We start from the raw sequence: 40,423 nt of genomic DNA on the forward strand, positions 1-40,423 counted from the left end.
GTGGTGGAAGGTGGTGAGGAGGAGGTGGGGGACGTCGCGGCGGGCGACGTCCCCGCGGCGCAGGCTTTCGCGTACGGCCACGAGCAGGCCGTACACGGTGTTGCTCACCCACCGGGCGGGCAGGTCGGCGCGCAGCAGGCCCGCGCGCTGGGCGGCGGCGTAGAAGGCGACCTCGCGCTCCTCCAACTCGTCCGCGCGGCGCCGCAGCTCGGGATGGACCGCCATGGCGTAGTCGGTGAGGCCGAAGCCGTACGCGTCGGCCACCTCGACGAGGCCGGCCAGCAGTGCGGCGAGCGCCTTCGAGAGCGCCTCGGAGTCTCCGCAGGCGGTGGCCTCGATCACTCCCGCGCTCTTCTGGACCTGCTCCCACTGCTCGTGGGCGCGGTGGCCGAGGGCGACCATCAACTCCTCGCGGCTGCTGAAGTGCCGGTGCAGCGTCGCCCGGCTGATCCCGGCCGCCTCGGCGAGCTGGGCCATGGAGGCGGCCGGATTGTCGTTGAAGTGCTGGATCGCCGCGGTCATGATCTGCGCACGGCTCATCGCCATCACACATCTCCGCTCCATTTGAGACAATTTCGTCTCGAATGCTACATCAACGGTTCGGTGGAGGGCAGGGATGGTCAGGGCGTCGCGGCCGCGCTAGGGTGCGAGCTGTGGTGATCCGTGACGCGCGCACGCGCATCCTGGACGCGGCGGAAGAGCTGTTCGCGGGCTCCGGCTATGCGGCCACACAGACGACGATGATCGCCAGGCTCGCGATGGTCCCCAGGGGCCTGATCCACCGCCATTTCCCCCACAAGATCGACGTGCTGGTCGCGCTGGTCGACGAGCGCACGTACGTCGAGGAGGGCCGCGAGGTCGACGCGGTGCCCGGCGACCCGGCGGGCACGCTGTCCAGGCTCGCCCGCGGCCTGCCGTTGCGCGCCTCACCGGCGATGCGGCGCATCCTGTTCCGCGAGGCGGAGACGCACGGCTCGGTCAAAGAGCGCCTGGGGCGGCTCAACGGCGAGCTGGTCAGGCGGGCCAGGTTCGCGCTGGGGCTGGCGCTGCCAGGGGCGCGCGGGGACGCGGCCAGGCTGGAGGTGGCGGCGACCATGTTCGCCGCCGTCCTGCTCTACCAGGAGAACCTCTGTCAGCTAACCGGCCATCAGATCGACCCCGACGCCGTCGCGGAACTCATCGCTCACTCGCTCGTCTAGCAGCTCGTCGAGCGCCGTGCGCAGATGGCCGAGCAGCCCCCACACGTCGTCCACGCGCTCGGGGCAGGCCACGATGCCGAAGTCGAGCATGCCGTCGTAGGAGAAGCAGGTGATGTTCAGGCCACCGCTCATGTCGGTCAGCACGGACATCGGGTAGTACGACAGCACCCGGGCGCCGCACAGGTAGAGCGGGAACTGCGGGCCTGGCACGTTGCTGATGATCAAGTTTATCGGCGGGAAGGCCACCGACGCGAGCCGGAAGATCGCCGGCGTGGCCAGGGTGGTGACGGGGGCGGGCAGCACGGAGCACAACTCGTTCAGCCAGGTCGCGGGCGCCAGCGCGAAGCGCCGCTTGGCCCGGCTCATCGTCGCGCCGACCGCCTGCAGCCGCTCCACGGGGTCGGGGATGTTCGTGGGCATCGGGGCGACCATGGCGGAGATCTGGTTGCCCACCCGGTTCCTTGCTCCGGCCGTGCGCACGGCCACGGGAACGGCGACGATCAGCGGCTCGGCGGGGAGCGCGCCGCGCTCGCTCAACCACGAGCGCAGGGCCGAGGTGCACAGGGTCATGACGACGTCGTTGACGCTCATGGCGTTGGCCTTGGCGACGCGCTTGACGTCCTTGAGCGACACCGAGCCGAACGACAGGTGGCGGCGCGCGCTGATCGGGCCGTTGAGCGGGGTGCGGGGAACGGTGAGGCTGGGCGACTCGGGGCGCCGGTGCCGGTCACGGGTCACCAGGCGGGCGGCCTTGGCGATCAGTTTGGCGCCGGGGAGGCCGGCGGCCAGCGGGATGACGTCGATGTCGCCGGCCGCCTTGACGACCGACTGCGCGGCGCGTACGGGGTGGGCGGCGGTGTTGACGACCGCCCCGGTCAACATCCCGAGCAGGCCGGGGGCCGCCTGGGGGCGCTCAGCTTCCGGCCGGTCGGCGGAGGCGTGACCGCACTGCGGGGGCCTGGAGAGGTGGCCGTCCGGGGTGAGGTCGAGCAGCGCCGCGAGGGTCTCCGCGCCGGAGACGCCGTCGATGGCGGCGTGGTGCACCTTGGTGTAGATCGCCACCCCGCCGTCGGCCAGCCCGTTGATCAGGTGCATCTCCCACAGCGGGTGCGCCCGGTCGAGCCTGCGGGCGTGGATCTCGGCCACGACCCTGGCCAGTTGCCAGTCGTCGCCGGGAGCGGGCAGACTCAGCTCGAACAGGTGGTTGCGGAGGTCGAAGCGGGGGTCGGCGGCCCAGTACGGCCGGTCCAGCCCGAGCGGGACCTCGGCCAGGCGCAGGCTGAGCGCGGGCGACAGGTGCAGCCGGTCCAGCAGCAGCGCCTCGATCGCGTCCCGGTTGACCGAGCCCCGCATCGAGTCGAGAATCGCCAGTCCGGCCACGTGCGCGGTGGTGGTCTCCGTCTCGACATTCAGAAACTGCGCGTCGAGTGCGGTCAACTGGCGCATCGGCTCTCCTTATTCCCGTGATGTGCGCATCATCACATAGGGGGATTTCCGGAAGGTTTCCAGGGGAGTCTTTCAGATGAATTCAGTGACGACTGTTTGCAATGCCACCGGACTAATTACCAAGCATTGACGATCTCGACCGGATGACGTATGACGGCGTCGAAGTGGTAGCCGTACGGGTGGCGGGGTGTGGTGAGGGGCTGGGTGGCGCCCGTCTCGTCGGTCGCCCTGGCCATGAGCTCGTACGCTCCCGTACGCTGCGGGGCCCAGCTGATGTGCCACGGCAACCAGGCGCTGACCAGGCGCCGGCCGTGGTGTTCCGCCTCGTGCCAGCTCTGTCCGCCGTCGAAGCCGACCTCGACCCGGACGATCCGGCCCTGGCCCGACCAGGAGCGGCCACGCAGGATGTGGGGGCCGGCGAGGGGCAGGCGGGCATTCCAGCCGAGCTCGAATGCGCTCTTCACCGGTTGCGTGGTGACGTCCGGGTAAAAGACCGTGTTCCACGGGGTGTGCAGCTCCGTGGTTGAAACTTCTATGTCGCCGAGCCATTTGATGGACGCTATTCCCACCCATCCCGGGACCACCAGCCGCACCGGATATCCGTGGTCCGGCGGCAACGGCTCGCCGTTCATTTCGTAGGCCACGAGCACGTCGTCCATGGCCTTGCCGACGGGCAGCGGCCGGCGTACGTGGCCGTACTCCTCGAATGGCGCGTCGAGCCCCGTCGCCAGTACGTCCACCGCCTCGGGACGCAGGCCGGCCTCCTTGAGCAGGCGTCTCAGCGGCACTCCGCGCCAGCGCGCCACGCCGATCCCGCCCAGCCCCCACTGGGTGCCGGGGGCGGCGTCATGCTGCTGGGTGTCGTAGAAGCGCCGCCCGTTGCCCGCGCACTCGATCGCCGCGTCGTACGTGCGCGACGGCATGGCCCGCAGCTCCTCGTAGCCGTACTCGAGCGGACTTCGCACCCCCGCGCCGTGCACGCGCAGCCGCCAGGTGGTGGCGTCGACGCGCGGGGTCCAGGTGTGGTTGCGCACGAAGAACCGGTCGGCGGGCGTGTGGTAACCCTGCCCCGACATGGCCTCCCAGCGCATCTCGGCGTTCTCTCCGTGCACCCTGAACAGGTTGCCGGGCAGCGGCTTCATGATCGCCGCCGTGGCCTGTCTCATGAGGACCACCTCCAAAGCTAGGTATTTCCTACCAGTAAACCCTTTAATCATCGGGGGAACGTTCCATTTCTGCTCAGCCTTTACCCGGGTGCCCGCCCCCGCGAACGGCTCAGCGGGCCCGGTTCACCAGGGCGGCGCAAAGAGCGCGCAGGTCGGTAGCATGGGGAAGGTGCTCGTCCATGGTGGCGAGTGCCGCGGCGACGTAGCTGTCGGCCGCGGCGCGGGCGGCGGCGCGGCCACCGGCTCGCTCCACGAGCGCGGCCGCCTCTTGCACCGACTCCTCGTCCGTCGCGCCAGACTCCAGGAGGGCGGCCAGGGCGCGGGCGGGACGGTCACCGCTGTTGAGCGCGGCGAGCACGGGGAACGTCTTCTTGTCCCGGCGCAGGTCGCTGTGCACGGGTTTGCCGGTGAGACCGGGGTCGCCCCAGATGCCGAGCATGTCGTCGACGATCTGGAACGCCACGCCGAGGTCCCGGCCCATCGTCCACATGCGGTCCGAGAGCTCCGGGGCGCCGCCCAGGGCGACACCGGCCGCCGCGGCGGCGCCCAGGAGGCCGCCGGTCTTGCCGGCCGCCATCTCCGTGTACTCGGCGATGGTGACCTGGTTGGGGCCGCTCCACGGGCGGTTCTCGAACGCCATGTCCGCCGTCTGGCCCTGGACGAGCTCGATGAGGGCCGCCGAGAGGTGGCGCATCGCCTCCGGCCGCGAGGCGAGCTGGCCGACGGCCAGCGCCAGCAGCGCGTCGCCGGCCAGCAATGCGGGACCCACGCCGTACGCCTTCCAGAGCGCGTCCCGGTGCCTGCGCCGCTCGTCGTTGTCGATGATGTCGTCGTGCACCAGTGAGAACGCGTGCACCAGCTCCACCGCCACCGCGGCGGGCAGCGCCGACTCGGCGGCGCCGCCGACCGCCTCGGCGCTCAGCATGGCGAACGCGGGCCGCAGGCTCTTGCCGCCGTCACCGTCGGCGGGGCGCCCGTCCACGTCCGACCACCCGAGCGTGAACGCGGCCATCCTGGCGCCCCAGGGGTGCAGCACGGAGACCGCCTGGCGGAGCGCGGGATCGAGAAGGCGCCGGCAGCGGTCGATCGCCTCGCCGCCGGGCCGATCGAAGGCCGGGTGGCCAGGGTTCATGGGCGCTCCCACATTAGTACGATCTTGAATCTACACCGAAGATCATGTGATACTCCACCCTAAGGTTAACTATTGTCAGAAATAGTCCGTCATATGAGACGGATGCGATGGAGGTCCGCGGTGTCCGTGGCCGGCGTGCCTACCCGTCAAGCAAGAACACTCCCCTTCGTCAGGTCCCTGGCCAGGCACGCGCGTACACCCGTTCATGCCTTCGAGGAGGCGAGCGCCCAGGCGAGCGGCGAGCTCGTCAGGCTGAACATGGGCCCCTTCCGCCCTTACCTGATCACTCATCCCGATCACGTCCAGCACGTGCTGAAAACGAACCAGCCCAACTACATCCGGGCCGGGATGTTCTGGGACCCGCTGGCGCCGCTGCTCGGCCAGGGCATCCTGTCGGACGGCGAGGGCTGGGCGGCCAGCAGGAAGATCCTGCAGCCGGTGTTCACCGCGAGGTACGTCAACTCACTCACGGAGAGCATGGCCGGGATCGTCACCGAGCTGATCGACGCCGTCGTGGCGCCCGGCCGGCCGCTGGACATCGCCGAGGTCATGTCGGCCGTGATCCATCCCACGATCGTCCGGTTGTTCCTGGGCGCGACCATCTCGGACGCCGACATCGACCGGCTGGCCCCCGCCTACGACACCGGCGTGACGGCCCGGTCGATCCGGCTGCTGCTGCCGTTCGTGCCGCAGCGGTTCCCGTTGCCCGGCGACGGCGCGTTCAAGAATGCGATCAGGACCATCGACGACGTCGTCTACCCCCGCATCCACTACGCCAGGGCGCGCGGCGGCGACGCCGACCTGGTCTCCAGGCTCTGCCGGGCCAGGGAGGGCGAGCCCGGCGCGGACCGGCTGATCAGGGACGACATGGTGGCCATCCACGGCGCCGCCACCGAGACCTCCGTCACGGCGCTGACCTGGGTCTGGCCGGTGCTGGACGCGCATCCGGCGATCGCCGCCAAGGTGTACGAGGAGATCGACCGGGTGGTCGGGCGCGGCCCGGTCACGATGGCGCACCTGGCGGAGCTGACGTACCTGCGGATGTTCGTGGACGAGCTGGTACGCCTCTACCCGCCGGGCTGGATCCTGCCCCGCACGGTGGTGCGGACGGACGAGATCGACGGCGTCGAGGTCGCGGCCGGATCCACGGTGGTGCTGAGCCCGTTCCTGACGCATCGGCTGCCGGAGTTCTGGGATCGGCCGCTGGAGTTCGACCCCGAGCGGTTCGCGGCGGGCGGTGCCAACAGGCACCGGTACGCGTACTTCCCGTTCGCGGCGGGGCCGCACGTCTGCCTGGGACCCCATCTTTTCTTGATGGAGGCGCTCCTGGTGATCGCGGGCATCCTGGCGAAGTACCGGCCGGTGCTGCACGGGTCGGGTCCGGTCACCCCCCGGCTGGCCTCCACGCTGCGGCCGGCGACCGGGCTGACCATGACGCTGGTCCCGGCGAGCCGGGCATGACCGGCCTCAGCGCCGCCGGTGACGACGCCGGTCCCGGCGAGCCGGGCATGACGGGCCTCAGCGCCGCCGCCGGCCTGGGCCGGACCAGCGCGCTGGCCGTCGCGTGCGCGCGCGACCTGGCCAGGCACGCGGCCGAGCATCCAGGGCTCTTCCCCGCCAGGCCGTTCGACGCCGGTTTCTTCCACTCGCTGGGGCTGGTCGGCGCGTTCGGCTCGCCGTGGGCGACGGCGGGCGAGTTGCGGGCGGTGAACCGGGCCGCGTTGTGGGTGTTCGCGGTGGACCTGCAGGTCGACCACGTCGCCAAGTCGCGCGAGGAGGTGGCCGCGCTGGTCGGCGACTGCCTGGCGGTGGCCGCAGGCGACGCGCCGCGCGGGCCGCTCACCCAGTGCCTGGCGAGCCTCCGCGACGACCTCGGCGCCGACCCCCGCTGGCGCGATCAGCTCGAACGTATGCTGGCCGCCATGCTGAAGGAGTGGGACTGGCGCGAGTCAGGGGCCACGCCCGGCCTGGAGGAATACCTGCGGAACGCCGACAGCTGCGGCTCCGCCTTCGTCAACCTGTCGCACTGGCTGGCCACCGGCGACCAGTGGACGCTGGCCAACCTCGACCTGGTGCGCGCGGCGGACGACGAGGTGCAGCGCTACCTGCGCCTGCTGAACGACCTGACCACGTACGACAGGGAAGCCCGCTGGGGCGACGCGAACGCGCTGACGCTGGGCGCCGGGCGGGCCGAGGTGACCGAGCGGATGGCGCGGCACGCGCGCACGGCCGCCGAGCTGATCGATCCGCTGCGCGAGACCAGCCCCAGGACGGCGCTCTACCTGGAGCGGCAGGTGGGCTTCAACACCGGCTTCTACGGCGTTTCCGACTATTGGGGAGAGCTGTGAACATCGCCCGCGAGGCCGACGCGCTCGTTGCCACACTGATGGCCACGCCGTGGGGGCAGGTGTCCGCGTCGATCTACGAGACCGGCCGGCTCGTCACGCTCGCGCCGTGGCTGACCGGGCACCGCGAGCGCGTCGAGTACCTGCTGAAGACGCAGCGGCCGGACGGGTCGTGGGGCGCGCCGGACGGGTACGGCCTGGTGCCGACGCTGAGCGCCACGGAGGCTCTGCTCGCCGCGGGGTCCACGGAGGCCGCCCACAGGGGGCTGGCCGCGTTACGCGAGCGGCTGCCACACGCGGGCGAACTGCCCGACATGCCGGCCGTCGACCTGATCGTCCCGTCGCTCGTCGCGCTCATCAACGCCCACGGCGCGGGCGAGCCGCTCCCCCTGCCCCCGGGCCTGGACTACTCCCGCGTGGAACGCGTCCGCCGGGTCGTCGCCTCCGGCGCGGAGCTGCCGGAGAAGCTGCTGCACGCCCTGGAGGTGGCGGGCCTGACGGCGGGCGGCGCGCAGTCGGTGCGCCCCACGCTGATCGGCACGATCGGCGCCTCCCCCGCCGCGACCGCCGCCTGGCTCGGCAGCGGCCCGCCGTCCGACGCCGACTCGGCCAGGAGCCACCTGGAGGCGGTCGTCACCAGGTACGGCGGCCCTGTCCCCGTCGGGCTGCCGATCACCGTGTTCGAACGCGGCTGGGTGCTGAGCTGGCTGGCCAGGGCGGGCATCCCGGCCGAGGTGCCGCCGGAGATGGTGGCCGACCTCAGGGCGGCGATCGGCCCGGCCGGCACCCCGGCGGGTCCCGGGCTGCCCGCGGACGCCGACACGACGTCGGTGGCGCTGCACGCGCTGGCGCTGCACGGCATGGCCCGCGACCCGGAGAGCCTGCTGGCGTTCGACGCGGGCACCCACTTCTGCACGTGGCAGGGCGAGGACGGCTTCTCCATCAGCGTGAACGCTCACGTCCTCGACGCCTTCGGCGCGTACGCGGCCACCCGGGCCGACCGGGCGGGCGCGTACGCGGAGGTGCGGGAGCGGCTGGCCGGCCTGCTGGCCGAGCGGCAGCGGCAGGACGGGAGCTGGGACGACCGCTGGCACGCCTCGCCGTACTATGCGACGCTGAGCTGCGTGCTCGCCCTGGGTGAGTACGGCGGCCCGGGACGTGCTCCCGCCGTGGCCAGGGCGCGCGAGTGGGTGGTGGGCACGCAGCGGCCCGACGGGTCGTGGGGCCGCTGGGAGGGCACGCCGGAGGAGACCGCGTACGCGGTGCAGGCCCTGTTGCTGCCTGAGGCGGCGGCAGGTCGTAGAGTCGGGGAGCGGTTCGAGCGGGCCGCCGTTCGTGGCCACGAGTTCTTGCAGCGTACTGGCGGAATGGCGGATTACCCGCCCCTGTGGCATGACAAGGACCTTTACACCCCGATTGCGGTGGTACGAGCGGCCATCCTCGCGGCCCGGCACCTGGCGACCAACCTAATTCAAACAGGTCAGATCCGGACTTAATACACGTAGCGGTATTTTCCCGCCTTGAGTGGGGTTTGAGGCGTTGCTAAGGTGTCCCGCGTGCCGAATCAAGAGAATACTCACGTATCCCTTGACAACCGGCTTAACGCAACCCCCTGACCTGGACGGCCAATTATGCGTTTGCGCAACTTCGGAGTGCGGACAAAGGTGACAGCACTGCTGGTGTCACTGGTCGCACTGTGGGGCTTCGCCGCCTGGGTCACCCTCCGCGAAGGCGTGAACCTGGTCGGCGCCACCACCGTCGACAGCGGCGCGGTGCAGCCCAGCGAGCGGCTGCTCGCCGAGTTGCAACGCGAGCGCCGCCTCACCCTGGTGGCACTGGGCACCTCAGGCCGGCTGCCCGACAAGATGCTCCGCGACCAGCGGGCCAGGACGGACGCCACGGCCGTGGAGCTGGTGGAGTCCGCGACGAGCGCCAGCGTCCAGTTCGCGGCCGACGCGCCGCTGCAGCGCCGCATCGACGAGGCACTGAAGAGCGCCGAGGGGATCCGCACGGCAAGGAAGACCATCGACGACGGCCGCTTCGACCGCGGCGAGGCGGCAGATTCCTACAACGAGGTCATCGACTCCCTCTACCGCATGTTCGAGTCCGTGGCCTCGCTGGACGACAAGGAGATCGCCAGGGACGCCCGCACCATACTCGCGGTCAGCCGGTCGAGCGAATACCTCGCCCGGGCGGACGCGCTGGTGGCGGGCGCGCTTGCCAAGGGCGGGTTCACCCCGGCCGAGCACACCGAGTTCGTGCAGTTGTCCGGCTTCTACCGCATCTCGCTGGAGCAGAACGCGGCCCAGCTCCCCGCCGCGGACGCGGCGGCGTACACCGCGTGGGCGAAGAGCCGCGCGGTGAACCAGCTCCGCGTGCTGGAGCAGCGGCTGGCTCAGCAGTCCGACACCGGCGTCGCGCCGGTCGTGACCAGCGCGGAGTGGCGCTCGGCCACCGAGCCGGCCCGCGCCGGGCTGGAGAAGCTCATCTCCGACGGCGGTGACCGCCTCGTCGACAGCTCCGTGCCCGGCGCCGTGGGCGTCGTCGTCCGCCTGGTGCTGGCCGGCGGTCTGGGCCTGATCGCGGTCGTGGCCTCGATCATCCTGTCGATCACCACGACCAGGTCGCTGCTCGCGCAGCTGCGGAAGCTGCGCGACGCCGCCCACGACCTGTCGGACGACCGCCTGCCCAGCGTGGTCGAGCGCATCGGCCGCGGCGAGGACGTCGACCTGGCCAAGGAGGCGCCGTCGCTGGACTTCGGCGACGACGAGATCGGGCAGGTGGGCCAGGCGTTCAACACGGTGCAGCGCACCGCGATCGGTGTCGCCGCCGAGCAGGCCGAGCTGCGCCGCAGCATCCGCGACATCCTGCTCAGCCTGGCCCGCAGGACGCAGGGCCTGGTGCACCGGCAGCTCACCGTGCTCGACGTGATGGAGCGCAGGGAGACCGATCCCGAGGAGCTCAAGGAGCTCTTCAGGCTCGACCACCTGGCCATCCGCATGCGGCGCAACGCGGAGAACCTCATCGTGCTCTCCGGCTCCGCCCCCGCCCGTACGTGGCGGCGCTCCGTCCCCATGGTGGACGTGGTGCGCGGCGCGCTCGCCGAGGTCGAGGACTACACCCGGGTCACGCTCATGCCGATGGGCGACGTCGTCCTCATCGGCCGGGCCGTGGGTGACGTCATCCACCTGCTGGCCGAGCTGATCGAGAACGCGGTGTCGTTCTCACCGCCGTACACGAGCGTGCAGGTCAGCGGGCAGCTCGTGGCCAACGGGTACGTGATCGAGATCGAGGACCGGGGCCTGGGCATGAAGCCCGAGGACCTGGCCTCGGCCAACGACCGCATCGCGGAGCCCCCGGAGTTCCGCATCACGGGCACCGCCCGGCTCGGGCTCTACGTGGTCAGCCAGCTGGCCAGGCGGCACGACATCCAGGTGGTGCTGAAGGCGTCGCCGTACGGCGGGACCACCGTCGTGGTGCTGCTGCCGCAGGAGCTCGTACAGCTCGATCCCACGCCCGAGTCCCAGGACGGCGACAACCCCGAGCGGCTGCCGCGCCGGCAGACGGCCGTGGCCACGGCGACGCGGCCGGCCGCTGCGGAGAACGTGCGCACGCTCAAGTCCGCCCGCCCGCAGCGCGCGACCGCCCCTTCTCCCACGGGTCCCGCGCCAGCACCCGAGCCAGTACCGGAAACCCCATCGGAATCGGAGCAGGAGCCTGTGGCCGAATTCACGCCGTCAGGACTGCCGCTCCGCGTGCCCCAGGCCAACCTGGTGCCAGCGCTGCGTGACGACACGCCCACGCAGCCCGACTTCGAGGAGGACGATGACGAGCGCTCACCGGAGGAGATCCGCGCGATGATGGGATCTCTGCAGTCAGGCACCCGTCTCGGCCGCTCGCAAGCGGCCAAGATGCTGGACGAGCAGCCGGGAGGCGAGGCATGACCCCCACATCCGGCACCGACCTCAACTGGCTGCTCGACGACCTCATCGGCCGTGTGAAGGAGGCCGACCACGCCATCGTGCTGTCCTCCGACGGCCTGCTGATGGCCTCGTCCGCCGGGTTGCAGCGCACCGACGGCGAGCATCTGTCAGCCGTGGCGTCCGGGGTGCAGAGCCTCGCCAAGGGCGTCTCGGAACGCGTCGCCGGCGGCGCGGTGCGGCAGACCGTCGTGGAGTGGAGGTCCCAGTTCCTCATCGTGACCACGGCGGGCGAGCGCGCCTGCCTGGCCGTCCTGTGCGCGCACAACGCCGACATCGGGCTGATCGCGTACGAGATGGCGATGCTGGTCGCGCGCGTCGGCCAGTACCTCACCTCGGGCGCCCGCAACGCCGAGGCCGCCACCAGGAGCGACCGGTGAGAGGGCCGGAGGAACCCCCCGGGGACGAGCACTGGGTCGACCCGGAGATCGTCCGGCCCTACGTGGTGACCAGGGGCCGTACGCACTCCGCGCACGGCAAGTTCGACCTGATCTCCATGGCTCTCGCCGTGGGCCCGCTGCCGGGACCGGACGCCGGTCTCGACCCCGAGCACCTGCGCATCCTGCAGATCTGCCGCGAGCCCAAGTCCGTCGCCGAGATCGCCGCATACCTCGACCTGCCGGCCGGCACGATCCGAGTGCTGCTCGGCGACCTGTTCGACCGCGAACTCGTCTCTGCCCAGGAACCAAAGTCCGAGGTGGACATGCATGACGTAAAGCTGTACAAGGCGGTGCTCGATGGTCTCCGTGCGCTCTGACCGCCCGCGCCTGCCGACCGCGCTCAAGATCCTGGTCGCCGGCGGGTTCGGCGCGGGTAAGACGACGATGGTGGGCGCGGTGTCCGAGACCCGGCCGCTGCGGACCGAGGAGATCCTCACCGACCGCGGGATCGGCGTCGACGACATCAGCTCGGTGGAGGCCAAACGCACCACCACCGTGGCGATGGACTTCGGCCGGATCACCCTGGGCAACGACTACGTCCTGTACCTGTTCGGCACGCCCGGTCAGGAGCGGTTCTGGTTCGTGTGGGACGAATTGGCGGAGGGCTCGCTCGGGGCCGTCATCCTGGCCGACACCCGGCGCCTGGCGGACTGCTTCCCCTCGGTGGACTACTTCGAGCGCCGGGGCACGCCGTTCGTGGTGGCGGTCAACTGTTTCGAGGGCTCGCCGACGTTCGAACTGGACGAGGTACGGCTGGCTCTCCAGCTCAACCCGCAGGTCCCGATCATCCTGTGCGACGCGCGCAAGCGCGACTCCAGCAGGGAAGTCCTGATCGCCCTGGTCAAGCACTCGGCCAGGCTCCGGGCCGAGCCGGTCAGCAGCTGACCGGCCGGCGTTCGCGCCTCATCCCCTCTGATGGGGCGCGAGCCCTCGGTTCAGCGAATGTAGTAATGCGTATGCTGTAGCATCCTGGGCGACATGGCCGAGGAGCCGGGGCGCCGGGAACGCAAGAAGCAGCGCACGCGCGAGGCGCTCGTCGCCGCCGCGGTGGAGCTGTTCGAGAAGCGGGGTTACGAGCGGACCACGATCGCCGAGATCGCGGCGGCGGCCGACGTGTCGACCCGTACGTTCTTCCTGCACTTCCCCACCAAGGAAGACGTGCTGCTGGCCAACGCGCGGGTGCGGGTGGACCTGGGGCTGCGGGTCATCGGCGGGCGGCGGCCCGGTGAAGAGCCCGGCGACGTGCTGGCGCGGGCGGCCGAGGAGATGATCGCCGACACCTGGGACACCGATCTGCCCAGCGGGCTGGCGGCGCTGCGGGCCGGCCTGATCACCTCGTCGCCGGTGGCGCAGGCCCGGCTGTTGCAGCGGCTTCTGTCCGCGCAGGTGGAGTTGGCCGAGGGGTTGCGGGAGGCGTACCCGGACGAGCTGGACGCGGTGTCGGCCGCCGCGCTGGTCGGCTCGGTGGCCGGGGCGGTCGGGGCGGCCGCGCTCACCAGCCTGCGGCAGGGTGACAGCCCCGATCAGGTCCGCGACGCCATGCGCCGCGGCGCCGGCATCGCCGTCCACCACCACTGAGCCTCACATCGCCGGCCTCCCCGCCGGCCTCACGCCGGCCTCGCGGGGTCCGTCCGGGCGGCGGCGTGCTGCGGGCTTTCTGGGGTGTCGCGCCCGCGCAGGTACGCGTCGAGTTCGGCGGCGCCTCTCAGCATCGCCCGGCCGCGGGTGGCGAGCCGGTCACGCCAGTCGCTCAGGGCGGCCTCCAGGGGCTCCACTCCCCCGGCGGCACGCACCTGCTCCAGCAGCGGAGCGATCTGCTCCAGCAGGTAACCGCCGCGCCGGAGCTGGTGCGCCAGCCGGGCATCCCGTACGTCCGCGGCGGTGTAGACGCGGTAACCGGTCCGGGGATCCCGGTGCGGCCGGACCAGCCCGGCCCGTTCCCATTTGCGCAGGGTCGCCGGACGGATCCCGAGCCTGCGAGCCAACGGCCCGATGAAGGTCACCCCCGGCTCGTGCGGGCCGTGCGGTTCCGCCGGGGACGGCTGGTGCGGCGCCCTCGGCGGCCCCGCAGGGGACAGGTCATGCGGCATCCTGGGTGGCCGCTCCGGGGACAGGTCATGCGGCGCCCTGGGTGGCCGTTCCGAGGACAGGTCGTGCGGCGCCCTGGGTGGCCGCTCCGGGGACAGGTCGCGTAGCGCCCGTTCCACGGCGAGCAGGGTGCGGCGGTCGTCGAGGAGTTGGGTGTGGCTTTCGTCGATCAGGATCATGGCGTCCTCGACGGCGCCCAGGTTCACCGCCCGCATGATCGAGGTCGCCCGCTGGTGCCCGTGGCCGGGCAGGAGAGCGGCGAACGCGCGGAGGGCGCCGGCGTGCAGGCGGGTGTAGACGCGGTAGCCGTGAGGGGTGCGACCGGCCGGCGGGAGGATGCCGGCCTGCTCGTAGTTGCGGATCGCCTGCGTGGACAGGCCGTGCTCACGCGCCAGGTCGACCGGCCGGAGTCGCTCACGGGGCATCGGGCTGCCTCAAGGGTTGAAGGTCTGGCGGCGGATATGGGCTGAATCGCGACCAAAGTCTACACAAATGGTTCAACGATACGGTGGAAGGCATGCCACCAGTGTCGTCGAAGGGAACAGGTCATGGCCGCTGATCCGTCCATCAGGAACACCGCCGGTGTGCTCGGCGACGAGGGCGCCGCCGCCGTCACGGCACTCCTCCGGTCGCTCCCGTCCCGCCCCCGCCTGCTCGGCCTCGGAGAGGCGATGCACGGCGAGGAATCGCTGCCCGAGGCGCGCAACGAGATCTTCCGGCAGCTCGTCGAGCACGAGGGCTACCGGTCGATCGCCCTGGAGAGCGACTGCCTGTCCGGCCTGGTCACCGACGCGTTCGTGACGACGGGCGAGGGCACGTTCGAGGACGCCATGCGGCGCGGGTTCAGCCACGGGTTCGGGGAGTCCGAGGCGAACCGCGAGCTCGTACGGTGGATGCGCGACTACAACCGCGGCCGTCCCGCGGAGGACGGACTGCGCTTCCACGGCTTCGACGCGCCGTTGGAGATGGCCGGTCCCCCCAGCCCGAGGCAGGCGCTCACCGCGCTCCACGATTACCTCGCGGGCCACCCGCGCGGATCCGGTCTGGTCGCCGCGGACGCTCTGGACCGGCTGATCGGCGCGGACGACCGGTGGACCAACCCGGCGGCGACCATGGACCCCACCCAGTCGGTGGGGCGCTCCGAGGAGGCCAGGGAGCTGCGTCTCATCGCCGACGACCTCGTGGCCATGCTCCTGGCCGAGTCGCCGGGACTGATCGCGGCGACCTCGCGCGACGACTGGTGGCGGGCCCGCCTGTACGGGCGCACCGCTCAGGGGCTGCTCCGCTACCACGCCGGGATGGCCGACACGTCGCCCGCGCGCATGCCGTGGCTGATGGACCTGCGTGAGGCGATGATGGCCGACAACCTCGCCGCCATCGCCGAGTGCGAGGAGCGGCGCGGCCCGACGCTGGTCTACGCCCACAACCGTCACCTCCAGCGGGACAAGAGCCGCTGGCAGCTCGCAGAGTGGGCGCTGGAGTGGTGGAGCACGGGGGCGATCGCCGGGTCCTGGCTGGGCGACGACTACGCGTTCCTGGCCTGCGCCGTGGGATCCGCCCCCGCCCACGGCATCGGCGCACCGGAGCCGGACACGATCGAGGGCGTCCTGTCCGCCCACCTCCCGGAGGGCGTCCACGTCATCGACTCAGAACGCCTCGTCGCCGACCTCACCGACGCGGGAGCCGAGCTCACCCCGCGCACCGGCACGTGGACCAACCCCCACTACTTCCCGCTGGACCCGGCCCACCTGGCCGACACCGACGGCGTGATCTTCTTCAGGAACATCGCCCCCTGACCGGATCGCACCCTGACCCGGAGACGGCCCGCAGGGGACCAGCCCGCGTGGCGGTACCAGGTGCCCCAGAACGTGCCGGACGGCGACAGGTTCGCGCAGTTGACATCCTCCCCACAGATGAATCCGGGGGATTCCCACCCTCACGGGTCGGATCTTCCTGATTCACCGGCGACAGCCCACGCACGCCCGAAGGTGTGCGACCGGTCTTACGTGGCCTCCACAGGCTTCACATCCCGCCAGCCCGGCGGTAGGCCCGGACCGGCCGGCTTGGTTATCGCCACCCGGTCCGAACACACGAACCATACCAAGAGAAGGGGCACCCACATGCGAAAACCACGCAGTTACCGCACCGCCCCAGGCCTTGGCGGCCCTCCCACGCTCCCCGTTCCTCCCCAGGGCTGAAGCTCGGGGTCTCCCAGGGAGGTCCTGATGAAGTCGATGACCCGGGTGGCGGCGGCGACGTGCTCGGGCCGCCCCCTCCGCAGCCCGTGCTCCAGCAGCGGCGCGTACGCGTGCCGGTCGGCGGGCAGCGCGCAGGTCGCCCCACACCATGACGGCGGGCGTGGCGGCCCGGTCCGCTCGGAAGCCCCAGCGGGCCGACACCATCTCGTCCGGGCGGTCGGCGCCGGTCTCGAAGCGCGGGAACACCCGTTCGCAGGCCGCGGGCCGGTTCTCGCCGTAGAAGAGGCCGGGGATCAGCCACCACGGCTCGGCCGCGGGCACCGACCTGCTGACGCGAACGGTGCCGGGCGCGGGCTCGGCGCCGTCGTACCGGATGCGCAGGCGCAGCTCGCGCCGGCCCGTCGGCAGCCGCTCACCCCACTCCGCGTCCACCGTCAACGGCCCCGGCACCTCGACGACCACCTCACCCCCATCGGGATCGCCGATCGCCTCGGCGACCACCTCGTCCCAGCCGACGATCGCCTCGCCTCCACCGTGATCGCCGATCCCCTCGACGACCACCTCGTCCCCGTCGCGGCCGGCGAGCGCCTCGCCTCCACCGGGGTCGGCGATCACCACGCTTCCACCGAGAACGCTCCCTTGCGGGTGCCCAGCTCGACAAGGTCGGTCTCCAGCGCGGAGAGCGGGTCGTCGAGCGGGATGCGGAACGTCCGGATCTGGCTCGGCCCGAAGTCCGCCGTCAGCCTGACCCCGGCCAGCGGGATGTCCAGGGTGGCGGCGGTCGCCGCCCGGCCCGTGCTCTCGACGGCGCGGACCACGAGGTCGCGCGGCGCGTCCTCGTGCAGCTTGACCGCCGTCACCATGACCTGCCCGCCGCCGTCGTCCAGGTAGCCGCCCGCCGGAGGCAGCGTGCCGTCGTGAAAGCTCTCCAGCATCGCGCGCACCGGCGAGCCGAGCACCGCTGCCCGCCGCGCGAGCCCGGCGGCCCGCCAGTCACCGGCGTGCGGCACCAGCAGGTACGTGAACCGCTGCACGCCCTGGTCCTGGTAGGAGTAGTAGCCGTCGGGGTCCAGCAGCCGTGGATCGTGCCAGGCGTAGACGGGGCTGCGCACGGCGGTGATCCCGATGCTGGGGCTGCGGCCGGGAGCCCGCGGGGCGACGTCGTAACCGTGCTTGGCGTTGTTGACGACGGCCAGGCCCGCCGGGCGGCCGCCCTCCGTGCCCGACAGATCCACCCACGACTGCGCCGGCTCCTCGGCCCCGTCGATCGGCCGCTCCAGATGCCCGAACGGGATCTCGTACGTGGCCGCCGGGCTCTCCACCGCGACGGGGAAGCGCAGCTTCATCAGGTGGGCCCGCTCCCGCCAGTCGAGCGTGACCCGCACCTCCACCGCGTCGTCGTCGCCGGCGCCCAGGATGAACTCCTCGGCCATCGTCGAGCGGCCCCACTCGCGCTCCACGCGGATGCGGGCGCGCAGCGGACCGTTCTCGCGCAGGACGACGGCGGTCGTCGTCATCGCCTGGCCCGGCCAGTCGTAGGACACCACGCGGTGTCCCCAGGTGTCGGTCGGGTCCTCGCAGATCTGCGTGTGCTCGCCCGTCGCGCCGGCCACCAGGTCGACGCCGGTGCGCTTGTCGAGCAGGCTCTTCAGCCAGCCGGTGGCGGGGTCGAGCTCCAGGCGGAGCACGTCGTTCTCGATGTGGTGGGCGGAGGCGGACAGCCCGCTCTCGCGCGGCGCCGGCCGGCCGGGGCGCAGCCGGTAGAGGCGGTAGCCCAGCGGGGGCAGCTCCGCCTGGAACACGGTCGCGCCGCGGCCCTTGTCGTCCGTGGTGGCGACCGACTGGGTCGGCTGGGACGGCACGTCGCCGCCGCCGGCGTCCACGACGTGCACGCCGGCGGGCGCGAGGCCGTACTGCATCTCGACCCGGGTCGTGACGGGCCAGGGGTGCGGGTTGAAGACGATGACCGGCTGCGAGCCGGTCTCCTCGGGCACGCGGACGTCGCGGGCGATCACGTTGTGCGCCCTGGTGATGATCCGCTTGGAGATCGCCACGGCCTCGCCGAGCTGGTCGCGGGCGTCGTCGTAGGCGGGCTCGATGGCCGAGCCCGGCAGCACGTCGTGGAACTGGTTGAACAGCACCTGCTTCCACGCCCGTTCCAGGTCGGCACGGACGTCGTGGCCGGCGACGGCGGCCCACCGCTCGGCCGACAGCACCGCCGCCTGCGCCCGGCGCTGCCACGCCTTGATCCCGGAGTGCGAGGAGTAGCAGCCGGCCGCGTGGTGCTGCAGGTCGTCGCGCCACACCGGCAGGTCGGCCAGGCCCTGCTCGCCGAGGCGCTTGGCCATCTCGTCGAAGTAGCGGCGCGGTGAGGACATGGTCAGCTCACCGAACGTGCCCATCCTGTCGTAGCGGTGGATGGACTCGATGTTCGCCTTGGTGGGGCCGCCGCCGTGGTTGCCGACGCCGTAGAAGATCATCAGGTCGCCGAGCGAGCGGTCGAGCTGGCCGAGCGCCTTCTCGGTCTGGCCCGCGACCTCGCCGGGCGGGCTGCAGTACTCGAACGGGATCCGGTACGCGAGCACCCGGCTCCCGTCCGGGCCCTCCCACCAGAACATCGTGCCCGGCAGTTCGCTCTCGTGCGGTCCGGGACGCAGGAAGCAGTAGGAGTCCATGCCCTGGCCGCGCAGGATCGCGGGCAGCATGGCGTTGTGGCCGAACGGGTCGACGTTCATGCCGACCGAGGCCGTGACGCCGAACTTCTCCTTCAGGTAGCGCTGGCCGTAGAGGCCCTGCCGGACGAACGACTCACCGGCGGGCATGTTGCAGTCCGGCTCCACCCACCAGCCGCCTGCCATGACCCAGCGCCCCTCGGCGACCTTCTCCCTGATCCTGGCGAACAGCTCGGGGTCGGACTCCTCGACCCAGGAGAGCAGCACGACCTGGTCGCAGGTGAAGACGAAGTCGGGGTATTCGTCCATGCGGTGGATCGCGGACCAGAACGTCGCCCGCGCCTCCTGGTAGCCCTCCTGCCAGGGCCACAGCCACACCGGGTCGAGGTGCGCGTTGCCGATCATGTGCAGGGTACGGCCGGGGGTGGCCACCGGTCGCGGGGCCCTGGGCAACTCGGGCGGCTGGGCGCCGGAGGGGGCGTTGGCCATGGGGGCGGCCATGTCGGCCGCCATGGGTGTGGCGCGCCTGGGGGTCATGCCGCCGCCCATGCGTCGACCTTTTCGCTGATCATGTGCAGCATCAGTGTGTGGATCTCCTGGATGCGCGGCGTCTCCGACGAGGGGGCGAGGAGGACGTGGTCGGCGTGCTTCGCGGCGGCCCCGCCGTCGCCGCCGCCGAACAGTACCGTGACCGCGCCCCTGCTCCGCGCGGTCTCCAGCGCGGTCACGACGTTCGGGGAGTCCCCGCTGGTGGTGAACGCGGCCACGACGTCGCCTGGCCGGGCCAGGGCCTGGACCTGTCTGGCGAAGACGTCCTCGTAGGAGTAGTCGTTGGCGATGCAGGTCATGACCGTGGCGTCGGTCGTGAGCGTCACCGTGGGGAGCGGGCGGCGGTCGCGCTTGTAGTGGCCGATCAGCTCGCCGGTGAGGTGCTGGGCGTCGGCGGCGCTGCCGCCGTTGCCCAGCGTGTAGACGGTGCCGCCGCCCGAGAAGGTCGCGATGAGCAGGTCCGCGGCGGCCTCCACGGACGGGAGCAGCGCCGCCATGCCGCGTGCGGCGGCGAGGTGGCCTTCGACGTGGTCGGCGAGCACCGGCGGCAGCTCCGCGACGGTCTGGGACGTTTCATGAAACGTGTGGGACGCCGGGGCGGGCATCGGGGGAAGGTCAGGCATGTGGGGTCTTTCCTGGGGTCTTTCCTGAGAGTAGGTCGTGTGCGACGGCACCCGCGCCCACCACGCACACACCCGCGCCGAGCTCCGCGAGCACGATGCGCGCGGTGCGGGCGGCGGGCGGCATGGCGTCCCTGGCGACGGCGACGGCGACGGGGTCGAGGAGCAGGGCGCCGGAACGGGTGACGCCGCCGCCCAGGACCACCAGCTCCGGCTCGAACACGTTCACCAGGTCGGTGATCGCCGTGCCCAGCGCCCAGGTGGTCTCGTCCCAGATCTCGCGGGCCAGCCCGTCACCGGACTCGACGGCGCGCGAGACGTCCTCGGCCGTCGGGTTCCCGACGGCGGCCAGGGACGACGGGCGGCCGGTGGCGAGGGCCTCGCGGGCGCGCTCGGCGATGGCGGTGCCCGACGCGTACGCCTCCAGGCAGCCGTGGCGGCCGCAGGTGCACCGGCGGCCGCCGGGCCGCACCATGACGTGGCCCAGCTCGCCGCCGTTGCCCGCGGCGCCGCGGTGCAGCCGGCCGCCGATGACCGAGCCGCCGCCGACGCCGGTCGAGACGGTGAGGTAGAGCATCGTGCGGGTCCCTCGGCCCGCGCCGTACCTGAACTCGCCGAGGGCGGCGGCGGTGGCGTCGTTCTCCAGCGCCGAGGGTACGCCGAACGCCTCGGCGGCCAGCGCGCCCACCGGGACGTCGATCCAGCCCGGCAGGTGCGGCGGGCACCCCAGCACGCCGGTCGCGGTGTCCAGCGGCCCTCCGCAGGAGATGCCGACGGCGGCCACCTCGGGCTCCCCCGCGTCGGCGACGGCCTTCCTGCCCAGGTCGAACAGCCTGGCCAGGACCTGCCGCGGTCCCTCCTCCCTGCGGGTGGGGGTGACCTGCCAGCCGTGGATCCGGCCATCGCCGGTGACCACGCCTGCGGCGAGCTTGGTGCCGCCGATGTCCAGCGACAGAACGGGGGGAAGATCTTGCTCCATTGGGCCTCCGACGGGGAACGACCGATGTGACATCGTTCCCACACGGAATCCTAGGGTGACCTTTCCCCACGGGTCAACGCACGCGATGGGGGGAATGTCAGATCGACGGGGGTGGGGCGGTGGACTCCCGGGTGACGAGGCGCACGTTGAGCACCGTGGTGACGGAGTCGGTGTCGGGCTGCTCGATGCGCTCGTCCAGCCTGCGTACGGCGGTCGCGCCCAGGCTGAAGGTGTCCTGCGAGACCGCGCTGACCGTGGGCGAGACCATGCTCATCCAGGGCGCGTCGTCGAAGGCGACGAGGCTGATCTCGCCCGGCACCCGCAGTCCCAGCTCGCCGATCGCCCGCCAGACGCCTTCGGCCAGCACGTTGTTGGCGGCGAAGACGGCGGTGGGCCGGTTGGGACCGCGCAACATGTCGACGGCCCGGCGCCGGGAGTCCGTGACGTCCCAGCCCGATGAGACCACGAGATCGGGGTCCACCTTGACGCCGCCCGCGCCGAGCGCTTCGAGATAGCCCTGGTAGCGCTCGTAACCGGTGGTCCAGTCGGTCTCGTCGATGAACAGCGCGATCCTGCGGTGGCCCAGTCCGACGAGGTGGGCGGTGGCCGTACGGGCGCCGACGCGGTTGCCCACCACGACGCCGTCGGTCGAGCCGGCCGCGAACTGCCGGTCCACCTCGACGACCGGGATGCCGTGCGAGCCCAGGTAGGTGCACACCGCCGAGGAGTTGGGCGTCACGATCACGCCGGCCACCCTGAGCGCGACGAGCGCCTCGGCCGCCTCGCTCTCCGTCTCCGCCGACAGGCTGGTGTCGGCCAGCACCATCGTGTAGCCGCGCTCGCGGGCCTCGCTGCTGGCCCCGGCCGCCAGCTCCGCGTAGAACGGGTTGCGCAGGTCGCTCACCAGGACCCCCACGGACCTGCTGACCTGCTGTTTGAGCGTCCGGGCCATCACGTCGGGCACGTAGCCGAGCTCGGCCGCGGCACGCAGGACGCGCTCGCGCACGTCGCTGGCCGCGTAGCCCCGGCCGGTCAGGGCCCGCGAGACGGTGGAGCGTGAGACGCCGGCGGCCTCCGCCACGTCCTTGATCGTGGGCCGCCGGGAACGGCTCAGCGGAGGACGCCGCTCTATGGTCATCCAGTCTCCTTGAGTGAGGAAGTCAACGATTCCCTTGCATGACCACGTCGACCAGTGCCTCGGCGTGCTGCCCGAGCCGCAGGTCGCCGATGGTCAGGTCGACCGCGAGGCGTACGCGGCGGCGCGGCACGACGTCGGCGCAGAAACGAAGATGTACCTGTTCCATACCCCCTCCAGGGAGCCTTAGCGTCAAAGGCCCCGGCTCGCGCCGCCAGCCGGGCGGCACGACCGGCTCGATCGTGGCCACGGCCTTGTGCGGCCACGGGTTGCGCACGGTGGCCGTCAGCGTGATCTCGCCGCCCGCGGGGACGCTCGAATAGTAGGGGGTCAGGCGGCACAGCACCCCGTCCGCGCCGAGATCCGGCCGGTCCAGCGGGAGCAGGTCGTGGTGCAGGGCGACGAGCTCCTCGCCAAGCCGGGTCAGCATGTGCAGGTAGTCGTCGTCCACCCAGCGGGGCCGCCAGTGGCCGCTGACCATGACATCGGGCCGCAGGCGCCGGTAGAGCGCGGCGCTCTTCCGGTAGTCCTCGATGCTGAACCGATTCTTGTACTGAAAATTCAGGATCTCCTGCCTGTCCGTCTTATCTATGGCATCCGCTATGCCCATTCCGTCCTGCTGATCCCCGGTCACCAACACTCGGTACCCGTCCACCTCGAACTCGTACGCCGCCGCGAACAGCGTGTGCCCCGGCAGGTCGTGGACGGTGATGTCGTACTCGCGCCAGCGCACCGTCTCCCCCAGCCCCAGCACGCGGTCGGCGGGGATCGGGTCGAACCACTGGCACGGCAGGTCGTGGTGCAGCGGCGTGGCCAGGATCGGCGCGATGTGGGACGGCGCCCAGATCTCGGTGCCCTCGACGTCGCGCAGCAGCGGCATGCCCGCCACGTGGTCGTCGTGGTAGTGGGTGGGGACGGCGACCTCGACAGCGGTGACGCCGTAGTGCTCGCGCAGCGCGGGCAGCGAGGCCAGCCAGGGGCGGCGAGCTTCGCGCGCGGTGCTCTTCACCAGGCCGGTGGACATGTCGTAGCCGAAGTCGAAGACCATGGCCGCGCCTGACTCCGACAGCAGGACGTAACTGTAGGACTGGCTGCTCCGGTTCATGAGCAGGTGGGAGGTCACCTCGACGAACGGGTTGGCCAGCAGGCCGCGTACGTCCCAGGGGTGGGGGCGGCGGAAGTCGACGTAGCGCTGCATGGTCGCGGACAGCTCGCTCAGCGCGGACGCCGGGTGGAGCATCGGCTCGCCGTGCGACGGCAGCAGGACGTCGAGCTCCTCCTTCCGGAGCAGCTCACAGCTCAGGACCACCATGGCCGGGCCCTCGTTCTCCGTGTACGACCACTGCGTGGCGGCCAGCGACCACACCTTGCCCGGCGCGTAGATGAGGTCACCGGTGAACGCCACCTCGCCCACCAGGTACGTGACGGAGCCCGGCGTGTGCCCGGGGGTGGGCAGCACGCGTACGTCCACGCCGCCGTAGGTGGCCGTCCGGTATTCGGGCACGACGGCGGTCACCCGCACCGGGTCGAGCAGCGAGAACCGGTCGTCGCGCAGGTCGTAGTCGTTGCTGATCTGGCGTCCCGACCACATGTCGCCGACGTTCTCGAACAGGTCGCGCTCGACCGGGGGGACGTGCACCGCGATGCCGTGCTCGACGGCGCGCGCCAGTCCCTGGGCCTGGTCGCGGTGGTGGTGTGTCATCAGGACGTCGGTGAGGCGGTCGATGCCGATATCCTCGAGAAGGTCGAGCACACGCCCGGAACCGAAGTCGATGGCGATCCCGGTGCGCTCCTCCCCCGCCGACGCGGGAGCCGCGATGACGTAGACGTGACAGGTGTCCGCTATCCGGAACACCCCGGGCACAACTTCGGTTACTTCCTTACCCACAAGGCGCGATTGTATCCGGTATCGTTCCCACAGTGGATGCGCTGGACTGGATCGTTCCCTTTCCGAAAGAGGCCGCCATTGGCCGCTCTCATGTTGATCTGACCGGCTGCGACCTCCAGGGCGACCACACCACCGCCACCGCCCTGACGGCCCTGCGCGCAGCCCTCGCCCCCGGCTCGCTTCCTGTGGAGGTCAGGATCGACGCCGGGGCGGGGCTGCCGGCCGAAGGGTACACGCTGACCGCCGGCGCCGGTGGCGTGGCGATCGTGGGGGCAGACCCGGCCGGGGCCTTCTACGGCGCGCAGACACACGCCCGGCGGCACCTCGGGGTCGTGGGTGAGGAAGTACAGCAGGTCGTGGGCGTGATGCAGGTGGTGCAGCCGGATGCGCTCGCGTTCCTCGGGACCGGCGTCGGGATAGGCCCAGGCCGACCGGTCGAGCACGCTGAGGGAGAACGGGCCGAGCGAGTTGCCGTCGCACTTTGCCGTTCGGGAGGTTGGGCTCCAGGCCGACGAGCCGCCCGGCGCGCGGCTCGACGCCCTGCTCCCGCCAGTGCCTGAACAACCGCCGGCCCAGCTCCCAGTGCTCCTCGTCGTATCCGGGCCGCCGCTCGATCGGGATCCGGTCGGCGGCCGTGCTGAGGCAGACGCGGTAGCCGTACGACATGACGCCGCCGTCGCCCGCGCCGACCTCGGCCATCGGCCCGTCGGCGACCTGCGGCAGCAGCGTGCCGTCTGCCAGGAACGGCGAGATCCACGGCGGGAAGTTGTGCATGCCGGGCACCACTTCGCGGCGCCCGGCGAAGGTCTCCCCGTGCAGCGCGCGGTCCTCCCTGCCGACCCGGTACGACACGCCGGCCGCGGCCAGCAGGTCGCCCTCGTAACTCGCGTCCACGAACGCCCCGGCCGCGAAGTCGCCGGCCACGGTGGCGATGGAGAAGATCCGCTCGCCGCTCGTGACCACCGTCCGGAGCGGGGCCCCGACCACGACCTCGACCCCGGCGCGCTCCAGCCACGAGCGGAAGACGGCCTCGGCGACGTGCGGCTCAGGGCCGGCGTAGTGGCCGGGGGCGACCCCGTACGCGTCGGCGACGGCCCGGCGGAACTCGGCGGCCATCCCGCCCAGCACGCGGGAGTCGCCGACGTCGGTGTAGCCGAGCCCGCCCGAGGTCATGCCGCCCACGTGCCGGCCAGGCTCGACCAGGACCGTGTCGAGGCCGCGCCGGGCGGCGGCGACGGCGGCGCAGACGCCCGCCGACGTCGCGCCGTACACGACCACCTCCGCCTGCCTCATCGCCGCCACCACTTCGCCACGAGGCGCAGGTCCTCGCCGGTGATCCGCTCGCCGGAGTTGTCGATGGACTCGGCGTAGTACAGGGCGGGGACGCCGAGCGCGGGTTGCGCTTCGGCGTAGGCGAGCCAGTCGGCCCTGCTGGGCATCGGCCACTGGTCGGTGTCGATGAGGTGGCCGGGCATGGCGCTGGTGGCCACCGCGTGGCGGAAGCGGAGCTGGTCGACGGCCGGCACGGGGTCGCCGTGGGGGTCGAGCTCCAGCACGTCGTTGAGCCTGATCATGTCGCTCACGTCGGCGAACGCGGGATGCGGCGTGTGCGTGATCATCAGGGCGTCGGGTTTGACGCGTTTGGCGGCCTGGTACATGGTGCCGAGCAGCTCGTACAGGAGGGCGAGCCCCCAGGTGGAGCCGTACGCCTTCAGGTGGGACCCGCTGGGGAACCACTGCGTGAAGTCGATCTTGAATCCGTCGGCGTCCAGGTCGCCGAGCAGCCGTTCCATGATCTGCTGGATCCGCAGGCGGTAGGCCGGGTTCGACGGGTCGGCGGCCACGGCGCGCCCGCCCGCGTCGGTCACGCACTCCTCCGCGGGCAGCCCGTCGGGCGACCACGCCCGCCACCACAGCAGCACGCGCTGGCCGCGCGCGTGCCTGGCGGCGATCCACTCTCTGAGCGCCGGCCACTTGGCCGGGTCAGGCTCCATGTCGCCGTACGTGAGCTGCCACCGGTCGTCGATGACGACGGTCCCCGGCACGACGCCGTGCTCCTCCAGCCTGGCCAGCCACTCGTCGTAGAGGTCCCGCCTGGACAGCTCCACCGGGGAGACGCCGTCGGCGCGGGCGCACTGGGCGCCCCAGCCGCAGAAGATCGGCTCGCTCCACCAGGAGTGCCGCTCCCCGATCGGGCCCTCCGGCGCCAGGCCGTGCGCGACCAGGTCCGTCCGGTGGTGCGCGATCGCCTCGGACGGGGACGACGCGGCGCGGAACACGATCGCCGGCGACGTCCACGCGCCGCGTACCTCCGTGTGGCCCTCGTAGTCGAGCCGCAGCAGCGCCCCGCCGTCCAGCGGCTCGTACGCGACCTCGGTGAACGTCAGGTCGCCGATCCCGGCGCGTACGGAGGCGCCGAGCCAGGGGCCGCCGGGCACGTCGGTCGGCCCGTCCGGCTCCTCCTTGCAGAACGCCAGCGCCAGCGGCGGCGGCGAGAAGACGGCGTGCAGCCGGCCGGGCGAGGCGTCCCCGATCACGGTGAGCGCGATCGGCGTGGACACCGGCCTGACGACCTGCACGGGATGGGCGGGGGTGGGATTGAAGACGCCGCGCGCGTGCACCGCCGTGCGGAACGTGCCCGCCGCGCGGGTGTTGAGCACGGCCCGCCCGCCGAGCAGCGTGACGTCGCCGAGCACGCCGCGGCCCTCGACGCGCACCTCGAGCGCGACCGTCTCCGGCGTGCAGGTGAGCCGGACCGTCTTGGTCTCCCATCCGGTCGTGCGCTGGGGGACGTCGAAGACGACCAGGTCCTCGCCCTCGACGAGCACGGGCGGGAGGGTCTCGTACGTCTCGTCACGCCCGCCCGAGGTGTGGACCGAGGCGATCAGGCTGAGCGTCATCCAGCCTTCCAGCTCGGCGCTGGGGCCCGCGCGCGAGACGGTCAGCCGATAGTGGCCGCTGTCCAGGTGGTATGCCTTGTCAGTGGTGGTGATCCGCATGGTCTAGCCGAATGCCTCGATCTTCGGGGGAACGGGGGCGGTGCCGCCCCCGGCGATGAGCTGGGCATAGTAGCGCCCGGAATCCTTGATCGTGCGGGTGCCTGTCGCGTAGACGCCGCCGTTCTCGGTGATCATGAGCGGCGTGCCGGGGAAACGGCGGCTCAGCCCGCCCGCGCCCCACAGGAATCCGGCGGGAAAGGTCATCCCTTGCTCCCCGTGGTCGCGATGCCCTTGACGAAGTGCTTCTGGCCCAGGAAGAACAGGATGATCATCGGGATCGTGGTGATCACGCTGGCCGTCATGACGATCTCCCAGTGCCACTCCCCGCCGAACCCGAACTGGTCGAGCAGCGCCTTCAGCCCGCGCGGCACGGTGAACGTGGAGGAGTCGCGCAGGTAGATCAGCGGCCGCATCAGGTCGGTCCAGGCCGCCTGGAACTCGAACAGCAGCGTCACCACGACCGCCGGCCTGCACAGCGGCAACGCGACCCTGGTGAAGATCTGCCAGTTGTTCGCCCCGTCGATCTTCGCCGCCTCGAACGGCTCGCGCGGCAGCCCGAGGAAGAACTGACGCAGCAGGAAGATGTAGAAGGCGCTGCCGAACAGGTTCTGGGCCCACAGCGGAGTGAGCGTGCCGACCATGCCGAGAGAGTTCCAGATGAGGAACACCGGGATCATGGTGACCGCGCCGGGCAGCATCATGGTGGCCAGCACGACGCCGAACAACGCTCCCCTGCCGGGGAAGCGGAAGTAGGCGAAGCCCCACGCCACCATCGCGCTGGTGACCGTCACCGCGACCGCGGCCAGCACCGTCACCAGCACCGTGTTGAACATCCACAGCGCCAGCGGCGCCTCCTGCCACACCCTGATGTAGTTGTCGAAGGTGAACGTCTCCGGCAGGATCCGGTGGTCGAACACCTCGCTGCGCGGCTTGAACGAGGCGCTGAACAGCCAGATGAACGGGTAGATGAAGGCGACCGTGAACGCGCTCAGCGCGGTCCACGTCAGAATCTTCCTGAACCGCCTCACGGCTGCCCCCCTTCGTAGTGGACGAACCGCCTGGTCACCATCATCTGCACGGCGGTGATCACCATGATCACGATGAACAGCAGCCAGGCCAGCGCCGAGGCGTAGCCCATGTGCAGGAACTCGAACGCCTGCTGGAAGAGGTAGATCGCGTAGAAGAGCGCCGCGTCGTTGCTGTAGGTGCTGTTGCCCGCGCCGAAGAAGGCGGTGTACGCCTCGGTGAACGACTGCAGGGCGTTGATGCTGTCCACGATGAACAGGAAGAAGAGCGTCGGGCTGATCATCGGCACGGTGATGCGCAGCGTGCGCTTCCACCATCCGGCGCCGTCGACCAGCGCGGAGTCGTACAGCTCCTGCGGGACGCCGCGCAGCGCGGCCAGGATGATGACCACCGAGGACCCGACGGTCCACAGGCTCATCAGCACCAATCCCGGCTTGACCCAGTCGGGGTCGGTGGTCCAGGCGGGGCCGTCGATGCCGAAGACACCGAGGATTTCGTTGATCAGGCCGCTCTGGCCGTTGAACAGCATCAGCAGCAGGATGCCGACGGCCACCGGCGGCGTCATCTTGGGCAGGAAGAAGGCCGTGCGGAAGAAGCCGGTCGCCTTCGTGGCGCTGTTGAGCAGCAGCGCCAGGCCCAGCGAGACGACGAGCTGGGTCGGCACGGACATCACGGTGAAGACGAACGTGTTCCAGAGCGCCAGCCCGACCTTGGGATCCTCGAAGAGGGTCACGTAGTTGTCGAAGCCGACGAACGACGGGTCGTTGATGACGTCGTAGTCGGTCAGCGACAGGTAGGCGCTGTTGATGACGGGCCAGGCGGTGAAGATCAGGAAACCGAGGATCCAGGGGCTGATGAACAGCAGCGCCGCCCGGGTCTCGATCCACCGCATGGACTTCCGTCGCGGGGTTCTGGTGTGGGTCGGGGGCATCTCAGTTCGTACGCTTCGTCCATCCGGCCCAGGCCTCGTCCAGCGCCGCCTGCGCGTCCTGCTGCGCCTTGTCGAGCGCCTCCTGAGGCTCCTCCTGGCCGTTGAGCACCCGGTTCACCGCGTCCTGCCAGGCGGTCTTGAACTCGGAGTCGGCCGGGTTGGCGGGGAGGCTGAAGGTGTGCTGGTTGGCCTCGTAGAACGCCTTGACCCCGGAGTCCCAGGGCTCGCCGCCGGAGGTGAGCATCTTCTCGATCTCGGCGTCGGCCTCGGTGTTGCCGGTCAGGATGCCGGTGAACGGCTTGCCGTCGGCCTTGCGGCTGTCCAGCCGCTTCTGCGCGGCGGTCTTCCAGGAGTCGACGAGCGTCATGGTCTTGGCGAACCTGCAGGCCGCCCCCGGGTTCTTGGAGCCCCTCGGGATGGCCCACGACGACCCGGAGGAGTAGGCCAGCGGCTCGCCCTGCGGCGTGCGGAAGGTGTCGAACACCAGCGGAACCTTGGGCGAGACGTCGTTGAGCACGTTGACGTACCACTGCTCCATCGGCATGGCGCCCAGCTCCTTGCCGGCGAACTGGTTGCCCTTGCCGAAGAAGTCGGCGGCGTCGCGCACGGCCTTCACCTTCGCGAAGCCGCCCTGCTCCTCGTAGACGCCGACGGCGAACTCCAGCGCCTTGACCACCTGGGGGCTGTTGAGCTGGGCCGTCCTGCCGTCGGCGGACAGCAGGTCGGCACCGTTGGCCTTGGCCCACAGCGGCAGGAACTCCGGCAGCTTGCTGTCGTAACCGATCGCCTGGAGCTTGCCACCCGGCGCCTTGACCAGCTTCTTGGCCGCCGCGGTGACCTTGTCCCAGTTGGAGCCGTTGACGTCCTCGATCGTCAGCCCGGCCTCCTTGAGCAGGTCGCCGTTGGCCATCGTGATCTGGACCTGGTTGAACTCGGGGATGGCCCAGGTCTCACCGCCGAACGTCACCTGGCCGAGGGCGTTCTTGTTGTACATCGAGGTGTCGATCTGCTCGCCCTGGATGCACGCCGTCAGCGGGACGATCGCGCCGCGCGAGGCGAAGGTGCCGATCTGGTCGCGGTTGGCGTAGATGAGGTCCGGCGGGTCGCCGGCCGCGACCGACGACAGGAACTGCTGGATGTCGAGGTCGCCCTCGATCAGCTTCACGTCCGCGCCGCCCAGCGACGCCTTGGCCAGATCGACGCGGGTCGAGCCGATCTCGTCGGTCGCGCCGAAGCCCATGACGGAGATGGTGCCCTGGAACTTGGTGGCCGGGTCGAACTGGCCTGGGGATTGGGCCGGTGCCGCCCCACCGCCGGTCCCCTTGGCACACGAGGTGAGGGCCAGTGCCAGGGACACCGACAGGACGGACCAGCGGATGAATGGGGATCTCACGGGGGTAATTCGCCTCCACACTGATCAAGCGGGGCATCAGGCATGTTGATGACGGCCACGTGGCGCCAGGCCAGTGTGGCAACGTTCACACATCTGAGAACGTACCCATACCGCTGAAATCCCGTCAACCACTCAATTCACAGCGTTCCAGTGCTGTTAAGAACGACGAGAGGTATGGGACGCCGGCCGCGATGCCCACAATCCCTTGGGCTTCCGCACACATGAGAGGGCCCGGCCCGCCTCGCAGGGGAGGAGGCGGCCGGGCCCTCTGTGCGGAAGGCGCCTCACCGGGCAGGTGGCGCCTTCACCGGGATGGGATCAGTGCTTGGTGGCCTGTTCGGCGCCCACTCCGGTGAGGGAGCGGACCTCGATCTCGGCGTACTTGGCGGCGTTGTACTCCTTGCTGAGGATCGTGCCGAGCCAGCCGCACAGGAAGCCGAGCGGGATGGAGACGATGCCGGGGTTGCTCAGCGGGAACCAGGCGAAGTCGGCCGTCTTGAACAGCGCCGTCGGGCCTCCGGAGACCACCGGCGAGAAGATCACCAGCAGCAGGGCGGAGACCAGGCCGCCGTAGATCGCCGAGACCGCCCCGGCGGTGTTGAACCGCTTCCAGAACAGGCTGAAGAGGATCGCCGGCAGGTTGCCGGACGCCGCCACCGCGAACGCCAGCGCCACCAGGAACGCCACGTTCTGGTTCTGGGCGAGGATGCCGAGCCCGATCGCGGCGGCGCCGATGACCAGGGCCGAGACGCGGGCCACCACGACCTCCTGGCGCTCGCTGGCCTGGCCGCGCTTGAAGACGTGCGCGTACAGGTCGTGGGCGAAGCTGGAGGAGGAGGCGAGGGTGAGCCCGGCGACCACGGCCAGGATCGTGGCGAAGGCCACGGCGCCGATGAACGCCAGCAGGATCGTGCCGCCGACCGGACCGAAGATCTCCTCGCCGATCCGCTGCGCCAGCAGGGGCGCCGCGGTGTTGCCCGCGGCGTCGCCCTCGGTGATCGCCGTCCTGCCGACCAGGGCGGCCGCGCCGAAACCGAGGACCAGCGTCAGGAGGTAGAACACGCCGATGATGCCGATGCCCCACATGACCGACTTGCGGGCGTCCTTGGCGGTCGGGACGGTGTAGAAGCGGATGAGGATGTGCGGCAGGCCCGCCGTGCCCAGGACCAGTGCCAGGCCCAGGCTGATCAGGTCGATCTTCCCGGCCAGGCCCTGCGCGTCGGTGCCGTACTTCTGGCCGGGGCTCAGGAAGGCCTCCGGGTTACCCGCCGGGCCGCTCGTGGTGGCGGCCTGGCTGAGCAGGGCCGAGAGGTTGAAGCCGAACTTGCCCAGCACCAACAGCGTCACCAGGGCGGCGCCGCTCATCAGCAGCACGGCCTTGACGATCTGGACCCAGGTGGTGCCCTTCATGCCGCCGAAGACCACGTAGACGACCATGAGCGCGCCCACGCCGATGATCGTCCAGATCTTGCCGGCGTCCGACGTGATGCCGAGCAGCAGGCCGACCAGGGCGCCCGCGCCCACCATCTGCGCCAGCAGGTAGAAGATGCTGACCACGATCGTGGACACGCCGGCGGCCGTGCGGACCGGCCTGGGGCTCATCCGGAACGCCAGCACGTCAGCCATGGTGAACTTGCCGGAGTTCCGCATCAACTCGGCCACCAGCAGCAGCGCGACCAGCCACGCCACCAGGAAGCCGATCGAGTACAGGAACCCGTCGTAGCCGGACAGCGCGATGATGCCGGCGATGCCGAGGAAGGAGGCGGCCGACATGTAGTCGCCGCCGATCGCCAGGCCGTTCTGCACGCCGCTGAACGACCGGCCGCCCGCGTAGTAGTCGGCGGCCGTCTTGGTCTGCCGGCTCGCCCAGATCGTGATCGCCAGCGTCGCGGCGACGAAGGTGAGGAAGAGGATCATCCCGAGGGTGGTCGAGCTCACGGAGTCTTCTCCTCAACCTCGTGGCGGAGCTTGTCGGCGATGGGGTCGAGCTTCTTCTCGGCATGCCTGGAGTACGCCCACGCGATGAGGAACGTGGACACGAACTGCAACAGACCGAAGACCAGCCCGACGTTGATGTCGCCGAGCAGCTTGATCGCCATGAAGCCGCGCGCCCACCCGGACAGCACCACGTAGAGCAGGTACCACGCGAGGAACGCCACGGTCATGGGGAACGTCCACGCACGGAAACGCCGCTTCAGCTCCTGGAACTCACTACTTTCCTGTACTTGTTCATAGACCGACGCGTCATGTTCTCTTGTCGTCACGAGACCTCCACTGTGATGCGGATCACGCCCAACGTAAGAGCGCAACATACCCGGCGTGGAGCGTCGTAACGGGGTTGTTCGGCGAGCCGCCGTCGTCCGGCGATTAGTTGGAGATGGCCTGCGGTGAAAGGTCTGTTCGGCGCGATGAGCGGTCGGCTATGCCTTTCACCCCCTTTGGGTCACTCCCTTACGTCACCCCTTCACGGCTCCCGCGGTGAGGCCCTCGACGATGTAGCGGCGGATGGCGGCGAAGAGCACGAGCGTGGGCAGGACGGAGACCACCGTGGCGGCCGCCATCGAGCCCCAGTCGATGTCGTACTGGGTGATGAAGGAGTTCATGGCCACCGGGATCGTCTTGGCGTCCTCGCTGTCGATGAACGTGATCGCCAGGAACAACTCGTTCCAGCACTGCACGAACGCGAAGATGAACGTGGCCGCGATCCCCGGCAGCATGACCGGGATCACCACCCGCACCATGGCCACCAGCCGGGACGCGCCGTCCACCTGGGCGGCCTCCTCCAGCGCGACCGGCACCCGCTCGTAGAACCCGCGCATGATGATCGTCGAGAACGGCACCAGCATCGCCACGTACACCAGCATGAGCCCGGCCAGCCGGTTGAGCAGGTCGAGGTCGGACATCAGCAGGTAGAGCGGCCCGAGCGCGATGAACAGCGGGATCATCTGGGTGACCAGGAACGCCAGCATCAGCGCGCCCCTGCCGGGGAAGGCGAAGCGGGCGAGGGTGTAGCCGCCGAGCACCCCGATCACGGTCACCACCCCGGCCGCGACGAGGGAGACCAGGAGGCTGTTCAGCAGGTACGTCCCGAAGTCGGCGAAGGAGAACAGCTCCGCGTAGTGCTCGAACGTCACGTCGCCCGGCCAGTACCTGAGCGGCATCGAGAAGATCTCTGACTGGGGCTTGAGCGAGGTGACGACGATCCAGTAGAGGGGGAACAGGGTGATCAGCAGCCAGCCGCCCAGCACGACGACCTTGGCCGCGGTCGCGACACGTCTCATCGGGCCTTCTCGAATCTCGTGGCGTTGAGGTAGAAGACGCTGAAGGCGAGCAGCAGGCCGAGGATGAGCAGGCCTACCGCGCCCGCCCGGCCGTAGTCGCCGCCGATGACCTGCTGGATCAGGAAGGTCGTGATGATGTCCGTGCTGCCGGCCGGGCCGCCGCCGGTCATCGAGTAGATGAGGTCGGGGAAGTTCAGGATCCAGATGATCCGCAGCAGCACGATCAGGGCCAGGGTCGGCCGGATGTGCGGCAGGGTGACGTGCCAGAACTGGCGCAGGCGCGAGGCCCCGTCGACCGCCGCCGCCTCGTACAGCTCGCGGGGCACCGACTGCAGCGCGGCCATGATCATGATGGCGAAGAACGTGACGCCGTACCAGATGTTCGCCACGATCACCGAGGTCATCGCCCACCCGGGCGTGGCCAGGAAGCCGATGCGCTCGTCGATGATCCCGGCCTTGAGCAGCAGGTCGTTGATCACCCCGAACTGCCCGTTGAACATCCACCGCCACAGCAGCCCGATCAGGAAGCCCGACATCGCCCAGGGGAAGAACACCCACGCCTGGTAAAAGCCGCGGCCCCGGAAGTGCCGCCGCAGCAGCAGCGCCAGCCCGAAGCCGAGGAAGAACTGGAAGAACAGCGACACGGCGACCCACGTGCCGGTGTTCCTGAGCGCCGTCCAGAACCGGTCCTCCGCCAGCACCGCGCGGAAGTTCTCCAGACCGGTGAACGGTGTCGAGGTCACATCGAACAGGTTGTAGCGCTGGAAGGCGATCACCGCGCCGCGGATCATCGGGTAGTACGTGAACAGCGCCACGAACACCACGCCGGGCAGCAGGCACAGCGCGATGAAGCCGGCCCGGCGGGCGGTGAAGGTGCGGGCCGCGCTCAAGAGACCTTCTTGGCCTGGTCCGTCCAGAAGGCGTCCCACGATCTGAGCACGTCCGCGATCGTCTTCTTGCCGGTGATCAGCGCCTGGATGTCACGGTCGGAGTCCACGGTGAACTGGCTCCAGCCCGGGTAGTCCACCGGCCTGATCGTGATCACCTGTTTCTGGTCCTGCTGCGCCTGCAGGTACGCCTTCCACGCCCCCTGGGAGAACTGCGGATCGTCCTGGGCCTGCTTGGAGATCGGGATGAGCGAGTTGCCCTTGGCGAAGGCGATGCTCTGCTTGGCCTCCGACAGGAACTGCACCAGCTTGACCGCCTCCTTCGGGTGCTCGGTGAACGACGTGGCGCCCCACCCGGCGTAGCCGACCGGCTGGAAGGCGTACCCGGTCGGGCCCTTCGGGATGGGGGCCGTCGACCAGCCCGTCATGCCGCTCTCCTCGACCGTCTTGATCACCTCCGGGTCCTGGATGAGCATGCCGGTGATGCCCGAGGTGAAGCCCTGGACCATCTCGGGGAAGCCCCACGAGACGGAGTCCGGCGGCGACGTCTCCTTGAAGATCTTCACGAACAGGTCGAGGGCCTGCGCCGCCTCGGGGGTCGAGAAGATCGTCCGCTTGTCCTTGAGGAAGAAGGACTTCTCTGGGTCCAGGCTCTCGCCGTTGTACGCGCTGATCATCATGACCGCGTAGTCGGCGCCGCCCTTGCCACCACGGAACGAGTAGCCGAACCGGTCCCCCGTGGTCATCTTCTTGCCCGCCTCGTAGAGCTCCTGCCAGGTGGCCGGCGGGCGGGTCATGCCGAAGTCCGTACGGTAGAAGAGGGTGCGCTGGTAGAACCCGTACGGGATCAGGTACGCCTTGCCGCCGACCTCGACGGCCTTCGTCTGGGCCAGCTCGGTGAGGTCGGACCAGCCCGGCCAGTCCTCGGTGGGCAGTTCGGCCAGCCAGCCGTTGTTGGAGAAGGACTTGGCCGTGTGGTCGCGTACCTCCAGCACGTCCAGGTCCTTCTTGGTCTGCAGGATCTGGGTGATCTTCTGGTCGGCGCTGTCGAGGGGCGGCGAGATCAGCTCGACCGTGACGCCGGGGTTGGCCTGCTCGAAGTCGGCTATCAGGGATTTGATGAGCTTCGTGCGTTCCGGGCTGGTCAGGCTCTCGATCATGCGGAGTCGTATCTCTCCCGAGGACGACGAGCCCGAGCCGCAGCCCGCGAGCACCAGCGTGGTGGCGGCCACGACCGCCAGGAGGGGCTTTCTCATGGGGGCCTCCAGCGTGCTTTTCGACAGCGCTGTCAGTTACGCTAGGCGAGCGACCCCCTCCAGCGCTAGAGCGAGGTCCTTGATCAGACTGTCGGCGGACTCGAGACCTACGGAGAGGCGTACGAGGCCGACGGGGATGCCCATGGTGGCCCGGACGCTCTCCTCGGTGGACAGGGCGGGCGCGTTCACCAGGCTCTCGAACCCACCCCAGGACACCCCGATCCTGAAATATCGCAATTTATCAAGGAAGGATGCGACCGCTTCCCGCGACTCCGTGTCCAGCACCACGCTGAACAGGCTCGAGAACCCCGACATCTGCCGCACCGCGATCTCATGACCGGGATGGGACGGCAGGCCGGGATGGTTGACCGCCCGCACCGCCGGATGCTCCTCCAGGAACCGCGCCACCGCCAGCCCCCGCTCCTGGTGCGCCGGCATCCGCACCGGCAACGTGCGCAACCCCTTGATCACCTTGGCCGCGTCGTGCGGTGACATGGCGGCCCCGTAGAGCTGGTACTCGGTCAGCGCCAGCGGCCTGATCAGCCGGGAGGAGCCGGCCACCACGCCGCCGACGAGGTCGCTGTGCCCACCGATGTACTTCGACAGCGAGTGCACGACGAGGTCGACGCCCATGGTCAGCGGCTTCTGGAACAGCGGGGTGGACCAGGTGTTGTCCATCACCGTCACCAGTCCGCGCTCGCGCGCCCACCCGGCCACCTCCGGGATGTCGACGACCGCGTACGCCATGTAGGAGGGCGACTCGAAGTAGAGTAGGCGCGTGCTCGCCCTGATAGCGCTGTCACATCCCGCGAGGTCGTCGACGTGCGTGTGCGTGACGCCGTACTTCTCCAGGTATCGCAGGAACTGGGTGGTGGGGCCGTACACCGCGCCCAGCACCAGCACGTGATCGCCTGCCGAGACGAGGGAGGAGATGGTCGCCGAGATGGCGCCCATGCCGGAGCCGAAACACTTGGCCCGCTCTCCCCGCTCCAGCGCGGCGAGCTTACGCTGAGCGAGATCGACCGTCGGGTTGGTCCCCCGCCAGTAGACGTACCGCTCGTCCTCGTTCCTGACGGCATCGCCGAGCTCCTCCGCCGTCGCGAACGTGAACAGCGAGTTCTCGAACACCGGCGGATTGACCGCCCCCATCACCCAAGGCTCATCCTCACCCAACCGCCCACAGATCCATTCGTCATCCATGGGGGGCAGCGTATGACAGCGGCATCAGCCGACCGATCCCGCCTCACGGAGTGAGGCCATGAACAGGCGCAAGCCGACCATGGCGGATGTGGCCAGGCATGCGGGGGTGAGCCTGAAGACGGTCTCGCGGGTGGTCAATCAGGAGCCGCATGTCAGGGCTTCGTTGCAGCAGCGGGTGCAGGCGGCGATCACCGCGCTGGGGTACCGCCGTAACGAGGCCGCCGCCCGCCTGGCCAGGGGCGCGACCATGCTGACGCTGGGCCTGGTGATGGAGAACATCTCCAACGAGTTCTACTCGCGCCTGGCGGCCGCGGTCGAGGAGGCGGCGGCCGGGCACGAGGCGCTGGTGGTGTTCGGCTCGTACGAGGAGAGCCCCGACAAGGAACGCATGCTCATCGAGTCCATGTACGCGCGAGGCGTCGACTCCCTGATCGTCGTGCCGTCGGCGGCCGACCACTCGTGGCTGGCCGAGCACGCGAGCCTCACGACGGTGTTCGTGGACCGCGTACCCCAGGGGCTCGACGCGGCGGACGTGGTGCTGCTCGACGACGTACGGGGCGCCCGCACGGCCACCGAGCACCTGCTCGCCCACGGCCACCGCCGGATCGCGCTGATCTCCGACGACGAGGGGCTGAGCTCGGTGCACGACCGGGCGACCGGTTACCGCAAGGCGCTGGGCGCGGCCGGGGTGACGGCCGAGGAGTCGCTGGTCGTGCGGGGGGTGTTCGAGCCCGGGCGGGTGGCGTACGAGGTCATCAGGTTGCTGGATCTGCCGTCGCCGCCCACGGCGTTCTTCGCGACCAACAACAGGGCCGCGATCGGGATCCTGCAGGCGTTGCGGGAACGGCCGGAGCGGCCGGCGTACGTGGGGTTCGACGACTTCGCGCTGGCCGGCGTGTTCAACCCGGGGGTGACGGTGGTCCGCTACGACGTGTCCCGGCTGGCCCGCAACGCCGTCGAACTCCTGCTCAACCCCTCACCGGCGCCGCGCCGCGTCAAAGTCCCCGTCGAACTGCTCGCCAGAGGCTCCGGCGAACGGCCACCCTGATCAGGTCATGGCTCGTTACAGTCCTCGCCACGTCTCCGTGCGGACGGGCCTGAGGTGGTACGGAGCGGGTAACCAACGCCTGTACGATCTCTGGGCGCAAGGAGACGATCATGTCCGAGAGCGGTTCCGGCGGCGACAGCCGGCCTCCCCGGCACGTCCAGGAACCCTCCGCCGAGCGGCCGGTCGTCACGCCTCGGGACGAACCGGACGTATACCTCGACGTGCCCGTGGTCAAGGTCGAGGAGATCAACCTCGAGGTGGAGAACCTGAGGGCGCGGGTCTCACTGCAGGCCGAGGTGCTCGACCTGCTCAGACTCAACGTGGGCGCCGACGTGGCGCTGGGGCGCGTCAACCTCACGATCAAGGGCGTGGAGGCGCAGGCGCTGCTCCAGGTACGGCTCGACAACGTCGCACACATCATCGACCGCGTGATGAACACCATCGACGACAACCCGCAAATCCTGGAGAACCTCACCCGCGGCGTAGCCACAGCCGTCGAAGACCTCGGAACCGGCGCCGGCCACGCCGTCCGCGACGTGGGCACAGGAGCGGGCCGGGCCGTACAAGACGTCGGAACCGGCGCGGGCCGCGCCGTCCAAGACGTGGGCGCGGGAGCCGGCCAAGCCGTCCAAGACGTGGGCGCGGGAGCCGGCCATGCCGTCGAGGACGTCGGAACCGGGGCCGGACGCGCCGTAACCGACGTGGGCGCAGGAGCCGGCCAAACCGTCCAGGACGTCGGAGCCGGTACCACCGAAGCCGTCCAGGACGTCGGCACCAAGGCCGTCCGCACGGCAGGCGACGTGGGCGCGGGAGCCGGCCAAACCGCCGGAACCGGGGCGGATCGCGTCGTCCAGGACGTCGGGACGGACGCCACCGGAGCCGTGCGAGACACCGGCACGGACGTCATCGGAGCCACACGTGACACCGAACCGGGCCGAACCACCCAGCCCGAACGGGCACCACAGCCCGACCGCGGCCAGGCCACGCCACCCAAGGGTGACGAGAGCCGCGAAGACCACGGCCCCGGCGAGCCGGACGAGGCGACGGCCGCCGACGAGCACCGCACGTCCGAGCTGGCCACCGCCCTGGCCAGGGCGTCCTTCCGGGCGGGCAGGAAGTGGCTCGAAGACGCCGCCAGGCAGCACGGACGACGACATCACTGAAGGGCCCCACGAGGGCAGGTGAGAACCATGGCGAAACCGGAGCATCCCGACCACCCGGACGTAGAGATCAGCGCCTCCGTCAAGGCACGGGAGCTCCGCTTCCATGAACGGCCCGACGTGGCCGTCCACCGGGTGGCGGAGCCCGATGGTGAGTCCGCCTCGGGCAGCGACCGGACGAACCTCCCAGACCAGGTGGCGACCCACATCACATACCGGGACATCAGCCTCGATTTCCGAGTCGTCAGCCAACTCACGGACCCGGAGGACCGCCTCGGACACACCGGCCAGGAATCCTAGATCGAAGGCCCCTCCCGAGCCGACCGGCAAGCCCTGCGACACCTTCCAAGCGACGGCCTCCCGTCAGGCCGCCACCGAGCGAGTCCAGCTCCTGGAATCGGTGCTACCCAAGACCGAACCTACAACGTGATATTCGACCATGGGTCATGCCTTGTTCAGAGTGAAAGTCAAATGAGCATCGTAGGTCTGGGCAAACCGGGTCGAATTCGTAGAGGATTGGACATTTAGCCCGTACCAATAGTCACATCAGCGCCATTTGTGCCTCTTGATAGTCAGGCTGGGCGGGCGGCGAGGTGGGCGTCGCGGAGGACCGTGACCAGTTCGTCGGCGAGTTCGGGGGTGGCCGCCACGACGCCGCTCCAGCGTTTCGTGAGGTCGGTGTCCAGGCCGATCGGGCGGCCGAACACGTCCCTGACCGCCCCGCCCGCCACCTCCGCCAGCACCACCGAGGCGGCGATGTCCATCAGCCGGTGCGTGTCGGTGGCGGCGTCGGCGAACGCGTCGGTCGCGCCCTGGGCCACGAGCGCGCCCTCCAGGCAGCTCGTGGACAGGATCCGCACGCGGGCCGCCCGCTGCGCCACCTCCCACCAGGCGGCGGCCGCCCCGGGGTTGGCGGGATGGGGGCGCAGCAGGGAGACCGCAGCCCCCGCCAGCTCCTTACGCCCGCTGGTACGCAGCCGGGACGGTACGCCCGCCGCGGCCCACCAGCTCCGGCCGGTGTCCAGCCAGACGGTGAGCGCCTCGGTGAAGACGCCGTCCTCGGCCACGACCGCCGAGAAGGCGGCCAGCGGGACCCCGGCGGCGGCGTTCGCGGAGCCGTCCACCGGGTCCATGACCAGGGTCAGCGCCGAGCCCTTGTCCACCCAGCCGGTCTCCTCGGTGAGCACGTTGACGGGGTGCTTGGACAGGGCGGCCAGGACGGCGTTCTCGACGAGCACGTCGATGCGCATCGTGGGCGTGCCGTCCGCGCCGTCCGCCACGACGGCGGCCAGGGTGGCGCGGTCGTGCTCGGCGGTGGCGGCGGCGTACGCGTCGAGCGCGGCGGACGCCGCGGCGGCCAGCGCCGGATGCGCCTCCACCGGCACCCCGGCCCCCCACCCACGCC

37 protein-coding genes and 1 pseudogene are annotated in these 40,423 nt (G+C 70.5%); 14 read left to right on the forward strand and 24 right to left on the reverse strand.

Annotated elements, in window-relative coordinates; translation table 11 throughout:
* Nucleotides 1–540, reverse strand: a 540-nt coding sequence (locus ITP53_RS26925; RefSeq protein WP_236051214.1) for a TetR/AcrR family transcriptional regulator, incomplete at its 3' end; no start/stop codon positions are given.
* A gap of 113 nt (nt 541–653) precedes the next feature.
* Here ITP53_RS26925 and ITP53_RS26930 point away from each other — a divergent pair.
* A complete protein-coding gene (locus tag ITP53_RS26930; protein WP_328815855.1) occupies nt 654–1,199 on the forward strand; it encodes a TetR/AcrR family transcriptional regulator in 546 nt (181 codons plus the stop codon).
* On the opposite strand, the gene ITP53_RS26935 is transcribed toward ITP53_RS26930, so the two are convergent.
* The 3 genes from ITP53_RS26935 to ITP53_RS26945 all read right to left on the reverse strand — a co-directional run bounded on the left by ITP53_RS26935 (nt 1,137) and on the right by ITP53_RS26945 (nt 4,943).
* Complete coding sequence (locus ITP53_RS26935) at nt 1,137–2,645, reverse strand: WS/DGAT/MGAT family O-acyltransferase (RefSeq protein ID WP_195898244.1); 1,509 nt, start codon at nt 2,643–2,645, stop codon at nt 1,137–1,139. The two genes, ITP53_RS26930 and ITP53_RS26935, sit on opposite strands and share 63 nt — an antisense overlap.
* A 116-nt stretch (nt 2,646–2,761) precedes the next feature.
* Nucleotides 2,762–3,811 (reverse strand): sulfite oxidase, encoded by a 1,050-nt coding sequence (locus ITP53_RS26940; RefSeq protein ID WP_195898245.1) that lies wholly within the window; start codon nt 3,809–3,811, stop codon nt 2,762–2,764.
* A gap of 109 nt (nt 3,812–3,920) precedes the next feature.
* Nucleotides 3,921–4,943, reverse strand: a complete 1,023-nt coding sequence (locus tag ITP53_RS26945) for a polyprenyl synthetase family protein (RefSeq protein ID WP_195898246.1) — start codon at nt 4,941–4,943, stop codon at nt 3,921–3,923.
* A 120-nt stretch (nt 4,944–5,063) separates the two neighbouring features.
* On the opposite strand from ITP53_RS26945, the gene ITP53_RS26950 reads away from it, so the two are divergent.
* From ITP53_RS26950 to ITP53_RS26985, 8 genes are all read left to right on the forward strand, one after another.
* Nucleotides 5,064–6,404, forward strand: a complete 1,341-nt coding sequence (locus ITP53_RS26950; RefSeq protein ID WP_195898247.1) for a cytochrome P450 — start codon at nt 5,064–5,066, stop codon at nt 6,402–6,404.
* A complete protein-coding gene (locus tag ITP53_RS26955; protein WP_207756467.1) occupies nt 6,401–7,291 on the forward strand; it encodes a terpene synthase family protein in 891 nt (296 codons plus the stop codon). Before ITP53_RS26950 ends, ITP53_RS26955 begins: the two co-directional genes overlap by 4 nt.
* Nucleotides 7,288–8,784 (forward strand): prenyltransferase/squalene oxidase repeat-containing protein, encoded by a 1,497-nt coding sequence (locus tag ITP53_RS26960; protein WP_328815860.1) that lies wholly within the window; start codon nt 7,288–7,290, stop codon nt 8,782–8,784. The genes ITP53_RS26955 and ITP53_RS26960 overlap by 4 nt, the downstream gene beginning before the upstream one ends.
* A gap of 168 nt (nt 8,785–8,952) precedes the next feature.
* Nucleotides 8,953–11,232 (forward strand): sensor histidine kinase, encoded by a 2,280-nt coding sequence (locus tag ITP53_RS26965; protein ID WP_328815862.1) that lies wholly within the window; start codon nt 8,953–8,955, stop codon nt 11,230–11,232.
* Nucleotides 11,229–11,648, forward strand: coding sequence for a roadblock/LC7 domain-containing protein (locus tag ITP53_RS26970; protein WP_195898249.1), 420 nt, complete (start codon nt 11,229–11,231; stop codon nt 11,646–11,648). The genes ITP53_RS26965 and ITP53_RS26970 overlap by 4 nt, the downstream gene beginning before the upstream one ends.
* Nucleotides 11,645–12,025 (forward strand): DUF742 domain-containing protein, encoded by a 381-nt coding sequence (locus ITP53_RS26975; protein ID WP_195898250.1) that lies wholly within the window; start codon nt 11,645–11,647, stop codon nt 12,023–12,025. The genes ITP53_RS26970 and ITP53_RS26975 overlap by 4 nt, the downstream gene beginning before the upstream one ends.
* Nucleotides 12,006–12,593, forward strand: coding sequence for a GTP-binding protein (locus tag ITP53_RS26980; RefSeq protein WP_195898251.1), 588 nt, complete (start codon nt 12,006–12,008; stop codon nt 12,591–12,593). Before ITP53_RS26975 ends, ITP53_RS26980 begins: the two co-directional genes overlap by 20 nt.
* A gap of 93 nt (nt 12,594–12,686) precedes the next feature.
* Nucleotides 12,687–13,286 carry a TetR/AcrR family transcriptional regulator gene (locus tag ITP53_RS26985; protein WP_195898252.1) on the forward strand — a complete coding sequence of 200 codons (600 nt, stop codon included), beginning with the start codon at nt 12,687–12,689 and terminating at the stop codon, nt 13,284–13,286.
* Nucleotides 13,287–13,315: 29 nt separating this feature from the next.
* Here ITP53_RS26985 and ITP53_RS26990 read toward each other — a convergent pair whose 3' ends face one another.
* Nucleotides 13,316–14,221 carry a TioE family transcriptional regulator gene (locus ITP53_RS26990; protein ID WP_195898253.1) on the reverse strand — a complete coding sequence of 302 codons (906 nt, stop codon included), beginning with the start codon at nt 14,219–14,221 and terminating at the stop codon, nt 13,316–13,318.
* 123 nt (nt 14,222–14,344) lie between these two features.
* Here ITP53_RS26990 and ITP53_RS26995 point away from each other — a divergent pair, with 123 nt between their 5' ends.
* The gene (locus tag ITP53_RS26995; protein ID WP_195898254.1) at nt 14,345–15,592 is read left to right on the forward strand and encodes an erythromycin esterase family protein; all 1,248 of its coding nucleotides are present in this window, start codon (nt 14,345–14,347) and stop codon (nt 15,590–15,592) included.
* A gap of 162 nt (nt 15,593–15,754) precedes the next feature.
* Here ITP53_RS26995 and ITP53_RS27000 read toward each other — a convergent pair whose 3' ends face one another.
* From ITP53_RS27000 to ITP53_RS27025, 6 genes are all read right to left on the reverse strand, one after another.
* Nucleotides 15,755–16,612, reverse strand: a complete 858-nt coding sequence (locus ITP53_RS27000) for a hypothetical protein (RefSeq protein WP_195898255.1) — start codon at nt 16,610–16,612, stop codon at nt 15,755–15,757.
* The gene (locus ITP53_RS27005) at nt 16,606–19,215 is read right to left on the reverse strand and encodes an alpha-mannosidase (RefSeq protein WP_195898256.1); all 2,610 of its coding nucleotides are present in this window, start codon (nt 19,213–19,215) and stop codon (nt 16,606–16,608) included. The genes ITP53_RS27000 and ITP53_RS27005 overlap by 7 nt, the downstream gene beginning before the upstream one ends.
* Nucleotides 19,200–19,838: a D-sedoheptulose-7-phosphate isomerase gene (locus ITP53_RS27010; protein WP_207756468.1), complete on the reverse strand. Its 639-nt coding sequence runs from the start codon at nt 19,836–19,838 to the stop codon at nt 19,200–19,202. The genes ITP53_RS27005 and ITP53_RS27010 overlap by 16 nt, the downstream gene beginning before the upstream one ends.
* Nucleotides 19,831–20,814, reverse strand: a complete 984-nt coding sequence (locus tag ITP53_RS27015; protein WP_195898257.1) for an ROK family protein — start codon at nt 20,812–20,814, stop codon at nt 19,831–19,833. Before ITP53_RS27015 ends, ITP53_RS27010 begins: the two co-directional genes overlap by 8 nt.
* 97 nt (nt 20,815–20,911) lie before the next feature.
* Nucleotides 20,912–21,952 (reverse strand): LacI family DNA-binding transcriptional regulator, encoded by a 1,041-nt coding sequence (locus ITP53_RS27020; RefSeq protein ID WP_195898258.1) that lies wholly within the window; start codon nt 21,950–21,952, stop codon nt 20,912–20,914.
* Between the two features lie 22 nt (nt 21,953–21,974).
* Complete coding sequence (locus ITP53_RS27025; protein WP_195898259.1) at nt 21,975–23,837, reverse strand: MBL fold metallo-hydrolase; 1,863 nt, start codon at nt 23,835–23,837, stop codon at nt 21,975–21,977.
* Nucleotides 23,838–24,022: 185 nt separating this feature from the next.
* Between ITP53_RS27025 and ITP53_RS56205 the strand changes: the two genes are divergently transcribed.
* Nucleotides 24,023–24,397, forward strand: coding sequence for a glycoside hydrolase family 20 zincin-like fold domain-containing protein (locus tag ITP53_RS56205; RefSeq protein ID WP_328815876.1), 375 nt, complete (start codon nt 24,023–24,025; stop codon nt 24,395–24,397).
* On the opposite strand, the pseudogene ITP53_RS57900 reads toward ITP53_RS56205, so the two are convergent.
* The 12 genes and pseudogenes from ITP53_RS57900 to ITP53_RS27090 all read right to left on the reverse strand — a co-directional run.
* Nucleotides 24,396–25,130: pseudogene (locus ITP53_RS57900) on the reverse strand (FAD-dependent oxidoreductase); the annotation flags it as partial. The gene ITP53_RS56205 and the pseudogene ITP53_RS57900 overlap by 2 nt on opposite strands.
* Entirely contained in the window at nt 25,127–26,836 is a 1,710-nt protein-coding gene (locus ITP53_RS27040) for an alpha-amylase family protein (RefSeq protein ID WP_195898260.1), read from the reverse strand. The pseudogene ITP53_RS57900 and the gene ITP53_RS27040, both read right to left, overlap by 4 nt.
* 3 nt (nt 26,837–26,839) lie before the next feature.
* Nucleotides 26,840–27,040, reverse strand: coding sequence for a hypothetical protein (locus tag ITP53_RS27045; protein ID WP_195898261.1), 201 nt, complete (start codon nt 27,038–27,040; stop codon nt 26,840–26,842).
* Nucleotides 27,037–27,864, reverse strand: coding sequence for a carbohydrate ABC transporter permease (locus tag ITP53_RS27050; RefSeq protein WP_195898262.1), 828 nt, complete (start codon nt 27,862–27,864; stop codon nt 27,037–27,039). The genes ITP53_RS27045 and ITP53_RS27050 overlap by 4 nt, the downstream gene beginning before the upstream one ends.
* Nucleotides 27,861–28,754 carry a carbohydrate ABC transporter permease gene (locus tag ITP53_RS27055; RefSeq protein WP_195898263.1) on the reverse strand — a complete coding sequence of 298 codons (894 nt, stop codon included), beginning with the start codon at nt 28,752–28,754 and terminating at the stop codon, nt 27,861–27,863. The genes ITP53_RS27050 and ITP53_RS27055 overlap by 4 nt, the downstream gene beginning before the upstream one ends.
* Nucleotides 28,755–28,794: 40 nt before the next feature.
* Entirely contained in the window at nt 28,795–30,186 is a 1,392-nt protein-coding gene (locus tag ITP53_RS27060; protein ID WP_195898264.1) for an ABC transporter substrate-binding protein, read from the reverse strand.
* A 318-nt stretch (nt 30,187–30,504) separates the two neighbouring features.
* Nucleotides 30,505–32,103 carry a solute symporter family protein gene (locus ITP53_RS27065; RefSeq protein ID WP_195898275.1) on the reverse strand — a complete coding sequence of 533 codons (1,599 nt, stop codon included), beginning with the start codon at nt 32,101–32,103 and terminating at the stop codon, nt 30,505–30,507.
* A 17-nt stretch (nt 32,104–32,120) separates the two neighbouring features.
* A complete protein-coding gene (locus tag ITP53_RS27070) occupies nt 32,121–32,450 on the reverse strand; it encodes a DUF485 domain-containing protein (RefSeq protein ID WP_195898265.1) in 330 nt (109 codons plus the stop codon).
* A gap of 192 nt (nt 32,451–32,642) precedes the next feature.
* A complete protein-coding gene (locus ITP53_RS27075) occupies nt 32,643–33,467 on the reverse strand; it encodes a carbohydrate ABC transporter permease (RefSeq protein WP_195898266.1) in 825 nt (274 codons plus the stop codon).
* A complete protein-coding gene (locus tag ITP53_RS27080) occupies nt 33,464–34,357 on the reverse strand; it encodes a carbohydrate ABC transporter permease (protein WP_207756470.1) in 894 nt (297 codons plus the stop codon). The genes ITP53_RS27075 and ITP53_RS27080 overlap by 4 nt, the downstream gene beginning before the upstream one ends.
* Nucleotides 34,354–35,610, reverse strand: a complete 1,257-nt coding sequence (locus ITP53_RS27085; RefSeq protein ID WP_195898267.1) for an ABC transporter substrate-binding protein — start codon at nt 35,608–35,610, stop codon at nt 34,354–34,356. Before ITP53_RS27085 ends, ITP53_RS27080 begins: the two co-directional genes overlap by 4 nt.
* A gap of 36 nt (nt 35,611–35,646) precedes the next feature.
* Nucleotides 35,647–36,810 (reverse strand): trans-sulfuration enzyme family protein, encoded by a 1,164-nt coding sequence (locus ITP53_RS27090; RefSeq protein ID WP_195898268.1) that lies wholly within the window; start codon nt 36,808–36,810, stop codon nt 35,647–35,649.
* Nucleotides 36,811–36,868: 58 nt separating this feature from the next.
* Here ITP53_RS27090 and ITP53_RS27095 point away from each other — a divergent pair, with 58 nt between their 5' ends.
* From ITP53_RS27095 to ITP53_RS27105, 3 genes are all read left to right on the forward strand, one after another.
* Nucleotides 36,869–37,858: a LacI family DNA-binding transcriptional regulator gene (locus ITP53_RS27095; RefSeq protein WP_195898269.1), complete on the forward strand. Its 990-nt coding sequence runs from the start codon at nt 36,869–36,871 to the stop codon at nt 37,856–37,858.
* A gap of 110 nt (nt 37,859–37,968) precedes the next feature.
* Entirely contained in the window at nt 37,969–39,021 is a 1,053-nt protein-coding gene (locus ITP53_RS59425) for a collagen-like triple helix repeat-containing protein (protein WP_195898270.1), read from the forward strand.
* Between the two features lie 27 nt (nt 39,022–39,048).
* On the forward strand, nt 39,049–39,318 hold the full coding sequence (locus tag ITP53_RS27105) for a hypothetical protein (RefSeq protein WP_195898271.1): 270 nt from the start codon (nt 39,049–39,051) through the stop codon (nt 39,316–39,318).
* A gap of 272 nt (nt 39,319–39,590) precedes the next feature.
* On the opposite strand, the gene ITP53_RS27110 is transcribed toward ITP53_RS27105, so the two are convergent.
* Nucleotides 39,591–40,423, reverse strand: an 833-nt coding sequence (locus ITP53_RS27110) for an inositol monophosphatase family protein (protein WP_207756471.1), incomplete at its 5' end; no start/stop codon positions are given.

It is taken from the genome of Nonomuraea cypriaca (genome assembly GCF_015645445.1).
Lineage (GTDB): Bacteria > Actinomycetota > Actinomycetes > Streptosporangiales > Streptosporangiaceae > Nonomuraea > Nonomuraea cypriaca.

Coding starts and splice junctions, on each gene's coding strand:
- ITP53_RS26935 (WP_195898244.1), bottom strand. CDS start 2,645: ATGCGCCAGTTGACCGCACTCGACGCGCAGTTTCTGAATGTCGAGACG.
- ITP53_RS26940 (WP_195898245.1), bottom strand. CDS start 3,811: ATGAGACAGGCCACGGCGGCGATCATGAAGCCGCTGCCCGGCAACCTG.
- ITP53_RS26945 (WP_195898246.1), bottom strand. CDS start 4,943: ATGAACCCTGGCCACCCGGCCTTCGATCGGCCCGGCGGCGAGGCGATC.
- ITP53_RS26955 (WP_207756467.1), top strand. CDS start 6,401: ATGACCGGCCTCAGCGCCGCCGGTGACGACGCCGGTCCCGGCGAGCCG.
- ITP53_RS26970 (WP_195898249.1), top strand. CDS start 11,229: ATGACCCCCACATCCGGCACCGACCTCAACTGGCTGCTCGACGACCTC.
- ITP53_RS26980 (WP_195898251.1), top strand. CDS start 12,006: ATGGTCTCCGTGCGCTCTGACCGCCCGCGCCTGCCGACCGCGCTCAAG.
- ITP53_RS26985 (WP_195898252.1), top strand. CDS start 12,687: ATGGCCGAGGAGCCGGGGCGCCGGGAACGCAAGAAGCAGCGCACGCGC.
- ITP53_RS26990 (WP_195898253.1), bottom strand. CDS start 14,221: ATGCCCCGTGAGCGACTCCGGCCGGTCGACCTGGCGCGTGAGCACGGC.
- ITP53_RS26995 (WP_195898254.1), top strand. CDS start 14,345: ATGGCCGCTGATCCGTCCATCAGGAACACCGCCGGTGTGCTCGGCGAC.
- ITP53_RS27005 (WP_195898256.1), bottom strand. CDS start 19,215: ATGGGCGGCGGCATGACCCCCAGGCGCGCCACACCCATGGCGGCCGAC.
- ITP53_RS27010 (WP_207756468.1), bottom strand. CDS start 19,838: ATGCCTGACCTTCCCCCGATGCCCGCCCCGGCGTCCCACACGTTTCAT.
- ITP53_RS27015 (WP_195898257.1), bottom strand. CDS start 20,814: ATGGAGCAAGATCTTCCCCCCGTTCTGTCGCTGGACATCGGCGGCACC.
- ITP53_RS27020 (WP_195898258.1), bottom strand. CDS start 21,952: ATGACCATAGAGCGGCGTCCTCCGCTGAGCCGTTCCCGGCGGCCCACG.
- ITP53_RS27040 (WP_195898260.1), bottom strand. CDS start 26,836: ATGCGGATCACCACCACTGACAAGGCATACCACCTGGACAGCGGCCAC.
- ITP53_RS27045 (WP_195898261.1), bottom strand. CDS start 27,040: ATGACCTTTCCCGCCGGATTCCTGTGGGGCGCGGGCGGGCTGAGCCGC.
- ITP53_RS27055 (WP_195898263.1), bottom strand. CDS start 28,754: ATGCGGTGGATCGAGACCCGGGCGGCGCTGCTGTTCATCAGCCCCTGG.
- ITP53_RS27065 (WP_195898275.1), bottom strand. CDS start 32,103: ATGATCCTCTTCCTCACCTTCGTCGCCGCGACGCTGGCGATCACGATC.
- ITP53_RS27075 (WP_195898266.1), bottom strand. CDS start 33,467: ATGAGACGTGTCGCGACCGCGGCCAAGGTCGTCGTGCTGGGCGGCTGG.
- ITP53_RS27085 (WP_195898267.1), bottom strand. CDS start 35,610: ATGAGAAAGCCCCTCCTGGCGGTCGTGGCCGCCACCACGCTGGTGCTC.
- ITP53_RS27090 (WP_195898268.1), bottom strand. CDS start 36,810: ATGGATGACGAATGGATCTGTGGGCGGTTGGGTGAGGATGAGCCTTGG.
- ITP53_RS27095 (WP_195898269.1), top strand. CDS start 36,869: ATGAACAGGCGCAAGCCGACCATGGCGGATGTGGCCAGGCATGCGGGG.
- ITP53_RS59425 (WP_195898270.1), top strand. CDS start 37,969: ATGTCCGAGAGCGGTTCCGGCGGCGACAGCCGGCCTCCCCGGCACGTC.
- ITP53_RS27105 (WP_195898271.1), top strand. CDS start 39,049: ATGGCGAAACCGGAGCATCCCGACCACCCGGACGTAGAGATCAGCGCC.